This is a genomic window from Vibrio sp. TRT 29B02 (assembly GCF_050113655.1).
Lineage (GTDB): Bacteria > Pseudomonadota > Gammaproteobacteria > Enterobacterales > Vibrionaceae > Vibrio.
Genome location: NZ_JBNJOJ010000016.1, coordinates 57,423 through 98,527 on the forward strand (window position 1 = coordinate 57,423; position 41,105 = coordinate 98,527).

Annotated in this window: 38 protein-coding genes (1 of these 38 only partly in view); 25 read left to right on the forward strand and 13 right to left on the reverse strand. The window is 46.3% G+C overall.

From position 1 onward, the window contains the following. The 4 genes from ACQEXT_RS11600 to ACQEXT_RS11615 all read left to right on the forward strand — a co-directional run. A protein-coding gene (locus ACQEXT_RS11600) for a MurR/RpiR family transcriptional regulator (RefSeq protein WP_426952144.1) crosses the window boundary here: on the forward strand, nt 1–767 show its 3' portion. Its footprint begins 70 nt before the window's first position; 767 of the gene's 837 nt are visible here — the last part of the coding sequence; its start codon lies off the left edge, out of view; its stop codon occupies nt 765–767. 223 nt (nt 768–990) lie between these two features. Then, nucleotides 991–2,148 carry an N-acetylneuraminate epimerase gene (locus ACQEXT_RS11605; RefSeq protein ID WP_426952146.1) on the forward strand — a complete coding sequence of 386 codons (1,158 nt, stop codon included), beginning with the start codon at nt 991–993 and terminating at the stop codon, nt 2,146–2,148. 14 nt (nt 2,149–2,162) lie between these two features. After that, a complete protein-coding gene (locus tag ACQEXT_RS11610; RefSeq protein ID WP_426952147.1) occupies nt 2,163–3,224 on the forward strand; it encodes a YjhT family mutarotase in 1,062 nt (353 codons plus the stop codon). A gap of 91 nt (nt 3,225–3,315) precedes the next feature. Continuing rightward, nucleotides 3,316–3,534: a DUF6500 family protein gene (locus ACQEXT_RS11615; RefSeq protein ID WP_426952148.1), complete on the forward strand. Its 219-nt coding sequence runs from the start codon at nt 3,316–3,318 to the stop codon at nt 3,532–3,534. A gap of 64 nt (nt 3,535–3,598) precedes the next feature. Here ACQEXT_RS11615 and ACQEXT_RS11620 read toward each other — a convergent pair whose 3' ends face one another. Then, nucleotides 3,599–4,783, reverse strand: a complete 1,185-nt coding sequence (locus tag ACQEXT_RS11620) for a benzoate/H(+) symporter BenE family transporter (RefSeq protein ID WP_426952190.1) — start codon at nt 4,781–4,783, stop codon at nt 3,599–3,601. Between the two features lie 79 nt (nt 4,784–4,862). Here ACQEXT_RS11620 and ACQEXT_RS11625 point away from each other — a divergent pair, with 79 nt between their 5' ends. Further along, nucleotides 4,863–5,402 (forward strand): helix-turn-helix domain-containing protein, encoded by a 540-nt coding sequence (locus ACQEXT_RS11625; RefSeq protein WP_426952149.1) that lies wholly within the window; start codon nt 4,863–4,865, stop codon nt 5,400–5,402. A gap of 36 nt (nt 5,403–5,438) precedes the next feature. Here ACQEXT_RS11625 and ACQEXT_RS11630 read toward each other — a convergent pair whose 3' ends face one another. Continuing rightward, a complete protein-coding gene (locus ACQEXT_RS11630) occupies nt 5,439–7,208 on the reverse strand; it encodes a sensor domain-containing diguanylate cyclase (RefSeq protein WP_426952150.1) in 1,770 nt (589 codons plus the stop codon). 146 nt (nt 7,209–7,354) lie between these two features. Then, entirely contained in the window at nt 7,355–9,310 is a 1,956-nt protein-coding gene (gene glgX, locus ACQEXT_RS11635) for a glycogen debranching protein GlgX (RefSeq protein WP_426952152.1), read from the reverse strand. A gap of 437 nt (nt 9,311–9,747) precedes the next feature. Here glgX and ACQEXT_RS11640 point away from each other — a divergent pair, with 437 nt between their 5' ends. From ACQEXT_RS11640 to ACQEXT_RS11655, 4 genes are all read left to right on the forward strand, one after another. Then, on the forward strand, nt 9,748–11,160 hold the full coding sequence (locus ACQEXT_RS11640; RefSeq protein ID WP_426952153.1) for a carbohydrate porin: 1,413 nt from the start codon (nt 9,748–9,750) through the stop codon (nt 11,158–11,160). Between the two features lie 86 nt (nt 11,161–11,246). Further along, complete coding sequence (locus ACQEXT_RS11645; RefSeq protein ID WP_426952154.1) at nt 11,247–12,122, forward strand: MalM family protein; 876 nt, start codon at nt 11,247–11,249, stop codon at nt 12,120–12,122. Between the two features lie 410 nt (nt 12,123–12,532). Next, complete coding sequence (locus tag ACQEXT_RS11650) at nt 12,533–13,549, forward strand: porin (protein WP_426952155.1); 1,017 nt, start codon at nt 12,533–12,535, stop codon at nt 13,547–13,549. Between the two features lie 192 nt (nt 13,550–13,741). Beyond that, nucleotides 13,742–14,356, forward strand: a complete 615-nt coding sequence (locus ACQEXT_RS11655; protein ID WP_269375786.1) for a fumarylacetoacetate hydrolase family protein — start codon at nt 13,742–13,744, stop codon at nt 14,354–14,356. Between the two features lie 105 nt (nt 14,357–14,461). Here ACQEXT_RS11655 and ACQEXT_RS11660 read toward each other — a convergent pair whose 3' ends face one another. From ACQEXT_RS11660 to ACQEXT_RS11670, 3 genes are all read right to left on the reverse strand, one after another. Next, the gene (locus ACQEXT_RS11660) at nt 14,462–14,770 is read right to left on the reverse strand and encodes an AzlD domain-containing protein (protein ID WP_138972683.1); all 309 of its coding nucleotides are present in this window, start codon (nt 14,768–14,770) and stop codon (nt 14,462–14,464) included. After that, complete coding sequence (locus tag ACQEXT_RS11665; protein ID WP_138972684.1) at nt 14,767–15,486, reverse strand: AzlC family ABC transporter permease; 720 nt, start codon at nt 15,484–15,486, stop codon at nt 14,767–14,769. The genes ACQEXT_RS11660 and ACQEXT_RS11665 overlap by 4 nt, the downstream gene beginning before the upstream one ends. Before the next feature lie 77 nt (nt 15,487–15,563). Further along, on the reverse strand, nt 15,564–16,388 hold the full coding sequence (locus ACQEXT_RS11670; protein WP_426952156.1) for an AraC family transcriptional regulator: 825 nt from the start codon (nt 16,386–16,388) through the stop codon (nt 15,564–15,566). A gap of 223 nt (nt 16,389–16,611) precedes the next feature. On the opposite strand from ACQEXT_RS11670, the gene ACQEXT_RS11675 reads away from it, so the two are divergent. From ACQEXT_RS11675 to ACQEXT_RS11700, 6 genes are all read left to right on the forward strand, one after another. Further along, nucleotides 16,612–17,244 carry a LysE family translocator gene (locus ACQEXT_RS11675; RefSeq protein WP_426952157.1) on the forward strand — a complete coding sequence of 211 codons (633 nt, stop codon included), beginning with the start codon at nt 16,612–16,614 and terminating at the stop codon, nt 17,242–17,244. A 69-nt stretch (nt 17,245–17,313) separates the two neighbouring features. Beyond that, nucleotides 17,314–17,733 (forward strand): GNAT family N-acetyltransferase, encoded by a 420-nt coding sequence (locus ACQEXT_RS11680; protein WP_426952159.1) that lies wholly within the window; start codon nt 17,314–17,316, stop codon nt 17,731–17,733. Between the two features lie 129 nt (nt 17,734–17,862). Continuing rightward, the gene (locus ACQEXT_RS11685) at nt 17,863–18,183 is read left to right on the forward strand and encodes a hypothetical protein (protein WP_426952161.1); all 321 of its coding nucleotides are present in this window, start codon (nt 17,863–17,865) and stop codon (nt 18,181–18,183) included. 86 nt (nt 18,184–18,269) lie between these two features. Further along, nucleotides 18,270–20,378 carry a protein-disulfide reductase DsbD family protein gene (locus tag ACQEXT_RS11690; RefSeq protein WP_426952163.1) on the forward strand — a complete coding sequence of 703 codons (2,109 nt, stop codon included), beginning with the start codon at nt 18,270–18,272 and terminating at the stop codon, nt 20,376–20,378. Beyond that, nucleotides 20,378–20,878: a protein disulfide oxidoreductase gene (locus tag ACQEXT_RS11695; RefSeq protein ID WP_426952165.1), complete on the forward strand. Its 501-nt coding sequence runs from the start codon at nt 20,378–20,380 to the stop codon at nt 20,876–20,878. The genes ACQEXT_RS11690 and ACQEXT_RS11695 overlap by 1 nt, the downstream gene beginning before the upstream one ends. Nucleotides 20,879–20,887: 9 nt before the next feature. Beyond that, on the forward strand, nt 20,888–21,586 hold the full coding sequence (locus ACQEXT_RS11700; protein ID WP_426952166.1) for a DsbA family protein: 699 nt from the start codon (nt 20,888–20,890) through the stop codon (nt 21,584–21,586). Between the two features lie 83 nt (nt 21,587–21,669). Here ACQEXT_RS11700 and ACQEXT_RS11705 read toward each other — a convergent pair whose 3' ends face one another. Beyond that, nucleotides 21,670–23,376: a phospho-sugar mutase gene (locus tag ACQEXT_RS11705; RefSeq protein ID WP_426952168.1), complete on the reverse strand. Its 1,707-nt coding sequence runs from the start codon at nt 23,374–23,376 to the stop codon at nt 21,670–21,672. Nucleotides 23,377–23,812: 436 nt separating this feature from the next. Between ACQEXT_RS11705 and coxB the strand changes: the two genes are divergently transcribed. Genes coxB through ACQEXT_RS11725 form a run of 4 tightly spaced genes read left to right on the forward strand, consistent with a single transcriptional unit; the run spans nt 23,813 to nt 28,022 of the window. Then, a complete protein-coding gene (coxB, locus tag ACQEXT_RS11710) occupies nt 23,813–24,874 on the forward strand; it encodes a cytochrome c oxidase subunit II (RefSeq protein WP_426952192.1) in 1,062 nt (353 codons plus the stop codon). Next, the gene (gene ctaD / locus ACQEXT_RS11715; RefSeq protein WP_426952170.1) at nt 24,871–26,529 is read left to right on the forward strand and encodes a cytochrome c oxidase subunit I; all 1,659 of its coding nucleotides are present in this window, start codon (nt 24,871–24,873) and stop codon (nt 26,527–26,529) included. The genes coxB and ctaD overlap by 4 nt, the downstream gene beginning before the upstream one ends. Before the next feature lie 9 nt (nt 26,530–26,538). Further along, nucleotides 26,539–27,141 (forward strand): cytochrome c oxidase assembly protein, encoded by a 603-nt coding sequence (locus ACQEXT_RS11720; RefSeq protein ID WP_138972693.1) that lies wholly within the window; start codon nt 26,539–26,541, stop codon nt 27,139–27,141. Next, complete coding sequence (locus ACQEXT_RS11725) at nt 27,138–28,022, forward strand: cytochrome c oxidase subunit 3 (RefSeq protein ID WP_426952172.1); 885 nt, start codon at nt 27,138–27,140, stop codon at nt 28,020–28,022. The genes ACQEXT_RS11720 and ACQEXT_RS11725 overlap by 4 nt, the downstream gene beginning before the upstream one ends. Nucleotides 28,023–28,040: 18 nt before the next feature. Here ACQEXT_RS11725 and ACQEXT_RS11730 read toward each other — a convergent pair whose 3' ends face one another. After that, nucleotides 28,041–28,286 carry a DUF2909 family protein gene (locus ACQEXT_RS11730; protein ID WP_426952173.1) on the reverse strand — a complete coding sequence of 82 codons (246 nt, stop codon included), beginning with the start codon at nt 28,284–28,286 and terminating at the stop codon, nt 28,041–28,043. Here ACQEXT_RS11730 and ACQEXT_RS11735 point away from each other — a divergent pair. The 4 genes from ACQEXT_RS11735 to cyoE are packed head-to-tail and all read left to right on the forward strand — an operon-like array spanning nt 28,285 to nt 31,513. Next, complete coding sequence (locus ACQEXT_RS11735) at nt 28,285–29,025, forward strand: SURF1 family protein (RefSeq protein ID WP_426952175.1); 741 nt, start codon at nt 28,285–28,287, stop codon at nt 29,023–29,025. The two genes, ACQEXT_RS11730 and ACQEXT_RS11735, sit on opposite strands and share 2 nt — an antisense overlap. Continuing rightward, nucleotides 29,018–29,566, forward strand: a complete 549-nt coding sequence (locus tag ACQEXT_RS11740; protein ID WP_426952177.1) for a hypothetical protein — start codon at nt 29,018–29,020, stop codon at nt 29,564–29,566. Before ACQEXT_RS11735 ends, ACQEXT_RS11740 begins: the two co-directional genes overlap by 8 nt. Nucleotides 29,567–29,583: 17 nt before the next feature. Then, on the forward strand, nt 29,584–30,624 hold the full coding sequence (locus ACQEXT_RS11745; RefSeq protein WP_426952178.1) for a COX15/CtaA family protein: 1,041 nt from the start codon (nt 29,584–29,586) through the stop codon (nt 30,622–30,624). Then, nucleotides 30,617–31,513: a heme o synthase gene (cyoE, locus tag ACQEXT_RS11750; RefSeq protein ID WP_138972699.1), complete on the forward strand. Its 897-nt coding sequence runs from the start codon at nt 30,617–30,619 to the stop codon at nt 31,511–31,513. Before ACQEXT_RS11745 ends, cyoE begins: the two co-directional genes overlap by 8 nt. Before the next feature lie 23 nt (nt 31,514–31,536). Here cyoE and ACQEXT_RS11755 read toward each other — a convergent pair whose 3' ends face one another. The 4 genes from ACQEXT_RS11755 to ACQEXT_RS11770 all read right to left on the reverse strand — a co-directional run bounded on the left by ACQEXT_RS11755 (nt 31,537) and on the right by ACQEXT_RS11770 (nt 34,876). Further along, entirely contained in the window at nt 31,537–32,448 is a 912-nt protein-coding gene (locus ACQEXT_RS11755) for an amino acid ABC transporter permease (protein ID WP_426952180.1), read from the reverse strand. 61 nt (nt 32,449–32,509) lie between these two features. Next, a complete protein-coding gene (locus ACQEXT_RS11760) occupies nt 32,510–33,349 on the reverse strand; it encodes a transporter substrate-binding domain-containing protein (protein WP_426952182.1) in 840 nt (279 codons plus the stop codon). Nucleotides 33,350–33,361: 12 nt separating this feature from the next. Continuing rightward, nucleotides 33,362–34,156, reverse strand: a complete 795-nt coding sequence (locus ACQEXT_RS11765) for an amino acid ABC transporter permease (protein WP_426952184.1) — start codon at nt 34,154–34,156, stop codon at nt 33,362–33,364. 3 nt (nt 34,157–34,159) lie between these two features. Continuing rightward, nucleotides 34,160–34,876: an amino acid ABC transporter ATP-binding protein gene (locus ACQEXT_RS11770; RefSeq protein WP_426952186.1), complete on the reverse strand. Its 717-nt coding sequence runs from the start codon at nt 34,874–34,876 to the stop codon at nt 34,160–34,162. Nucleotides 34,877–35,184: 308 nt separating this feature from the next. On the opposite strand from ACQEXT_RS11770, the gene aroG reads away from it, so the two are divergent. Next, the gene (gene aroG / locus ACQEXT_RS11775) at nt 35,185–36,240 is read left to right on the forward strand and encodes a 3-deoxy-7-phosphoheptulonate synthase AroG (protein WP_331416847.1); all 1,056 of its coding nucleotides are present in this window, start codon (nt 35,185–35,187) and stop codon (nt 36,238–36,240) included. 93 nt (nt 36,241–36,333) lie between these two features. On the opposite strand, the gene ACQEXT_RS11780 is transcribed toward aroG, so the two are convergent. After that, complete coding sequence (locus tag ACQEXT_RS11780; RefSeq protein WP_426952193.1) at nt 36,334–38,361, reverse strand: alpha-amylase; 2,028 nt, start codon at nt 38,359–38,361, stop codon at nt 36,334–36,336. A 441-nt stretch (nt 38,362–38,802) separates the two neighbouring features. Between ACQEXT_RS11780 and ACQEXT_RS11785 the strand changes: the two genes are divergently transcribed. Further along, nucleotides 38,803–41,105, forward strand: a 2,303-nt coding sequence (locus ACQEXT_RS11785; RefSeq protein WP_426952188.1) for a retention module-containing protein, incomplete at its 3' end; no start/stop codon positions are given.

Sequence of the window (41,105 nt, forward strand, 5' to 3'; positions counted from 1 at the left end):
TGGTTGCAGACTACGTGCTTGAAAATGCACATGATGTCCAGTTTCAAACCATTACTGAGCTTGCTCGCAATACACAGACGAGTGAAGCAACGGTAGTGCGCCTATGTCGTGATATGGGCTACAAAGGATACTCTGACTTCAGAATGGCTCTTGCCGTGGATTTGAGCCAGACAGCCAGTCAAAATCAGCCTCAGGTAGAAGGCGATATCTGTGATGTATCTGCCCAAAGTGCTGTAGATAGTTTGCAAGATACTGCTAAGTTGATTGATCGAAAAGCATTAAGCCGTATTTGCGAACTGGTTCATAACGCCCAGTTTATTGGTTGTGTGGGGGTTGGCGCATCAAGCATTGTTGGCCGGTACCTGGCTTACCGTTTGGTACGTATTGGTAAAAAAGCCATCATGTATGAAGATACCCACTTAGCGGCAATGAGTGCTGGGCGCAGCAGTGAAGGTGATTTGTGGTTCTCGGTTTCTAGCTCTGGCTCTACCAAAGAAGTTATCTACGCCGCCAGTCAGGCACATCGTCGTAATGTCCCTGTGGTTGCTCTGACTAATATCAGCCATAGCCCTTTATCTGCGATTTCTGACGAACTTCTCGTTGCAGCTCGTCCTGAAGGGCCTTTAACCGGTGGTGCGTTCGCATCTAAAGTTGGTGCGCTATTATTGGTTGATGTGCTGATCAACACCTTGCTGGATACTTATCCTGAATATACTGGGTCTGTAATGGAAACTGCAGAAGTGGTTCTGCCACTGATGAACAGCTAGTATCTATATGATATTAAATTAAAATATATAAAGCTCACTACTCGGTGAGCTTTTATTTTCTCTATTGGTGAAAATATTTTTTATTGTTAAGTTGATCAAAGAAATATTTTTTCATTGATCGATAATTAGTATGAAATCTAACCAACATGGAACAAGGGTTTGAGCCGATTGCCAACTCTGAAGTCGGTTATTCAAACTACTTTCCAATAAGGAAATAACAATAATGAACATCAAAAATCATCTGATTCACACACCATTGCTTACTGTTTCTCTGTTGCTAACTGTTAACGCCAGTGCGGCAAATCAGTGGCCGGATTTACCTGTTGGGATTAAAAGTGGTATCGGCGCGCAGGTTGGCGACAAAGTGTTTGTCGGACTGGGTTCGGCAGGCCAAGACTTTTTTATGTTGGATCTGAACAACATTGCGAAAGGTTGGCAGCAGAAAGCGAGCTTTAATGGGCCTGCAAGAAGTGGAGCTACCGCCTCAGTCGTTGGTAATGAAATCTATGTTTTTGGTGGTTCAGGTAAAGCCAATTCAAGCGATCCTGCCCCGATCCTGTTTGATAGCGTATACCGTTACGATGTTGAAAGTGACTCATGGTCACAGGCCAATACCTCTACACCAGTGGGACTGTTAGGAGCCTCTTCCTATTCGCCGGACGGCAAACAAGTGGTGTTTTTTGGTGGTTACAACAAGGGTTACTTTGATCGGTATTTAAATGATGTGATGACCACCGACAAAGCCGCTGAGCCTAAAGCGTGGCAAAAGATTGTCGATGACTATATGGGCATGAAGCCGCTTGACTACAAGTGGAACCGACAGGTCGTCAGCTACAAGCCGGAAACGGGTCAATGGAGTGATCTTGGCTCCTCGCCTTATTTGCCAAACTGCGGTAGCGCTCTGGTTGCTGAAGGCGCGAAAGCAACCTTGATTAGTGGCGAAATTAAACCGGGTCTGAGAACCGCAGAAGTGAAGCAGTATCAGTTCTCACAACAGCAGCCGTGGCAGAGTATGCACTCACTTCCAGCACCTAAAACAAGTTCGGTTCAGGAAGGAGTCGCAGGTGCCTTTGCCGGGCAAAGTAACGGGGTGATAATCGTAGCAGGCGGCGCTAACTTCCATGGGGCAAAAGCAGCGTTTGAAAGCGGAAATATGTTCGCTCACAACGGCTTTGGTAAAGCATTCAATCCCGAGATGTATGTACAGCAAAATGGTTTATGGCAACAGGTTAATGCATTACCTGAAGGCCTTGCTTATGGTGCGTCGTTCTCAACGGGTACTGGGGTCCTGATTGCTGGTGGAGAAAAGAGTGACCGTAGCGCCAGCAAAAAGGTATACCTGCTAGCGTGGAATGGCTCAAGCGTTGATATTGCGGATTAATCAGGAGACCAGTTATGTCGTTACTTATTGACTCATTTCCAGCTTTGCCTGTCGGGATCAAAAATGGCATTGGAGGTCTGCTTGGCAAGCGACTCTATGTTGGTTTGGGCAGTGCAGGAAAACAGCTGTTTTATTATGACTTAGAGCAACCAGCATCTGGTTGGCAGCAAGCGGTCGACTTTCCGGGTACTGAGCGTAATGATGCCTGTTATGTGGTAAGTAACGACAAACTTTATGTTTTTTCCGGAGCGGGCCAGCGCGAACACGAGCAATCGCCTGTTGTGCTCGACGACGCCTATTGTTTCGATGCTAAGAGAAACCTCTGGACTAAACTAAACACGCAAATACCGGTTGGTTTGCTTGGGGCATCTGCTTGTACCTTGCCGACAGGCGAACTGGTTTTCTTCGGCGGTTACTGCAAAGAAACGTTTGATTCATTCGTCGCCAAGTTATCATCGATTGATCAAAAGTCACAACCCGAAAAACATCAGAGTGTGTTGAATGAGTTTATGTATCGCCCGGTTTTTGGCTATGGCTGGAATGGGGATATTTGGTCTTTTGACCTAACTCGTGAAAAGTGGGCGATATTAGACAAGAACCCATTTGCTGCCAATTGTGGGGCAGGGATCGTGCAGCAAGGAAGTACCGTTACCTTGATTGAGGGAGAGATAAAGCCTGGACTTCGCAGTCTGCAAACGAAACAGTTCCAGCTTCACTCACCAAGTCATATCAGCAGTAAGTTATGTGCCTCAATATTTGATATTCAAAGCCAGCATGAAGGATTAGCAGGGCATTTTTGTGGCCAAATACAAGGTCAGATCTTTGCGGTGGGGGGGGCGTATTTTATAGGTAGCCAGAATAACTTCAACAACCACCAATGGTATACGCATAAAGGGTTAACGAAGCACTACAGCAATAGTATCTGGCGTTTTGATGGTAAAGTCTGGTATCGCGAACGTGCCTTGTCACAAGGGGTGGCATACGGGGTTGCGATTTCAGCTGACAATAGAATCTACATCTTAGGTGGCGAGAATAAATTTGGAATAGCGCAGAACCTTTGTTACGTATTGAGTTGATTTTGCTGTATAAATATGCAGTAATTTATTGTTCTCACCGAGCGCTCGTTGTATGTTATTGCGCAACAGTAATCTAAATGGACAGAGACCAATGCGAGACTCATTACGAGGCAAAATTATCGAGGTTTGCACTAAGAAAATTAACCAGAAAGGGGACAATGTCGGTGTTTCATTTTATGCCTTCTTTGCCAACAAAAATGATGATCCAGTGCTGTTGATGGAGGCCGCTACCTGGTGGATTCAGACGCATAAACTAGACCATTTTGAGAAAGCTCATAAAATTCTCGATATGGTTAAGTCCGGTGAATAGAGGTAGTTGTTGCTTACTTGCCAAGTCGACTGGATAGAGTTGGCTAAGTAAGCATAAATAGAATCTAGCGTGACTTATTACTCTGCATAACAAGGGTGTATAACCCACCAACTAACAGCCCCCAAAGCGTCGAGCTAATACCAAGTAGACTCATTCCTGAAAGAGTAACCAAGAAGGTTAACAGGGCTGGTTCACGTAGATTGTCACTCTGAAATGCAGTTTGCAAACACATCAGTAACGTGCCGAGTAGGGCGAAGCCCGCTAGCATATGTGTAATCTGTAAAGGCAGTGAGACGAATAGTGCGACAACGGACGAGGCGAGTATCCCAGCGACCAAATAGAAACCTCCCGCCCACAACACGGCTTTATAGCGCACATTTTTATCTCTATCGACGTCTTCAGTCATACAGAGTGCGGCTGAAATAGCCGCGAGATTGAGACTGAATCCACCAAATGGAGCCGATAGGAGATTGGTTATCCCAGTACCGAGCAGTATGGGTTTGACTGGCGCTTGATACTGATAACTTCTCATCATGGCGATACCCGGCAAATTTTGTGAGAGCATGGTGACTATGTACAAAGGAATTGAAATGTTCAGCACGGTCGATAGGTCGAATTGTGGCGTGACCCAGTTGGGCTTCGCTAGTTTCAAGACCGATGTACTCAAGGCTGCTTGGTCTGACTGAAACGCGAAGAATAGACCGATGAGCAGTAAGATAAGCATGGTGTACTTAGGCACAAAACGTTTGCTGACAAGATAAGCCGAAAACATTACTCCAAAGATGATAGGCATGGTCATGACAGGCTCAAATGCTTTCACACAGAAAGGCAGTAAGATTGCCGCTAACATTGCGGTTGCGAGCGGAGAAGGAATACGTTGCAGTGCTTTGGAAAGGGGCGAAATTAAACCAGTTACAAATATCAGTAGTCCGGTTACAGCAAAGGCCGCGACTAGCGCTGGTAACGAATATTGCGACGCGGAACTGACCAATATCGCCGCTCCAGGTGTCGACCAAGCCATTAAGATTGGCATTTTGTAATACCAAGAGTAACCGATGGATGTTACTCCCATTGTGATTCCGAGTGCCAATAACCAGCTTTCAATTTGACTGGCGCTTGCTCCCGAAGCCGCGGCGGCTTGGATGATAATTACCACCGAGCTGGTGTATCCGACCAATACCGCTGTAAAGCCAGCGGTAATGTGGCTTAAAACCGATGATTTTTGATTCATTGTTACTCCACTCTCTATGGTAAGCTATTCCGTGCGTCATAACGCACAGTTGCCAAGATAGCACTGTGCGTTATAGCGCACAATAGGAGTTGTATTAATGAAAGAGACGATTTTTAAGTCGCAAATTGCCAATCATTTAAAGTCGGAAAGAAAAAAGAAAAAGCTGAGCTTAGATGCAACGGCCAAGCTGACTGGTGTATCTAAAGCAATGCTAGGTCAAATAGAAAGGGAAGAATCAAGCCCTACGATTGCCACTCTTTGGAAAATTGCCAGTGGTTTGGAGACCTCTTTTTCGGCTTTTTTTGCCAACGAACCTAATTTGCAGTCACCGGATAGGGTGTTTCCTGAAGATCCGCGCATGAAGGTAAAAACGTTGTTCCCATACAAAGAAGATACCGGTCTTGAAGTATTCGAGATTACTTTGTCCCAACATCATCAACAGATGTCTGATGCACACAGTGCTGGAGTCGTTGAGCATGTACATGTAATCAAAGGTGAAGCGAGGATTTACTTCGATCAAGAATGGCATTCGCTCAACGAAGGCGAAAGCTTACGCTTCTACAGCGATCAACCCCACGGGTATCAAGCGGTAACGGAATCCATGGTATTCCACAATATTGTCTGTTATCCGAAGTAATGAATGTAGTGTAGGGAAGTGCATGTCCACTTCCCGTTAACATTCCTGAAAGGTATTCAAGACCACTTGATTGCGGCCAAAGCCTTTGGCTTGATACAAGGCTTTATCAGCTCGGCTTATCGTACTGTGTGAACTAATTTGGCTGTCGGTGATACCAATGCTAATGGTATAGCTGATATCAGACTCATCCAGTTCTACGCGTGACTGTTCCACCATCTGACGTAGCAGTTCACATTGCTCATAGGCGTGGTTTTCATCATTGGCATGAAACAAAATACAGAATTCCTCGCCACCATATCGAGACAGGCTGAGTGAACCTGGCTTTGGAAAACAACGCCTCATTAAATCGGCGGTATGATAAATGACTTTGTCACCGCCTAAGTGACCGATGTTGTCATTGATGGTTTTAAAATGGTCGATATCAATCATCGCAAGGTACAAACCATGACGCTCAATGTTTTGTTCAATGTGCTCCGTCAGCGCCAACTTGTTGTCTAGGTGTGTCATCACATCACTATTTCGTAGCTGTTGGTGAAGTATTAGGTTAGACAAGGCGATTTCAGAGTAATCTCTGATCATGGTCAGTATCGTGCGGTAGATTGGTATATTGGCATTGATGTACATCACTGCGATTAAGTTGTCTTTGTCAAACAACGGGATCGTATAGTGTCGAGACGCGATGTGCAGTTTCTTTGCAAGTGGATCGACATATTGCCTTGTCGTGTAACTCATCGAATTCGGAGAAAAGCGCTTAGCCAGAGTAGAGTCAGTCAGCACGACTTTTGTATTGCCATGATAGTCTATCGTGGTGAAGTGTCCGTAGTCCGAATCATAAAAACATAGTTGCATTCCTTTGTGGTGACAGAAACGATCCAGCACGGCTTTTAAATAGTGTTTAAAGTCCGCCAAATTTTCTCGGTTATTCAATTGTGCAAGACTTTTGTTGAGTTGATACGTGAGATAGTTAATCGCGACTGCTAACAGCATCAGTGAGGCAATAACAATAGCAGACAGCGCAAACTGATAAGAAGTGGCTAAGATATTGGCTCGATCGGTACCCGCGATAAATACCCAGTTATGTTGATTATCAGCACTAAAGACGGACATCTTATACTGACCTTGGTAATAATATTCATGCTTGCCGAAATAGAGCCCACTACCGATCAACTCACTAATGCCAGCAAGGTAACTGATTGATGGTGTACCTAGTCGCTTTGGATCTGGGTGGAAAACCAGCCTTCCGCTAACAGCGTCAACGACAAACACATATCCACTGTCTAATGTCCGCAGAGCACGCAAACTTTGTGTGGCAGATTTTAGGTCAAATTCTATCCAAATTTCGCGGTACTCATCCGGTATATACCTGACGGCAAATACCCATTGATTGGACGCTTTAGGGTAGATAGAGGACACGGTGAATTTTGTAGAGATTTCATCCAGCGGTTGCCAAACGATATCCGAGTGTTGCTCTGAATAAGTCGCTTTGTGCTGTATAGATTGATATTTGGTGTGCTGCTTATTTCTGTAAATGATATCACTGTAAGCTGGGGTATATTTGAGAATACGTTGAGCTGTAGAGACAAAATCCTCCTCGTTAGACGAATCGGCTAAGAGAAACAGTTTACTGGAGGCTGCTTCGAGTTGTGAAGATACTAAGTCGGAAGCGGTTTTTATATTCACAAATGATTGCTGGTAAGCATTGTATTCCGACTGTTTAAGTTGCTGAAAAGCAGCATAGACCATACCTATAACTAATAGAATGATGTACGGCTTTAAGGTTCGAATTACCAACTTGGGTAATGCCATGGATTGCCAACTGATGTTTTAGGGGAACGGACGATGGCCGATAGTTTAAACTGATTTCATATTCACATCAATCAACACAAGTCCAGATTTTTTGTAGGAAAAGTGTTAAAAATTAGCGACATATCACTATGTCGCTAGATTGATCATTAGGCTTTTAAGTGGAAGATGGCTAAAGATGCAGGGGCCACCAAAGCTTGTTTATGATCTATGGTTTGATGGAGCTCGTGTGAGTCGGTATTGCACACCATTACCCACTCTTTGCCATTAGTCTCTGGAAGCGTAAATCGAGCGGGCGCATTGGTTTGGTTGATACAGTAGAACAACTCATCACCATGTTTGCCAATGCCCAGATGCAAGGCGACTGAACTGAGGCGATTCCAATCATCGTGTTCCATGAAACTGCCGTCGATTCTGCGCCAGAAAATACGGTTGTTATTGCGTTTTGCACCACTGAAAGCACGAATAAATGGCACCATATATTGCTGGCGAGCTTTTACCATATCGGCTAACCACGACTTGAAACTCTCTTTGTCTGGGGTTATATGCCAGTTAATCCAGCTTAACTCGTTATCCTGACAATACGCGTTGTTGTTGCCATTTTGAGTATGGGAAAGAACGTCGGCGGTCAGAATATGTGGAATACCAAAAGCAAACAGCAGGCTGGCCATAAAGTTACGCTTCTGCTTTTCACGCTTCTCTATGATCACCGGATTGTCGCTCTTGCCTTCCACACCATAGTTATCCGAACGGTTGTCACCGTGTCCATCACGGTTCTGCTCCCCATTGGCCTCATTGTGCTTGTGCTTGTACGAGACAAGATCCTGCATACAGAAACCGTCATGGTATGTGATGTAATTGACTGTCAGTTTATACGGCCAGTTAGCGGCACTGTAGAGATCTCGTGACCCCATTATTCGAGTGGCAAACTCCTTTAGAAATCCTTGATCACCACGCCAAAAGCTTCGCGTGATATCGCGCAAACGGTCATTACATTCATTCCAACCAAACGGAAAGTTCCCTACCTGATAACCGTTAGGACCAATATCCCAAGGCTCTGCGATCAGTTTTACTTCTTTCAGAATCGGGTCTTGAGCGACGGCTTTAAAGAACGCAGCTTCAGGGCTAAAGTGTTCACCGTTGCGACCGAGTGTGGCGGCTAGATCAAAGCGGAATCCGTCGATTTTATATTCGCTAACCCAATAGCGCAGCGTATCCATGACCAGATTCAAACTTGCCTGATAGGATAAATCGAGTGTATTGCCACAGCCTGTATAGTTGGTGTAGTGATCGCCCTGTTTAAAGTAATATCGCTTGTCTAAAGCTTTTAAGTTAAAGATTGGGCCATCAGCGCCACCTTCGGCGGTGTGGTTATAGACCACATCGAGAATCACTTCGATCCCGTTTCGATGTAATTCACGGATAGCGGTTTTTAGTTCCGTGACAGCATCGTGAGCCGCATATCTAGGGTCTGGCACCATGAATAGGTAAGGGTTATAGCCCCAGTAGTTGACTTTATCCATGTTCAACAGGTGTGGCTCGTGCATGCAGGCGGCGACAGGGAGTAGCTGGAGTGTATTGATGTTCTGTTGTTTATAGAAATCAAGCATCGCATCACTGACTAAGCCCAGATAGCGCCCTTTGTGACGCTCTGCGACTTGTGGATGCAGCTTTGATACGCCTTTTACGTGCGTTTCAAACAGGACCATTTCGTCACGAGGTCTGCGTGGGCTCTCCACTCCCTGCCAGTCAAAACTGTCATCGACAACCACACATTTTGCCAGAGCAAAGCTCTGTTCACTGTTGAATGGCACTTGATAAAACAGTGGTTTTTCTAAGCCTTTGGCATAAGGATCTGAAATCAGATGTGGCTTACCGTTGCGCTGCACCACATACGCATACTTTTGGCCTTTGCGAATGTGCGGAACAAAGGTGAAGCGTATGCCCGCGTACTCTCCGTCCAAAGGATAGGTGGTGATCTGATCCTTTTCATCAAACAGCGCAAGCTGAATAGATTTCGCATCAGGAGCAAAGATAGAGAAATTACATCCTTCGGTGCTAAGGGTGGCACCTAGAGGATAGGGACGAGAGCACTGCATCATCATGACTTATTAAAATAATTTATCGTTTGATCTTTAGTAAATAGTTTTGCAATGAATTGGTCAAGCGCCTCTGACAAAAATAATGATTGTAATTTTATTTCATAATTATGACGCTCTGGCGTGGTTAAGTGAGCTATCTAACATTTGGCGCGAGATATTTTTGTCAGAAAGTTATTTCTCACCCTAATTTTTGTGATTGAAGCCTAAAAAACATTGTCCGGTATGATTTCTCATCCTTTCTCATCCCCCCTAACTATTTTTCATCTGGATGAGTTGCCATTTCTACTCCCCCGTTAATCTTGCAGCAGTTGAAACAAACGGGGACAAGGGCTCTAGCCTGACTCCCATCTTACCTCTCTTTTATTAACGATCTGTTTCTGCCTTTACAGAGTGAGCCAAGAAGAGAGCCAAAGAATAATAATCCCTAAATGGAGTTAATAATGAAAAAAGTAAGTGTAATTGCTGCTGCAGTGGCTTCTGCTTTGATGGCTGGTTCAGTACTAGCTGAAACAGAAGTAGCGTTAGATGTTGTTTCTGGTGATGAAGCAGCACCTGTTGTTGAAAAAGTGAATGGTACTGACGTTCTGACTGATGGTTGGGAAGTTCACGGTTACGCATCAATGAACGCTCGCGTTGTTGATGGCGAGACAGTAGATACTGAGTTTGGTAAGCCAGACTACAAAACTGCAGGTACACACGGCAAGAGTACTAACCAGGTTGAGTTTGTAATCAAGAAGCACACTGAGCACGCTAACGGTGTTTGGTCTGATTTCGTAGTACGTACAGAGTATGGCAACGGTAACTCTTACGCTTACTCTTCACCAGGTTCGCAAAAAGACAACACCACCGCACAGTTTGAAGTAAAAGAGACTTTTGTTGAGATTGGTGGTCTTTCTTACCTAGGTGAAGACACGTCTATCTGGGGGGGGCAACGTTACCTTAACCGTGCTGCTGGTCTTCTTTCTGGCGAATTCTGGAAACAGTCTTCAGGTGTAGGTGCTGGTCTACAGACTAAACTAGGTGGCAACACTGCTGGTATCGCATACGTAATGGCGGATCCGGATGCTGGTTCTGCTGACTCTTACTCTATCGACTGTACTCAAGAAGACGGTTCAGTATCAACTAACCCTAATGAATGTAAAGTTAGCAAAAATGGTGCTGCTGAGCGCACAACTCTGTCTTCTGTTGACCTTTACTACTACGGTGTCGATGTTGGCTTCGGTAGCCTGGACTTTGACTTTAAATACATTTCGCAAGCGAACAAAGACAGCTCATCTGACGATGGCTTCGGCGCTGCAATCACACTTAACTCAAGCTACTACGGCCTGGATGGTTGGACGCAAACAGCACTATCTTACGGTAAAGGCACGGCACAAAACCGTGGTGTGAACTTCGGTAGCTGGTCAGGCGGTGATGACAATGCAGAGTCAATCTTCTTCACTTCTTACGGTGTACTCAACATCTCTGACAGCTGGCAGATGGGCTCTGAATTCACTTACTTTGCGGCACTAGATGAGCTATTTACTGCTAAAGATCTGAAGCGTTACATCGCAGCAGTTCGCCCATCTTACAAAGTGAACGACAACCTACGTCTAGAGTTCACAGGTTCTTACGCTCATGAAGAGGGTGCGGATGGTTACTGGGGTCGTTCTGGTGATGACGTAGAAAGTGATATCTTCAACGCAGAGATCGCAGCGGCATTTACAGTCAACGCAGACTACTTTGGTCGTCCACAAATTAAACCATACGTGAGCTACATCTCAGCAGATGATAAAGCAAGTGCTAGCCAACTAGGTATTAAAGATGGTAAATCTGAAACCGTTATTGGTGTGCATACTGAAATCTGGTTCTAAACCAAGCTAAGTAAACGGCAGCCGCTTCGGCTGCCTTTTTTGCCATTAATGCATAGCACGTTTGAAAAATATAATGAGAAAGCACTATGAATAACAAAAAATCAATCATCGCCTTAGTACTTGGCATGGCATTAACGGCGTGTGCTTCAACTTCCCCGCAAGAAAACAAACAAGCACTAATCTCTCCGTTACCTTATTCCGAAGTTTGTTGTACAAACTATGCTGAGTTCCCTTGGATTCAACTTGGCACCAATGAAGATCTGGATTTCCAGATTGACCAAAGTGCACCTATTGGTCACTTTACTGACGGCAACAGCTACTTCAATGCATTTAAGCTGTCACCGCGCTCGGGTCGAGTACAGATTCGACTGGGTAGTTACATGGTTGATGGTGACGTATTCGCACCAAAACTCATCGCTCTTGATGAGAACTTTAACGTGGTAAGCGAAGCTAATCTGGATGACTTTTCGATTAAAGCATCAGATGCATTTACCCGCACTCAATACCAGTTAAACTTTGCGCTGGATACGGCTAAGACTCCATATTTCGTTATCTACACACCAGAGACGACACTTGGTGAGTCGATCAAAGTTGATCACCCTGCCAAGGTTCGCGCTAAAGAGTTGGGTGAAGCCATGCCAATGGTGACCGACCCGACCTATGTCCACGGTTACTATGGCAAACTGCATTTATCGGTAAAAACCCTCTCTTTAACCGCTTACAAAGCTAAACCCGCTGCACAGACTAAGCCTGCAGTGCCAGCGAAACCTGTCGCAGAGCCAGTGAAAGCGAGCAGTAAGCTAGTGGTTCAGCCTGATACGCAAAAATACTACTTTGATTCAATTGAAAAAGCAGTCGCAAGTAACGACCTTGCTAAAGCCTTGAGTCTGCTCGAAGAAGCAAAGGCTCTCAATGTTGAAGGTGCTCAGCAAGTCTTTATTAAAGCCGTTAATGCAAGATAGCAGCGAATAATCTCTCACCTTCTCGACACCCCGTTAAATAATGATTGGCGGGGTGTTTCATTTCTCTTATCGTTTTCTCTCTTAAATGTTTTCCGTTGGCCTATTCATGGGCATTTTCCGATACGCTTATTACTTGGCAGTTTATGAAAAGTTCCCATTAATTTATAAAAATGTGATCTTGATCGTCATTTGATGTGGGTGATGATCGCGAAGTAGAAAGTTTAAATAATTTATATGCTTAACTGCTGATTACTTTTTTTGAAGTGACGTTGTGACAAAACAAATCCCCTTGTAAGCATTCAGTTGCACTTAAATTTTTAAAATTCCGTACTAGGGTTTAGATGTTCGTGCAGTAATTAGTCATTAAGTGCTAATTCGGACACTGGTTAAACCAAATACGGACATTAACTATGAAAACTCAATTATTAGCCGCGGCTATCGTGGCAGCAGCAAGTGGTACTCACACCTTCGCGGCAGAAATTTACAGCAGCGAAGGTTCAACAATTTCAATCGGTGGTTATGTCGATGTCGGGATCGGCGAGTACGATAAAGGCACTTCAACCCGTCCAGCGAATCAGGACGTCGACGTCAATCAAGTCTCGCCTCGAATTAACATTTCCGGTACGCAGGATCTTGGCAACGGTGTGGTGGTTGACGCCAAAGGTGAATGGTCACTTAACTACCTTGATGGTGGAGAAAATACCTTCTCTACACGTCTAGGCTACTTAGGTATCACACATGAACAGGCTGGTCGCCTTGTGGTCGGGACTCAGTGGGCTCCCTATTATGATGTGGCGGGAGTTGCAGATTTGCCTATCGCCTTCGCGAATGATTATCTCTATGAAAACCATAACCTACTAGGTACTGGACGTGGTGAGCGAATGGTCAGCTACAGAAAGTCGCTTATGTTCAGTGAAGATGGTGGCGTTGATTTCGGTTTAGGCTGGCAAGGTGAGGAGTCTGAGTCTAACGCTGATGCAAGAGTACAAGTTGCTCTGAAAGCCCACTTTATGGGTATTGGGCTGGGGTATACCTACTCTGGCGGTGACCTTGAGATCTCTAGTGTAAAACGAGACGCTAACTCCCACATGTTTGCGCTGAATTACGGTAGCTATGGTAACGGCCTGTATGTGGCGGGTGTCTACGGCATGAATGAATACTTCTACGATGGCTTAGAAGAGACCGTTCAAGTGGAAGGTTTGTTGGCGTTTGGGATGACAAACGGTATTAACCTTAGCGTTAACTATGAGGCGGTAGAGAACGATAAAACGAATTTTACCCTTTACAGCCAGACCGCGATTCAGGCGGAATATTCGATTACCGCTAACTTAGTCACTTTCGCTGGATATGAAATCGATTTGGGTGATGACGATCCAACCACCAAAGATGATGACAAGTGGATAGTGGGAGCGCGTTACTTCCTTTAACCGAAAGTCTAGATTTTAAATACGGTATCGTATTTACGCCTATCTGTTATTGGATAGGCGTTTTTCTCCTTGTTGATCTAAGCGTCAGTAATAATGGGCAGTGGTTCTGATATTTTTACCTAAATCGTTTTTTTATTAGCCACTTAGACTAGAATAGCCTTTCTCTCAAAAATATCAGTCAGGGATGGTGACATGAGTTCAGTAAAGCTTGGAGAATCTTTGGTCCAACCGACCAAAATATTGTGTGTTGGTCGAAACTATCTAGAGCATATCCAAGAGTTGAATAACGCCATTCCAGATCAAATGGTGGTGTTTTCCAAGCCGCCAAGCTCGATAACGACCCAACTACAATCCTTTCACCAAGAGCCGCTCCATTACGAAGGTGAAATCTGCTTTCTTGTTTCAGAGGGCAGATTATCGGCTGTTGGTGTAGGTCTTGATCTAACAAAGCGAGAGTTGCAATCGAGACTCAAGTCGAAGGGATTACCGTGGGAACGAGCGAAAGCGTTTGATGGCTCCGCGTTGTTTAGCCGTTTTATTCCTCTTGAAGGACTAAAAATTGAACAGTTAGAAATTGAGCTATTTATAAACTGCGTAAGAGTGCAAAAAGGCTCAGTGACGCAGATGATGTACTCTCCACAAACGATAGTCGATGAGCTCTCTACTTTTACTACGTTGTGCGATGGCGACATTATTATGACCGGTACGCCACAAGGGGTTGGTGAGGTACATCCATCCGATGTATTTTTGGCAAGATTAAAAGAAGCAGACAAAACCTTGATTGAAATAGAGTGGGTTGCGCACTAAAAAGCGCTTTACTTTACCCCTAGGACACGGACCAACCTCCAATTGACGACTCAATTGGAGGTTTTTTATGGCCGTTGTATTGTTTCTGTTCGCGGCTCTGTTCGGTTAAAAGAGTTTAAGACATAGAAACAGCACCATACTGACAATGGTCGTCAGCAGTACGTTTTTGGTTTTCCAAGCCAGTACCGCCGCAACGAGAGCACCAATCAGGTAAGGGTTGTCTGCCGATACCCATAGTTCCTGCTCAGGCATAAATACGATAGGCGCACAAATCGCGGTTAGCACAGAAGGGCTGGAGTAGGCCAGTAGTCGCTGAGCTTGTGGGTTGAGTCTCAGTGGTAAACGAGGCTCCAAGAACAGGTAGCGGCTTAAAAATACCAGTGACGTCATTGCCAAAATAGATAACATAATCATACGATACGTCCTTTAAGTGACTCGGCAATATAACCTGCGAGCATACCTGCAATACTGGCTATCATTAGCCCCGATTCGATACCCGACAAACTGCACATAACGGAGGTCGTTAAAGAGACGACCACCGCGACTAAGACGGGGGAGGATTTAATGTTGGGCACAACCAAAGCGATAAAGGTTGCTGCGACGGCAAACTCCAATCCAAGTTCATTCATCGCCGGAATGTAACTGCCAGCGACAATGCCGACCAAGGTGGCGAGGTTCCAACAAAGATAAAAGCTAACACCGGCACCAAGCGCATACCAGCGATTGAACTGCTTTTCAGACTGTTGACCACAAATAGCAAACAGTTCATCGGTGAGCAGGAATCCGAGTCCAAGTCGCCACTTGAGTGGTAGCGGGCTGATTTTGCTTCTCATCGATACACTGTAGAGAAAGTGCCTTGAAGTAATAAAAAAGATCGCTAAAAGCATGGTGGTCAAGGTTGCACCTGCCTTAAACATGCCTGTCGCGACTAGCTGTGCAGAACCTGCAAACAAGATAGCGGATAGCGCTTGGCTTTCAACGACAGTCAGCCCGGACTCCAATGCAAAGGAGCCAGCTAGCACGCCCCAGGGGATAACGGCAATACTGAGTGGCACCATGGCGAGCGTACCTTGCCAGAACAATTGGGAGCGACTGATTTGTGTGTCTATATCTATGGTCATGCTACTCATGTTTCTTTCTACGTGTGGTGATAGTGACATTCATTTAGTCACAGTTAAGTTATCGGCGGCTTGTACGTTATTGCTTTCTATTTACTGCCAATAAACTGCTTAGGTGTCACGCCCATTGCCCGTTTAAAGTGACGATGAAAATGGCTTTGATCATGAAACCCCGTTTCTTGCGCTACGTCAGAAATAGTCATTCCTTGGCGAAGCAGTTGTTTTGCCACTCGAAGTCGTGCCTGAATTTGGTATGCATGGGGTGGCAGCCCAAACTCCTTTTGAAAACTACGTGTTAGGTAATAGGGGCTTAGACCAGCTAGCTTAGATAGATCTTCCAAACTGACGTCTGCTTGGGGAAAATCGTCGAGAAATTCCTTAACCATAGCCAGTTGTCTTTGACTTCGGGTTTTGGGCTCCCAATTAACTCTGGTTTTACTATGGCGAGAGACCAACTTGACTAAGGTGCCATAGACCAAGGTTTCTCTGAGCAGCTTATTGTCAGACTGTGCCAGTGTATTGAAAACCAGTCTCAGTTGTTGAGCCAGTTCGGGGTCATAGACTACGGGTTCGGGAAAGTAGGGAGCGGCGAGTCCAGCACACAAGCCTTGGCTGAGTTGTTCAAACTGCTCAGGCAGTGGGTACATAGCCTTATACTCCCAGCCGTCTTCGGTTGCGGTTTGGCCATTATGAACCTCATCTGCATTAACAAGAATAATGCTGTCTTGTGGTGCGATGTGGTTTCCGCCAGTTCGATAGAAGCGTTGTGCGCCTTTTTCAATCACACCTATGGTATAGCCTTCATGGCTATGGCGAGAAAAGTTCTGATTCGTATATTTTGCATCTAGCAGCTCCAAGCCTCCCAGTTCACTGGCAAGTTGGAAATTGGCTGACTCTTTTACACGCTTTGCCATTCGCTTTCCTTGCAAAATACGTTGTTAACAGATCGTTGATTCAGTCTAGCTTATAGCGGTTAGTTATTTTTGTACAAAATTGCTCTAATGTTGTTTTTAATACCTCTGTTTTGTGGTTGTTATTTGTTCTGAATTTTGGTTTTTTGCTTTTGTTTTATGTATGGATTGTGATTGATGTTTGGGATAAAATCCCGCGCTTTGCTGCTGTTGTGAAATTATAAAAATGATTGATATAACTGTCCTACCGGTCTATTTAACCGCGGTAGTCGCACTGTTGTTGTTGCCGGGGCCGGATATGCTGCTGATTGCTAGCTCAAGCATGAGCTATGGTCGAAAAGTGGGTATTTTTGCCAGTTTAGGTAACGCGACTTCTGGAATCATCTTGACTCTATTGGCGGCGTTGGGCGTTTCGGCCTTGATCGCGATGAGCCCAATTGCACTCAAGGCATTGCACTTACTTGGTGGCGCGTATCTGCTGAAAATGGGCTGGGATTGTTTGCGCGCCAGTGCGGCTGATGCGCCTGAGTTGGAAGGCAGTAGTAAAGTGGCGACAACCTTCTATCAACGAGCTTTGGTGAGTAATTTACTCAACCCTAAAGCACTCGTCTTCTTTGTGATGTTTTTGCCTCAATTTGTGTCTAGTAATATCAGCGCAACCTCTGGTGAACAGATGTTGGCACTTGGATTACTGTTGAATGTGCTTGGCTTACTGTTCAATTTATTATTGGTTGGACTGGTGGGAACTCTGGGCAAGCCATTGTTAGAAAATGAAAAGTTTCGCACTTATCAGCACAAGTTTATGGGGTTGATATTTGTCGTGCTTGCTATTTGGATGCTAAGCTCATTTGCAAGCTAAGTAGTCAGACAGGTCAGCAGTTAGCTGGCCTTTTTTATGCCAGAAATGTTGTCGAGATGAGGAAGTCATATGAATGTGCAGTTTGTTCTCAATCCGCCTAAAAACATTAAAGACGTGATCTATAGTGGTCTGAAATCTTTTAATATGCGCCACCTGCCTGACGAGGAGATCCAGACACTGGCATGCTACGTTGAGGACGATGAGGGTAACTTTGCTGGCGGCCTGACGGGCGACATCTATACCAATACTCTGTTTGTTGAGTTTCTCTGGGTTGATGATAAACATCGCAACTCTGGAATAGGTTCGATGTTAATGGAACGGATTGAGGCGGAGGCGAAAGGATTCGGTGTTACACATCTCTATCTTGATACTTACAGTTTTCAAGCGCCCGATTTTTACGCCAAGTTAGGCTTCGACGAAGTGGGACGATATAGTGGATTTCCCACTGCCGGTACGGACAAGATTTTCTTACAAAAGAAAATACAGTAAGACTTTTCAGACATTACACTAACATTGGTTGCCAATCAGCCTGATAACATTCATCGTTTAACACAGAGAAGCCGATAAGTTTTGATATCTAGCCCTAATACTCCTGCCAGAACAGCTCGAATCACCCTGATGCTTATCGGATGGGTGTTTGCTATCTGCTTACTGCAAAATTCAGGGCTACTGAGTGTCTGTCAGTTTAAAATGTCGGTTTTGACTGATACGGCGCAAGTGACTCAGCACAGTTCAGATCTTGGTAAACAGTGTGACCTAACCGAGAAACTGCTAAGTAGTGCTAAGGTCAATCTAGAACAGTTTGTTTTCACCACGTTTATTACTTTATTAGTGATCGTTGCTTGGTCGGTTTCAACTCGCCCAGCGGTCGCTCAGTTTACCGAGCCGATTGTGCCGAAGACTCGGCGTCACCTTACCTTTTGTGTGTTCAGAGAATAACGATTGTGCAAACTGATCAATGCGATCAGAGAAGGTTTGTATTTGTTATTTTTTACCCTGAAATCAGGGTGCTATTGGACACATAAATGAACAATAAAACGCTATATGCACTGCGCACTATTGTTGGCCTCTGGCTGTTAGTTGCGAGCGTGCTCTTTTCTACAACCTCTCATGCAGAGGTTGATACTGGCTGGATGACAAAGCCAGAACACCCACCAGTCAAAACTCGTTTCGTCTTAACCGGACAAGTAAACCCGAAGGAGAACACCGTCGAAGGCTTTTTACAAATCGAGCTTGATGGTGACTGGAAAACCTATTGGCGCTCTCCTGGTGAAGGCGGTATCGCTCCAAGCATTGAATGGAAAAATTCTACCAATCTTGAGTTAGTTGACTGGCATTGGCCTTACCCACAGCAGTTTAACCTGCTTGGTATTCATACCTTAGGCTATAAGAGCGCCACTGTCATACCGATGACGCTACACATCAAAGATTTCAACCAGCCAGTAAAGCTGGATGCTGATCTCACTCTGTCATCATGTACGACTATCTGTGTGCTAACGGATTATCCATTCTCTCTGACGTTTGTGCCGAGTGAACTTGAGGTGTCCGAATCTGCAATGTTCACCCACGCCCAAGCGATCAGTCAGGTACCCAAATCGTCGCCACTGATTGAACAGCAAAATGCTATCTGGGATCCGAACAGCAATCAGTTACAAGTCACCTTAACTAAGCCGCTTGGTTGGCGCTCTCCTGAGCTGATAGTCGATAGCCGTAATGAAGCGATTAGTGATTACAGTTATCAGCTTAAATCGGTTGAGGTGGATGGCTCAAAGCTGGTGGCTCTGTTTGATGTCTCGACATGGTTAGGTGAGATTGACCTTAGTGGCCAATCGGTCGATGTGACGGTGAAAGACAATGACTTCGTTGCTGAGCAATCGACATCGGTGAGTACTGGCGCGATCTCAGCAGTCAGAGGCGGTTTCAGCTTGATCGAAATGGTCGGCTTTGCACTACTTGGTGGTTTGATCCTTAACGTCATGCCTTGTGTATTGCCTGTATTAGGCATGAAACTCAGTGGCGTGATTCACGCTCAGGGACTGGCGAGGAGCAAAGTACGGCTGCAGTTTATTGCATCATCAGCGGGCATTATTACCTCGTTTTGGTTACTGGCTGCTTTCCTATTGATATTGAAGCTGACAGGTAATGCGATAGGCTGGGGTATACAGTTCCAGAGTCCATGGTTTATCGGCCTTATGGTAGCGGTCACTGCACTGTTCGGCGCTAACATGTTGGGACTGTTTGAGTTTCGCCTCTCTGCCAATACCAATACATGGTTGGCGTCGAAAGGGGATGATTCCTATGTGGGTCATTACTTTCAGGGGATGTTTGCCACCCTACTGGCTACCCCATGTTCAGCGCCTTTTCTTGGCACAGCCGTTGCTTTTGCACTGGCGGCGAGCGCGCTGGAAATGATACTGATATTCACCGCCTTAGCGTTAGGTATGGCCTTACCGTGGCTTGTTGTCGCTACCTTTCCTGGAGTGGCAGCATACTTGCCTAAACCGGGAGCGTGGATGAATAAGGTTAAGTTGCTGTTTGGGGCAATGATGTTAATAACCAGCGTCTGGTTGCTTTATCTGCTCACTAACCATCTACCGCCTTTTTGGGTGGTGGTCATTGCGGTGGTGATATTTGTTGCCTTGTTGGCAAAGACCAAACGTGTCTATGGCGATAAGGCCTTGGCAATCTCAGGTGGAGCGTCGCTTATTGTGTTAGTTGGCGCGCTGATCGGTGGCAGTGTGACGGCAAAACACTGGTCAACACCACTGCCGCAAGATCTGGCATGGAGGCCATTATCAGATGAGATCATCACCAGCTCAGTTGCGCAGGGTAAAACCGTATTTGTTAATGTTACCGCAGATTGGTGTGTGACCTGTCAGGCCAACAAAATAGGTGTGATTCTGCAAGATCCCGTTTACTCGGCGCTTAATCACAGCAAGGTGGTGCCGGTACAGGGAGACTGGACTCATCCCGACGGCGCTGTGACGGATTATCTGCGTGCCAATGGTCGCTTTGGTGTGCCATTCAATATTGTCTACGGACCCTCAGCGCCGCAGGGGATCGCATTACCTGTGATTCTGACCAGTGATATGGTGATGTCAGCACTTGAACAAGCGAGTGGGGAACGCAGTTAATGAAAAAACGCGCCCTTTACTGGTTGAAAGAGATCACCAAGTATCTGGTGATTGCTATTTTGATCACTAGTGCGGTGGATATCTACCGCAGTCAGGATATCGCGACCGAAAGTGCCCCACACATAGTGGCTTATCACAGTGACGGAACTGAACTTGACGTCATTGAGATGAGCTACCAGACGCCCGTGGTGATCTACTTCTGGGCTACCTGGTGTCCGGTGTGCAAATTTGTTAGCCCGACCGTCGACTGGATAAGTCAGTACTATCCAGTTGTTGCTGTCTCCGGCGCATCGGGCTCCGAGGCGAGAGTCGAGGCGTTCAAACAAGCTCACAGCTATCAATTCAACAATATCAATGATCACAATTCATCCCTGTTTCGACAATGGGCAATCTCGGTCACACCGACCATTTTTATCGTTAAAGACGGCAAAATTGAATCTGTTACAACTGGCATTACGACTCCGCCAGGGTTACTTGCCCGTCTTTGGCTGAATCAATAGGAATTTATTATGTTTAACAAGTTAACCTTAACGCTACTTGTCAGCGCGCTATTCGCAACACCGGTACTCGCTGCATCAGACAATCATAAAATTGAAGAAATTGTTGAGATGCTGGAGGCCAATCCTGAGGTTGTGGATGGTCTGCATGAAAGTCTGGCGATGTATATCAAACAACAGCAGCAGTTTAACCAGTTACTATCGAGTAGTAAGACTTACCTGAATGACCCTCGCCATACCTATATGGGAGCGGAGCACGGAGAGATTACTCTGTACAACGTTACCGACTTCAGCTGCCCGTTCTGTAAAAAACTCGATGCAGAACTAGCGAAACTTGTCGCTGACTACCCACAAGTCAAAGTGGTTAACCTTTACGTGCCACTTAAAGAGGGCAGCTCATCAGTAAACTCAGCAGCCTATGCGCTTAACGTTTGGAATAATCAGCGTGATAAGTTCGAGCAGGTGAATCAACTACTGATTGCTAAACCGGGTACTCATAATGCAGCTTCACTGATGAAGATTGCGCAGAAAACCGGTACGACAAAGCAACTTAATGTCAGTGATGCAGTGGAGAAACAGTTAGAGAATAACTACGCTATGTTTACTGGCTTAGGTCTGAGAGGGACGCCAGCTCTGATTGTGGGTGAGCAGGTGATTCCGGGTTATGTACCTTATCAGCAGCTTGAGCAAGTGCTCAAAGAGCAGCTGTAAACGTCAACGCTGACTAAGGTTTATTAATAATAAAGCCCCACACTGTTGAGTGTGGGGCTTTTTGCTCACTCAGGTAATAGATATCAAAGAAGACTGTGCTGATGCTCTGAGATCAACATTCCCATCGATTCTGATGCTTTATCGAAGACTTGCTCAAACGTGTCCGATTCAGCGAAGGCTTCGATGACTTCATAGTAACATTTGAGTTTAGGTTCTGTACCAGAAGGGCGAACAATCACACGAGCGCCGCATGAGAGGTGGTAGATCAACACGTCACTGGCTGGTAGGTCGATTCGCTGCTCAGTTCCATCAGCAAATCGTTTGGTCTGAGTTTTGAGATCTTGTGTAACTTCCACCTTGCTACCTGCGATCATGGTTGGTGGATTTGCTCTTAGCTTGTCACCCACTGGCGGAGATTTTGGATCAAGGGCAATACTGCGTTGAGCATTGAGGTACATACCATGTTGACGATAAAGTGCTTCCAACTGATCCCAGATTGTCTTGCCCTGACTTTTTAGCTCTGCGGTTAGCTGGGCAAAAGCGACCAGTGCCGACAAACCATCTTTATCCCACACTTTATTGCCCACGGTGTAGCCCAGAGCCTCTTCATAGGCGAACAAAAACGGTTGCTCATCGGTTTGCTTTTGCATCGCGACATTGGTTAGCCATTTAAAGCCTGTCAGAGTCTGGTAGTACTGTGCGCCATGAGCCTGAGCAACTTTATCCAGCAGGGTAGACGATACGATGGTATTGCCGACCAGAGGTGTCGCGCTGTCTGATTGCGACAGTAGATAATGACCAAACAGCGTTCCGACCTGATCGCCTGTCAGCATCTGGTAGTCACCATCCGCTTTACGTACCGCAACAGCAAATCGGTCAGCGTCTGGGTCATTGGCGCAAGCGAGTTCAGCACCGTGCTCTTTGGCCAGCGCAACCACCATATCCATTGCCCCCGTTTCTTCTGGGTTAGGGAAATTGACGGTAGGGAAAGTGCCGTCTGGATCTCGCTGTGCAGCAACGCTATAAACCTTAGTGAAGCCGGCATCTGCGAGTAGGGTTTCTGCCATATCCGCCCCTACACCATGCATGGCTGTATAGGCAATAGAGATACTCTCGGGTTGGGTATGATTGCCTAGCAGAGGATTGGCATTCATCGTCTTGCGGTAGGTTTGGTAGTAGTCATCTTGTAGCCACTCCAACAAACCGTTTTGCTCGGCGTCACTCAATGTCATCATTGGAATTGCACGTGTTGCCGCGAGGTCTATTTGAGCAGCAATGCCCGAATCATGAGGCGGAATTATTTGAGCACCGTTTTGCCAATAGACTTTAAAACCATTGTATTCCGGTGGGTTGTGGCTAGCAGTAACCACGACGGCGGCAGCTGCATTAAAGTGTTTCACGCCAAATGCGACGATAGGAGTCGCGGCGACGTCATGCGTTAACAACACTTTGATACCAAGAGCGGTTAAAGCACTGGCGGTATCATGGGCGAATTGTTTGGAGTCGGTTCGACCATCATAGCCAATCACGACACCACGAGTCTTGGCATTCTCGACTTGTTGGATAAGGTACTGACCAAGTCCACTCGCGGTCTCTTGAATCACCAGTCGGTTCATTCGGTTTGGGCCACAGCCAACTTTGCCACGCAAACCTGCGGTACCAAACTCAAGTCGTTGGCGAAAGCGATCTTCTAGATCAGTTAAAGCCTGCTGGTCGATTAATTGTTGCAGCTCTTCACGAGTTCGTGGATCAGGATCTTTTTCTAACCAACGAGTTATTTGTTCCATCATCTTGCTTTACCTTCTTACTAGCTCAGACCTATTGATAACTTAAGTCTATGTTATGTTCCAAATTACGTTTAACTTTAGTTGATATTGATTATCATTTGCGAGATCGCAATCGCTAAACAGAACGAGATTTTTTCCTTACTCAAATCTGATAGGACTTTCTTGCACATTTCAAAAACGCCAACTAACTTTTATTAACATAAATATAACAACTTACTAAAAAATTACTGGTTATAAGGAATTTTCCAAGTCCAAAGGCTGATTGGTACTTTTTTGTGTATGAAGAGACTTCAGCACGAAAGGTGACCAGCATCACGGTTGATGACTCTGGCAAAGGAGAGGTCTTTTGAAAAGTTTACAGCTATCACTGTGGCGACTGAGTAATGTGTCGTTGGTTGGATTAACGGCGACTGCGCACGCAGAGCAAAGCACTTATAACATGACACAAGGTGTCACGGATATTAGTGGTCAGGTCTATGACCTGCATATGCTGATATTCTACATCTGCTGCGCGATTGCTGTTGTCGTATTTGGTGTGATGTTCTACTCCATGTATCACCACCGCAAGTCTAAGGGTGCCGTTGCCGCCCATTTTCACGAAAGCACCAAAGTTGAAGTTATCTGGACGGTGATTCCTATCGTTATCCTTGTGCTTATGGCGATACCCGCGACCAAAACCTTGGTTGCTATGGAAGATACGTCTCAGTCCGATCTCACCATCAAGATAACCGGCTCCCAATGGAAGTGGCACTACAGCTATTTTGATCAGGATGTTGAGTTCTTTAGTCTGCTCGCGACCAGTCAGAAGGCAATAGATGGTATCGAGGAGAAAGGCGCGAATTATCTGCTTGAAGTGGACAATCCGCTTGTTTTGCCGATCAATCGTAAAGTTCGTTTCCTGATGACATCCGATGATGTGATTCACTCGTGGTGGGTACCGGACTTTGCCGTTAAAAAAGATACGATTCCTGGTTTTATTAATGAAGCATGGACACGGATTGATAAGCCAGGGGTTTATCGAGGTCAGTGTGCCGAACTGTGTGGTCGGGCGCACGGATTTATGCCAATCGTCGTCCATGCGATGGAGGAACAAGAGTACGACGCATGGCTGATTGCCAAGAAAGCGGAAATCGCTCAGGCCAAGCAAGAAGCGGCGGCTTCTCTGACTGCTTCCCTGTCTCTTGAAGAGTTAATGACCCTAGGCGAGAAAATCTACTTAGATCGATGCGCTGTGTGTCACCAAGCAAATGGTGCGGGGATCCCTGGCGCATTTCCTGCCATTACCGCAAGTAAAGTGGCAACAGGGGATGTGACTGGACACATAGATATTGTGACTAATGGCCGTGCGGGTACCGCGATGCAGGCTTTTGCTAATCAATTGACTGACAAGGAAATTGCCGCCGTGGTGACTTATCAGCGTAATGGCTTAGGCAACAGTGTCGGAGACTTGGTTCAGGCAGCGGATGTCAACCAATTCAAGGCGTCTAAGGAGGGACAATGAAAACGTCCAAACCTGATTCTATCGTAGAAGATAAATCCAAATCAGCGCCTGTTGCAGACGCCGATATCAGTCGAGCTAACAGCACGATTGCGATTGATGAACATGAGCATCATGAGGCTCCGAAAGGGATTGCTCGCTGGCTCTACTCAACCAATCATAAGGATATAGGGACACTTTATCTTTGGTTCAGCTTTATTATGTTCCTGACTGGTGGGGCGATGGCGATGATCATTCGCGCCGAGCTATTCCAGCCTGGCTTGCAATTGGTTGAGCCACAGTTTTTTAACCAGATGACTACGGTTCATGGTCTGGTGATGGTATTTGGTGCAGTCATGCCAGCATTTACCGGACTGGCAAACTGGATGATCCCAATGATGATTGGCGCTCCGGATATGGCACTGCCACGAATGAACAATCTTAGTTTTTGGATCTTACCTTTTGCCTTCCTGATCCTACTCGCGTCACTGTTCACCGAAGGAGGCGGTCCGGACTTCGGCTGGACCTTCTATGCGCCGCTGTCGACCACTTATGGCCCAGACAGTACTGCGTTGTTTGTCTTCTCGGTCCATATCATGGGCATCAGTTCGATCATGGGGGCGATTAACGTCATCGTCACCATAGTGAATATGCGCGCTCCGGGTATGACCTGGTTTAAAATGCCAATGTTCGTCTGGACCTGGTTAATCACCGCATTCCTGCTTATCGCGGTGATGCCGGTGCTGGCCGGAGCGGTGACCATGGTGCTGACAGATAAGTACTTTGGCACCTCATTCTTTGATGCCGCGGGTGGTGGTGACCCGGTCATGTTCCAGCATATTTTCTGGTTCTTCGGCCACCCTGAAGTGTACATCATGATCCTGCCGTCTTTCGGTATCATCTCAGCGATTATTCCTGCCTTTAGTGGAAAGAAACTGTTTGGCTACCACTCGATGGTTTACGCGACGTGCAGTATTGCATTGCTGTCGTTCCTTGTCTGGGCACACCATATGTTTACGACGGGTATGCCCGTTTTCGCCGAGTTGTTTTTTATGTATTGCACCATGCTGATAGCGGTGCCAACTGGCGTTAAGGTGTTTAACTGGGTGGCGACCATGTGGCGCGGCGCAATGACCTTTGAGACGCCGATGTTGTTTGCGATCGCCTTTATCATTCTCTTTACTATTGGTGGTTTCTCTGGATTGATGTTGGCGATTGTTCCCGCAGACTTCCAGTATCATGATACCTACTTTGTAGTGGCGCACTTCCATTATGTTTTGGTCTCTGGCGCAGTGTTCTCCATTATGGCAGCGGCCTACTACTGGCTGCCGAAATGGACAGGGCATATGTATGACCAAAAACTGAGCTTGTGGCACTTCTGGTGTTCGGTAATTTCAGTCAATGTGTTGTTCTTCCCTATGCACTTTCTTGGTCTGGCGGGGATGCCACGACGAATACCCGACTATGCGATTCAGTTTGCCGATGTGAATCAGATCGTTTCCATAGGTGGATTTGCCTTTGGCCTATCGCAACTGATCTTCCTCTGGCTGGTGATTAAGTGCATCAAAGGCGGCGAGAAAGTTTCTGAGAAACCATGGGAACGTGCTGAAGGGCTAGAGTGGACGGTGCCAAGCCCGGCGCCGCATCATACTTTCTCCACACCACCGAAAATCGATTAGGAGCGGGTCATGCAAGGGCAGGCAAAATCGCATCGAACTCTGACACTCAAGCTATGTGCTGCGGTAGTGGCTATGTTTGGTTTTGGTTTTGCGCTGGTCCCCCTTTATGACGTGATGTGCGATGCATTAGGAATCAATGGAAAAACCAACAGTGAGTCTGTGCTACAACCACAAGGTATGGTTCCTGACACATCACGCCTCATTCGGGTCGAATTTATGGCCCACAATAATCAGGGTATTCCCTGGTCGTTTGTCCCTGAGCAAGCGTTTATGGAAGTGCATCCGGGGCAAGTTATTCAGACTGCCTATCATGCGAAGAATCTTTCGCCGAAAGATATAGTTGGCCAGGCGGTCCCATCGGTATCGCCTGGGTTAGGGGCTACCTATTTCAATAAAATTGAGTGTTTCTGTTTTAACCAGCAGCCGTTACAGGCAAATGCCCAAGCTGAGATGCCACTGATTTTTTATATTGAACCGGATATTCCCGACACCATCCATACCCTGACTTTGTCCTATACCCTTTATGACATTAGTGAAAAAGTAGCGACAACAGAGTTAGCCAAGGTCTCATCAAATGCGGTGGATGAGACAGTGCAAGGAGCGACACAATGAGTTCTAAACATCAACCCTACTATGTCCCAGCGCAAAGCAGTTGGCCTATTGTTGGCGCAGTCTCTCTCTTTCTTATTGCCGTCGGTGCCGGTTTGACGGTGCAAAACATGGCGGAGGGGGGCGATGGCAGTGTGTTCGGAAAACTGATCCTGCTGGCCGGGTTTATCTTCCTGCTATATATGTTCGCTGGCTGGTTTAGTAGTGTGATTACTGAGTCAATGAGTGGTAAATACTCAGCTCAGTTATCGCGCTCGTTCAGGCAGGGAATGAGTTGGTTTATCTTCTCTGAAATCATGTTCTTTGGTGCGTTTTTTGGCGCTCTGTTTTACGCCCGAATGATTTCGGTACCCTGGTTAGGTGGTGCGGGCAACAATGCCATGACTCACGAGGTGATTTGGCCTGCCTTTGAAGCTTTATGGCCGTTAACCACGACTCCAGGCGGGACAACGACAACGGCAATGTCATGGCAGGGTATCCCACTAATCAATACCATATTGCTGCTCACATCGTCAGTGACTTTGCACATGGCACATATCAGTCTGGAGCAGAACAAACGTATGGCGCTGATTGTGTGGCTGGAAATTACCATTGTTCTGGCTGGCTTCTTCCTCTACTACCAAGGCGTTGAGTATGCTCACGCCTATCAGGATCTCGGGCTGACTTTGCAGTCCGGTGTTTATGGTAACACCTTTTTCCTACTGACCGGCTTCCATGGCATGCACGTATTGCTCGGCACCCTATTCTTAATTGTATTGCTGGCAAGGGTGGCGAAGGATCACTTTACGCCAAAGGAACATTTTGCCTTTCAGGCTGGCAGTTGGTACTGGCATTTCGTCGATGTGGTATGGCTGTGCCTGTTCGTCTTTGTTTACGTGCTTTAACGATTGAACGTGCGCCGCTTAGTAGGGGCGCACATTTGGCTCAATTAAGCCGCTTAGCAGAGCGGCGATCATCAACACGACTGCGAGAGCAGAAAGGAAAACACGACGACCGAGATAGAAACTCATCGGTTTGTCATCTTCAAGGGGTTCGTTGGAGTCTTCATTTGAATCAGGCCCTTTGACCATCTCAAACATCGCTCGACAGAGGTTGATTAAGATGAAAAGTAGCAGCAATACCAATACCAGTTTGAAGATGAATACCATGAGACGGTCCTTTGTTTCTCACATAAGAATTGGGCGAATTATTGTTGTTTGTGTATTAACTGTGGTTGCCTTTTCGATATTGGTCAACTTGGGCTTGTGGCAATTATCCCGGGCAGAAGAAAAAAGCGAAATAGAGCAACAGGTTAATCAGAGAGAACAATTTCCGGCGATTTCACTGGAGCAATTGAGTGACCAAATGGTAGTAAATCCAGTCGGGATCAGAGTCCATTTCAACGCTCAGCCAATCAAAGGAAAGTACTTGTTACTGGATAACCAGAATTTTGAGGGAAAAGTGGGGTATCTGGCATTGCAGCTGACACGGAGTGAAGGTGGCAAGATGGTTTTAGTTGAGAGAGGGTTTGTCGCTGCCCCCGCGTTTCGCAGCGACCTCCCTGACGTGAACTGGCTGGAGCACCCTCAAGCATTGAATGGACGTTTGTATCGTAAGTCAGCGAACCCACTGAGTCATGACTTGCTGCTTGAATCAGGCTCTGTCAGTCGTATTCAAAACCTTAACTTTGAGCAGTTAGAGCAGCATTGGCAGGTGAGTATTGAACCCTATGTGATTCAGCCGATGAGTGAAAGTTGGCCGTATCCGCAACCTTGGCAACCTGTGTCGATGAACTCAGAGAAACATCGAGGTTACGCGGTACAGTGGTTTGCGATGGCAGCGGCGTTAGCTGTTCTCAGCGGTCTGCTACTGCTGCGTACCATCAGAAAAGGAGCAACACATGATTAATCCAGTTTATCGGGGAAGATTTATTTTCATTGGTTTAGTTGTGATGTTCGCTTTACCTGCGATTATCGCTAAGACTGTACTCTCACAGCATTGGTATCAATCTGGAGTGACCAACAAAGGTGAGTTGATTGAGCCCGTCGCGACACTGGCGTCGCTAGGTATCGCCAATCCTTACCAACAGAGTCAATGGCAACTTGGTTATGTGATTCCCCCTGAGTGTGATGAGTTTTGTCAGCAGCAGGTGTATCTGCTGGGACAGAGCCATTTAGCACTAGGTAAGTATCAGCAGCGTGTTCAGCCTGTATTGTTGGTGACTGGGCAGAGTGCCGCTATTGAGGTGGAAAAGGGTAAGTACGCGCAACTAATGGTGAATCAGGACTTTGAGCAGATCGTTCACCCATTTGAATACGTGATTGTTGATCCACTCGGGCAACTGGTGATGCGTTATCCACGTGTGGAATCACAATCTGAATTGGTGTCCCAGAGTAAGGGGCTGCTCGCCGATTTACGTAAATTACTTAAGTTATCTCGTGTAGGCTAACCGCAAGGAGTGCGGATATGAAGTTAATACACTTAGTTAGATTCAGCTTAATCCTGACCTTTATTGTCGTCATGCTAGGTGCGTATACACGTCTTGCTGACGCGGGACTGGGCTGCCCCGACTGGCCCGGTTGTTATGGACATCTGACCGTGCCCAACGAACAACATGAAATCGCCCTTGCACAGTCACTCTACCCCTCACTGACTGTTGAAGCGGATAAAGCCTGGCTTGAGATGATCCATCGCTACTTCGCGGGCACACTAGGGCTAGTTGTATTTACCATTAGCGTTATCGCGATCAAGAGTCGTCAGCTATCGTACCTACTCGCTTCCTCGATATCCGTCGTGGTGATATTTCAGGCCCTACTGGGTATGTGGACTGTCACTATGAAACTGATGCCGATTGTGGTGATGGGCCATCTGCTCGGAGGGTTTACTCTGTTTAGCTTATTGGCCATTACTCACTGGAAACTTCAGGCTAACGATCGGAATCGCTTACCCTCGCAGGCGAGTAACGACAATGGCTTGAGACTGTTAGCTGGTGCGACCTTGCTGATGGTCATCGGTCAGATTGCTCTGGGTGGCTGGACATCGTCTAACTATGCTGCGTTGATGTGTACCACATTGCCGATTTGTCAGGGAGATTGGGTCGCTTATCTCGACTTCCCGCGAGCATTTGAGTTGATTCAGCCTAAACAAGAAAGTTATGAATTCGGAACGCTGGATTATGGTGCTCGAATGACGATTCATGTCACCCATCGCTTTGGCGCTCTGTTGGTTACCTTAATGGTTACGGCTCTGGCCTATCGCTTATGGGCAACCCAAGTAACCGATTTTCGTAAGGTCACCATCTCATTATTGATTATGTTAGTGGTGCAAATTGCACTAGGAATTGGCAACGTTGTGCTGAGCTTACCTCTCGTGGTTGCCGTCGCACATAACCTTGGTGCGGCAATGTTGCTGATCATTGTATTACGGACTAACTATCTGCTTTGGCAATCTGAATCGCTCACTTCACCTAGTGCACGCCTGTACCGTAAGGAGAATGCTCATGAGTAAATCTATTTCTGCCACCCATGTGGAACCGCGAGCATTATGGCGCAGCTATCTGGCGCTGACCAAACCGAAGGTGGTGGTGCTAATGTTGCTGACTGCCTTGGTCGGGATGTGTTTCGCAGTACCGGGTACTTTGCCTGCGACTTATACCATACTTGGACTGACTGGAATTGGACTGATGGCGGGCTCTGCCGCCGCATTTAACCATCTTATCGATCAGCGTATTGATGCCATTATGGCTCGAACCTATCAGCGCCCACTGCCTTCTGGTGAGATTAAATCGAGTCATGTATTTATGTTTGCGCTGGCGATAGGTGTTGTGGGGTTTGTTGTGCTTTACGCCGGAGTGAATGCATTAACGGCTTGGCTGACCTTTGCTAGCTTGCTTGGCTATGCGGTGGTTTACACCCTCTATTTAAAACGAGCGACACCGCAAAACATTGTTATTGCAGGTATCGCTGGTGCGATGCCACCGCTATTAGGCTGGACCGCAGTGACCGGCGAGCTACATGCTCATGCCTGGTTGCTGGTGATGATTATCTTTATCTGGACGCCACCGCACTTCTGGGCTTTGGCGATCCATCGTAAAGAAGATTATGCCAAAGCAGATATCCCGATGTTGCCAGTAACTCATGGGGTCGAGTACACCAAAACCTCCATTCTGCTCTACACGATTCTGCTGTTTTTAATCTGCTTGTTACCGTTTTTGGTCGAAATGGCAGGCGTCTTTTATCTTACGGCTTCATCGATACTCTGCTCGATGTTTGTATGGCATGCCTGGAAACTTAAGTTTAGCGATGAACCAAGTCGGGCGATTAAGACGTTCGTGTTTTCTATCTACCACTTGATGCTGCTGTTCGTCGCTCTATTGATTGATCATTACTTTATGTAATCGCTGGTCTCAGGTTGAAGTGGTTAGCGCTGCAGATGCTTGAGACTGCGCTTTTCAATACCCTTAAACAGCAGCGACAAGGACATACACAGGGTGAAATAAGCCAGTCCGACGATCAGCCAGATTTCAAAAATTAAGCCAGAAGAGTTGGCAATTTCGGTACCGACAAACGTCATTTCCTGAATCGAAATCAGTGACACAATCGAGGTGTCTTTTATTAAGGATATTGCCTGTCCCGCCAGCGCAGGGGTGATCGCTGCTAATACCTGTGGTGCAATGACGTAGCGGTATTTTGCCCAAGAAGATAAACCTAAAGAGTCAGCCGCTTCCCACTGTCCTTGGGCGATGCTGCTCAGGCCAGAGCGCACCACTTCGGCAACATACGCTGAAGACAACAGACCAACACAAAGAATCCCGGACAGCAGGTTTTCCCACAGGCTTGCCGGACCAAACAGAAAGTTTTGAACCACGTTTATTTCGCCGCTGTGTTGGCGAAGGATCTGGTCAAGTCCAAGTAAAGGGATTAACTGGTTAGAAATAAAGAAATAGAAAATAAACACAAATACCAAAGGTGGTATGTTGCGAATTAACTGAACGAATGCATTGGCAGGGATGCGCAAGATTGCAATCCTCGAGCGTCTTGCTATACCCAAGGCGGTGCCTAAGCCTAATGCCAACAACATTCCCCAAATACTAATGCGCAGCGTCGAAATCAATCCCTGAAAAAAGTAGGGCAGTGAGCCATCTGAGCGAGGAGTAAAGATTAACTCAATCGCATCATGCCAGCGCCAATTATAGTTTATTCCCACGACTGAACGTTGATAGAGCCAGAATCCAGCGGCGATCAAGATCATAATCAGTACAATATCGAGCTTGTTAAATGTGCGTTTCGTCGCGGCTAATGATGGCTGAGGGAGTGATTTCGCTTTAGACACCTAGTGCTACTTCCTAGTTGTAGCCCTAGTCACTTAATATAAGTGGCCAGGGCTAATGTGATTATTGACCTGAGGCGATTTGGTTCTGCCAATCAAGAGTAGAGAACCAGTACTCGTAACGCTCTTTCAACCAGCCATCTTCAGTACGTGCCTGAATCCAACTGTTAAAGAAAGCTTCTTTGTCACTTTCACCTAAGCGCACGGCAAATGCTTCGTTACCCTTAGACAAACGATCGGTGAAAGGAATAAAAAGCTTATCGCTGTTTTTCACTGTTTCATGTTCAGGCTTAGGGCTCGACGCTATTACTGCGTGCGCGTTGCCGTTAAGCACTTCCTGGAACGCTTGGGCGTCGTCATCAAACTGAAGAATTTTCGCTTTCGGGAAAGTTTCTCGTGCGACCTGTACAGTAAATGCCCCACGGCGAGCGGCGATTTTTACTCGGCGTGAATCGAAGTCACTCAGCTGAGAAAAACCTTCAGCTAACTCTTTGTTCGCTGCTACCTGAACGCCTGAATGAGAATATGGAGAGGTGAAAAGGACACTTTTGGCGCGTTCCGGAGTAATGCTCATGCCACCTATGATAACGTCGAACTTTTGCGCCAATAGCGCTGGAATAATGCCATCCCAAGCAGTAGGGACAAACTCAACTTTCCAACCTGAATCGGCTGCCAGTCGGTTAGCGACATCAATTTCAAAGCCGATTAAATCACCCTGTTTATCTCGCATTGCCCAAGGGACGAAAGTCGACATACCAACTCTTAGGGTTCCGCGCTCATTAATCTTATCAAGATTCGGAGTGTCAGATGCCAGACTTGGCAAGCTAATAGCCAGGCCTAACAGTGCGGTAATTGCGGCTTTAAAACCTTTACCCCTTAATAACGCTCTTGCAATGTTTCGCATAGTAATTTTCCTTTATTGTGTACGCCAACTAGCGCCAAGTTTATGTTCCATCCAAGCAGAAAGCCCTGACAGCATGAGTGTCAGAGTGAGATAGATTGCAGCGACAGTGAACCAGATTTCAAATGGCATTGCTGTTTCAGAAACGATATTTCTCCCTTCAGTCGTTAAATCAAAAATCGCCATCACACTAACGATTGAAGAGTTTTTGATTAAAGAAACGACTTCATTGGTCAACGGCGGTAACGTTCGTTGTAACAGTTGCGGCAATATCACATCATAGAAAGTGAAAAATCGACTCAGACCAAGTGATTTTGCTGCTTCAAACTGACCTTTGGGGATACTGTTTAGTCCGCCACGAAATATTTCCGCTGTATAGGCTCCCTGGAAAAGAGAGAGTGCTAATACCGCGGTGGCAAATCGATCAAGACCGATTACAGGACCGAATATAAAATAGAGTAGGTAGATCTGAACCAGTAGCGGTGTATTACGGATCACTTCGATATAAATGTTGGCCAGCCCTCGACCAACCCAAGAGTCGGAAAGTTTTAGTGCTGCGGTTGTCAGCCCGATCAAGAGCGTGAAAGCCAAGCTTAGCGCTGATATTTTAATTGTAACTAGCAGACCCTCTAGCAGTTCGGCAGGCCACCACTCTCCATCTTCGAAAAACAGGATGTAATCTGGCACGCGATGCCACTGCCATTGGTAGCCAATACTCTTGGCGCCAGAGTCTAGTAACCAAACTATGCCGACGAGCAAAAGAGTGATTTGTAGCAGCGCTGATAAAACAGGTTTTAATACTTTTATCATCGACTAGTGACTCAAAATCTGTTGTAGGAATTGTTGAGTTCTTGGGTGATTTGGTTGAGAGAACAGCTGCTCTGGTGAGTTGATTTCCAGAATCTCGCCCTGATCCATAAAGATCACCCTGTCAGCCACTTTGCGGGCGAAGCCCATCTCGTGCGTCACACACATCATAGTGATACCGTCGTTAGCCAGATCAACCATAACGTCGAGCACTTCCTGAATGGTTTCTGGATCGAGAGCTGAGGTTGGTTCGTCGAAGAGTAAAATCTCAGGCTGCATACACAGAGAGCGCGCAATTGCCACGCGCTGCTGCTGGCCCCCCGAAAGTTGTACTGGATATTTGTCGGCTTGCTGTTCAATGTTTACCCGACTGAGAAAATGCATTGCTCGCTGGTTAGCTTGTGCTTTTGACAAACCGAGTGTTCTGATGGGGGCCAGGGTCAGGTTTTCGAGCACAGTCAGGTGAGGGAACAAATTAAAGTGTTGAAACACCATGCCCACTTTACCCGCTTTGGGTAGGGATTGGTCGTCACCGAGAACGGAAATCGATCCGTTAGAAATCGATTCAAGTCCATTGACTGTGCGGATTAAGGTTGACTTACCCGAACCTGAAGGGCCGCATACCACCAAAATCTCGCCTTTAACCACACTAAGGTTAATGCCCTTTAGTGCGTGAAATTCACCGTACCATTTATCGACGTTACTAAACTCAATGGCTTTCATGCCTGATCTTATCGTAATTTTAATTATCTACTTACCTTAACAATATCAGCAACGTATTGCATCTTGTACGTAAGAGTATTACTACAAAGACCAGTGGTATTGGTTGTTTTTATTGGGTGTAACTATAGCTTTACACATTGTGTAAAATGTAAAAATGCCAAAAATATTGCCTTTTATTTAAAATAGTGGTTGCAACCTTGGTTTTTGATAGATAAGTTACAGGGAACAGGAACAAGAAAAGCTGAACGTTTTTTCACCGCCCAATTTTGGTGTAGCGTTCAACCAAGAGAAATAGGAAGAAGTAAGCAATGTTTCAGACAGATGATGTACGAATTAATAAAGTAAAAGAGTTATTACCGCCAGTTGCGGTTTTAGAGAAGTTTCCAGCGACTGAATCAGCTTCTTCGACCACGTTTCGCTCGCGTGAAGCCATCTCGAATATTCTAAAAGGCGAAGATGATCGCCTGCTGGTTATTATCGGTCCATGTTCAATTCACGATCCTGACGCAGCAATCGAATATGGCAAACGACTCAAAGTTCTTCGTGATGAACTGGGAGATCGTCTAGAAGTGGTGATGCGTGTTTACTTTGAAAAACCACGTACAACCGTTGGCTGGAAAGGCCTGATTAACGATCCGTACCTAAATGATACCTTTAAAATCAATGATGGTCTGCGTATGGGTCGTAAGCTACTGCTTGATCTTACCGATATGGGCATGCCTACGGCGAGTGAGTTCCTTGATATGATTTCACCGCAATACGTGGCTGACTTAATCAGTTGGGGTGCGATTGGGGCACGTACCACTGAGTCTCAAGTTCACCGTGAGTTGGCTTCGGGTATCTCATGTCCGGTAGGCTTTAAAAATGGTACAGACGGTAACATTAAGATCGCTTCTGATGCGATTCGTTCAGCAAGTGCATCACACCACTTCCTATCTGTAACTAAGTATGGTCATTCAGCGATCATTGAAACAGCAGGCAACCCTGATTGTCATATCATCCTTCGTGGTGGTAAAGAACCGAACTACAGTGCTGAACACGTGAGCGCAATTAAGCAAGAGCTAGCGCAGTCTGGCCTGCCTCAAAAAGTGATGATTGATTTCAGTCACGCAAACAGCTCTAAGCAGTACCAGCGTCAGATGGTCGTGGCAGAAGATGTCGCTAACCAGATTGCTGGTGGTGAAGAGGCGATCTTTGGCGTCATGATCGAGTCGCATCTGGTTGAAGGTCGTCAAGATTTGGTGGAAGGTGAAGAGTTAACCTACGGCCAGTCTATTACCGATGCTTGTATTGGTTGGGAAGATACTGAAAAAGTGCTTCGTCAATTGGCGGATGCGGTCGCAGAGCGCCGTAACAGCAAGTAGCCATCACTGTATAGAGAGAAAAAGCTCCCGAGGGAGCTTTTTTTGTTTGTTGGCTAATCGTTGCCCGCCAACGTCTGGCTTTAGCTCTAATGACTATCGGCCCATATAGGCTACAATCACCTTATCTTCACCTAAGGTTCTTGAAAATACGTAAGCGTTGTCATTCATAATTTGTAGGTGTTTGCCCGCGCCAATGGCAGGATGTTTTTGACGGAACTGACCGAGACTCTGCCAGTGAGAAAGCAGTTGTTTTCTTTCACTATCCAATTTCCACACCATGTCAGAGCGAGTGCCTTGATGAAAATCATCCGCATAAGGCCCAAGCTCACGGCCCACTTCATCACCATAATAGATCTGTACCGCTCCTGGGCTTAGCAGGAGAGCATTGGCCGCATTGCGCTGCATGTCGAACGATTTGAAGCGGTTAAAGAACAGCTCGGTATCGTGAGAAGACATATAACTTACAGGGGTGAAGTCTGGCGTTGACTGAATCGAGTCTGCGTAGTTTTGGTAAACCTCCTGCATTTGAGAGAAACATGCTGCACCTTTATCAAGTTTTTTCTGCATATCGAAGTTAATCAAAGCATCAAAGCCTTGGTCAGCATAAGGTGAGCGATAGGCCGAATGACCCCATACTTCGCCCATCATCCAAAATGGCAGACCTTGCTGGCCATTCTGTTCTCTCCATGTGGATAAACCGTCACTCGCAGCTTGTTTGAGCTTGAGCCATACGTCACCCTCTACGTGTTTGACCGTGTCGACCCGAAAGCCATCGATTCCAAAGCGCTTCACCCAGTCAGATTGCCACTCTACCAAGTAGTCAGAGACGGTGTAGTTGTCTCTATTCACCACACGTGTATCAGGATTGTTGAGCAACCACTGAGGCGGGCGAACAAACTTGGAAGACTCGGTGCGAAAATCGGGTAAACCCGCTAGATTCATTGTGGTGTCGCTACTTCCGGGTTGAGAGTAACCAGGCAGCCCTGCTCGTATCCAATCAGGGCCCCACCAATTAATCCACTGATCGCTTTGATAATCGATATGATTGTTGTAGCTGTGCCAATTTTGCTCGGGTTGCGGTTTCCACTCTGCCCAACTATCTGGTAGTGCATCGCTGCGGGTAACCTGCAAGTTGTCGAACTGCATGTCTGCCAGAGTGGCGTAACCTGAGTGGTTGACGACCGCATCCAGAAGAACCTTGATGCCGCGTTTATGTGCTTCAGAAACCAGAGTGCGCAGATCCTCTTCACTGCCGAAGTTTTGATCTATTTTGGTGAAGTCGCGAGTCCAGTAGCCATGGTAAGCATAGAAGGGAAAACTACCGCTCTCTCCGCCACCGACAAAACCATGCACTTGTTCAACAATTGGCGACAGCCAAATAGCGTCTGTACCTAAGCTCTTGATGTAGTCTAGCTTGCTAATTACCCCCTTGAGGTCACCACCATGGAAAGTGCCCACTTCTTGTTGTTGGTCTTTTTGACGTTGGTAGCTGTGATCATTGTCGGTGTCGCCATTGTTAAAGCGGTCGACCATAACAAAGTAGATATTGGCATTGTGGTAGCTAAATTGAGGTGTGTTCTCGGGAGACACGACAGGCTCTAAGAGGACTAAACCGCCACTGCTCTTAGCGGGTTTTAGAGTGACGGTGTTGCTGGATACTGTCACCATTTTCCCGCTTAATGCATCTCTTAGCTGGGTACCTTCTGCAAACGTGTCACCAAGGTTAATGGTGACCTCTTTTCCGGAATACTGACGGCACTGAACATCAGGGATCGGTCGATTAAATGTTTTGTCACTTTTTGTCGCCTGTCGAGCGACAGTCAAGGTATTGAGTTCAGGATCTAAGCTAAAGGCATAGTCGCCACTAAAACGAATATTTAGGGGAAGAATGGTGTCCTTTCCGCAGCTTAGAGACAGTGGGCGACGAAATTTCACTTTTTGATTCTCTGGCGCTTTGCATGTTCCTTCTATGCCGGAAATCGTGAGCTGGTAGCTCTCCTTGTTTAAAGATAAAACGACCGGTTCAGAAGCCGAAAGTGGGACATCTCGACTGGTTGTCGTGGTCGACAACGTAAGCGTAGGGCTGGCGAATACAGGAAAACTGCACAGTACAGCAAGCATAATAGTGTTGGGCACAAATGGGCGTTTCACGTTACATCCTTGAGGTCATCGTATTGGTGGCTAAATACTCTAACCTAGCAAGTTGTGGCCAACATCATTCCCATCATCTACGCCCTAAATTCCGAGAGTGGTCACATTATCTTTTACTAGAGGAGGACATTAGTGAGTCATTCTTATTGGGACGCATGTTGGTAAATGGGAGCATGTATTCTCATTTTTGAAACTTTTATCAATTATTTGCATGAAAAATTACTATCAATCGCCCCGACAGCCTAAATAATGTGCAATACGTTATAATTAGCAATATTACTGTTTATAAATGACTCAAATAATCGCTGGAATAAGCTGCGATTTTTGCTATTTTAATCCGATAAATAAAATGATACCAAGTGTTTCCATCCCCTTGATATTTCATGAGGGAGATGTAGTGAGGAACCGTTTATGGACGTGGATGTTTTGCGCCAAGCTGCTGTGATTAAAGAAATTTCTGGTGATGTAGTTATTGTTTCTCCGGATGGGAAAGCACGTAAAGCCGAAGTCGGTGACACGGTTGCAAAAAATGAGATAGTGATTACGGCGAATCAGTCGACTATTGTGATGGAGTCGCCAACGGCCGCATATCATCTCGATTCAAATGCCATCGCTATTGAGCCCGATGTGGGTGAATGGGGGGCGGTTCCTATTGCCGGCGAAGTCAATTTTGAGCTGGCTAACCTTGGTGACGGTGCGTTCGATGAAGCGGAACTAGCCGCCATTCAAGAAGCTATTTTAGCCGGCGCGGACCCTACAGAATTACTTGAAGCGACTGCCGCTGGCGGCGGAGCAGGTTCTGCAAACGCAGGTTTTGTGACCATTGATTATAATGGTGCAGAAGTGCTAGCAAGCACCTTCTTCGAAACCTCTGCTTTTGCGTCCAATAACCTTGATGAAACCGATGAAGAGGATAGACCATTAGTCTTTGCTGCTGGCGGGGAAAGCGTAAGCGAATCTTTGGTTGAAGGATCTTTATCTCAAGGTACTTACCCACAAACGATCACAAGCTCAGCTACGATTTTGGCTGGCGACTTACCGCTTGATCCCACTTCGTTTATTCCCAACGCTATTTCGCTAGCATCTCTTTTAAGTGAGTTGAATAGCGATATCACTTCTAATGGGCAGCCCGTTACGTTCAGCTACAACGCCAGTGAAAATGCGATTGTTGGCGTTTTAGGTGGCGAAGAAGTACTCCGCATTGATATCGATACCAGCAATCTTGGTAAAGACGTTGTTCTTGAACTTACCACCACGATTTCTCAGCCAATTGACCATGTTCCTTCTGTTGCTGGCGGTCAGGTTGCTTTCGATAATGATCAGATTGTCGTGTCTTTCGAAATTGAAGGTAAAGATAGTGGCGGCAACTCGATTCGAACGCCAATTGATGCTCAGGTCACCATCGGGGATGGTGCCAATGCTGAATTTACTGCGATTGATAGCGCCAATGTTTTTGAAGCGGGTCTGAATGATGGATCGGGTGTTGGGGCAACGAATACGGAATTTGAAGGGACGCTTAATGGTGCCTTAGGGAGCGACAAGGTAACTGAACTGCAGATTGATGTTGATGCATTTAATGCGGCGCAGCAGGATTCAGCGATCACCTCGCAAGGTCAAACTATTATTCTGGAAGCCGTTGATGGCCAGCCGGGTGTTTATTCAGGTTATATCTTACTTGAAGGTGTGCGAGTTGATGTACTTAAGATCACTATCGGTGATGTGACCAACAGTGACACTTCATTTAGCGCGGATTACAAAGTAGAGCTTCTGGATGAACTTGATCAGGGGCAGCAGGGCATGGATTCGATCGCTATTCCGCTACCCGTATTCGCGATTGATGCAGATAACGACCAGTCACAACGCTCTCAACTAGTGATTAACGTTGGCGACGATGTTCAGGTCGTTGTCGACGGTAGTTTGACTGTCACAGAACCAGATTTTGGCGCCACTGAAACCAGCAATGAAATTGATGTGATTACTGAGGCCGGGGCGGATAATGGCCAAGTAACGTCGTTTACCTTTGATGGTAAAGAGTACACGCTCGAAGAGGGCAAAACCGAATATGCCGTTACTGACGGTACGGTCAAGATCACCGCAGATGGTCAGTTATCATTTATTGCAAACAGCAATCTTAATCACAAAACCAGCGATACGATTACTCACACCATCGTTGTTACCGTCACCGATAAAGACGGCGACACGCTGACCAGCACCGTGGGTCTTGCGATTGCAGACGGCAAAAATCCAGTCATCGACAGCATTACATCAGTAGACGTATTTGAAGCTGGCCTGAGCGATGGCTCTGGTGTTGGTGACACTGATATCACAGCGACGGGTACGATTGACTTTACCACAGGCAGTGACAAAGTCGTCGCGATGGGCATTGATGTTAAGGCGTTTAATGATTCCTCAACGCTGACATCAGGTGGTAAGGATGTGGTGCTTGAAGAAGTATCAGCGGGCGTTTATCGCGGTTATATCACTGCCGGTGATGGTAGCAAAACCGAAGTACTGACGATTAACCTCGACCAAAACAATCTTGGTGAGTACAGCGTCACATTACATCAAGAAGTGGATCACGCGACTCAAGGACAAGACACCCTTGCGGTCAGCATTCCAGTCTATGCTGTCGACAGTGATAACGACCATTCCGCCAATAGCAACCTAGTGATCAATATTGGTGATGACCTACAAGTGGTCACTAACGGCAGTTT

Excerpts from the sequence above, each read along its gene's own strand:
- ACQEXT_RS11680 (WP_426952159.1), top strand. The coding sequence starts at position 17,314 with ATGAATGTGCAGTTTGTTCTCAATCCGCCTAAAAACATTAAAGACGTG.
- ACQEXT_RS11730 (WP_426952173.1), bottom strand. The coding sequence starts at position 28,286 with ATGGTATTCATCTTCAAACTGGTATTGGTATTGCTGCTACTTTTCATC.
- ACQEXT_RS11650 (WP_426952155.1), top strand. The coding sequence starts at position 12,533 with ATGAAAACTCAATTATTAGCCGCGGCTATCGTGGCAGCAGCAAGTGGT.
- ACQEXT_RS11770 (WP_426952186.1), bottom strand. The coding sequence starts at position 34,876 with ATGAAAGCCATTGAGTTTAGTAACGTCGATAAATGGTACGGTGAATTT.
- ACQEXT_RS11695 (WP_426952165.1), top strand. The coding sequence starts at position 20,378 with ATGAAAAAACGCGCCCTTTACTGGTTGAAAGAGATCACCAAGTATCTG.
- ACQEXT_RS11705 (WP_426952168.1), bottom strand. The coding sequence starts at position 23,376 with ATGATGGAACAAATAACTCGTTGGTTAGAAAAAGATCCTGATCCACGA.
- ACQEXT_RS11630 (WP_426952150.1), bottom strand. The coding sequence starts at position 7,208 with ATGGCATTACCCAAGTTGGTAATTCGAACCTTAAAGCCGTACATCATT.
- ACQEXT_RS11780 (WP_426952193.1), bottom strand. The coding sequence starts at position 38,361 with ATGCTTGCTGTACTGTGCAGTTTTCCTGTATTCGCCAGCCCTACGCTT.
- ACQEXT_RS11735 (WP_426952175.1), top strand. The coding sequence starts at position 28,285 with ATGAGACGGTCCTTTGTTTCTCACATAAGAATTGGGCGAATTATTGTT.
- cyoE (WP_138972699.1), top strand. The coding sequence starts at position 30,617 with ATGAGTAAATCTATTTCTGCCACCCATGTGGAACCGCGAGCATTATGG.
- glgX (WP_426952152.1), bottom strand. The coding sequence starts at position 9,310 with ATGATGATGCAGTGCTCTCGTCCCTATCCTCTAGGTGCCACCCTTAGC.
- ACQEXT_RS11655 (WP_269375786.1), top strand. The coding sequence starts at position 13,742 with ATGAGTTCAGTAAAGCTTGGAGAATCTTTGGTCCAACCGACCAAAATA.
- ACQEXT_RS11625 (WP_426952149.1), top strand. The coding sequence starts at position 4,863 with ATGAAAGAGACGATTTTTAAGTCGCAAATTGCCAATCATTTAAAGTCG.
- ACQEXT_RS11610 (WP_426952147.1), top strand. The coding sequence starts at position 2,163 with ATGTCGTTACTTATTGACTCATTTCCAGCTTTGCCTGTCGGGATCAAA.
- ACQEXT_RS11615 (WP_426952148.1), top strand. The coding sequence starts at position 3,316 with ATGCGAGACTCATTACGAGGCAAAATTATCGAGGTTTGCACTAAGAAA.
- ACQEXT_RS11675 (WP_426952157.1), top strand. The coding sequence starts at position 16,612 with ATGATTGATATAACTGTCCTACCGGTCTATTTAACCGCGGTAGTCGCA.
- aroG (WP_331416847.1), top strand. The coding sequence starts at position 35,185 with ATGTTTCAGACAGATGATGTACGAATTAATAAAGTAAAAGAGTTATTA.
- ACQEXT_RS11720 (WP_138972693.1), top strand. The coding sequence starts at position 26,539 with ATGCAAGGGCAGGCAAAATCGCATCGAACTCTGACACTCAAGCTATGT.
- ACQEXT_RS11645 (WP_426952154.1), top strand. The coding sequence starts at position 11,247 with ATGAATAACAAAAAATCAATCATCGCCTTAGTACTTGGCATGGCATTA.
- ACQEXT_RS11690 (WP_426952163.1), top strand. The coding sequence starts at position 18,270 with ATGAACAATAAAACGCTATATGCACTGCGCACTATTGTTGGCCTCTGG.
- coxB (WP_426952192.1), top strand. The coding sequence starts at position 23,813 with ATGACACAAGGTGTCACGGATATTAGTGGTCAGGTCTATGACCTGCAT.
- ctaD (WP_426952170.1), top strand. The coding sequence starts at position 24,871 with ATGAAAACGTCCAAACCTGATTCTATCGTAGAAGATAAATCCAAATCA.
- ACQEXT_RS11740 (WP_426952177.1), top strand. The coding sequence starts at position 29,018 with ATGATTAATCCAGTTTATCGGGGAAGATTTATTTTCATTGGTTTAGTT.
- ACQEXT_RS11700 (WP_426952166.1), top strand. The coding sequence starts at position 20,888 with ATGTTTAACAAGTTAACCTTAACGCTACTTGTCAGCGCGCTATTCGCA.
- ACQEXT_RS11760 (WP_426952182.1), bottom strand. The coding sequence starts at position 33,349 with ATGCGAAACATTGCAAGAGCGTTATTAAGGGGTAAAGGTTTTAAAGCC.
- ACQEXT_RS11670 (WP_426952156.1), bottom strand. The coding sequence starts at position 16,388 with ATGGCAAAGCGTGTAAAAGAGTCAGCCAATTTCCAACTTGCCAGTGAA.
- ACQEXT_RS11605 (WP_426952146.1), top strand. The coding sequence starts at position 991 with ATGAACATCAAAAATCATCTGATTCACACACCATTGCTTACTGTTTCT.
- ACQEXT_RS11765 (WP_426952184.1), bottom strand. The coding sequence starts at position 34,156 with ATGATAAAAGTATTAAAACCTGTTTTATCAGCGCTGCTACAAATCACT.
- ACQEXT_RS11665 (WP_138972684.1), bottom strand. The coding sequence starts at position 15,486 with ATGAGTAGCATGACCATAGATATAGACACACAAATCAGTCGCTCCCAA.
- ACQEXT_RS11745 (WP_426952178.1), top strand. The coding sequence starts at position 29,584 with ATGAAGTTAATACACTTAGTTAGATTCAGCTTAATCCTGACCTTTATT.
- ACQEXT_RS11660 (WP_138972683.1), bottom strand. The coding sequence starts at position 14,770 with ATGATTATGTTATCTATTTTGGCAATGACGTCACTGGTATTTTTAAGC.
- ACQEXT_RS11640 (WP_426952153.1), top strand. The coding sequence starts at position 9,748 with ATGAAAAAAGTAAGTGTAATTGCTGCTGCAGTGGCTTCTGCTTTGATG.
- ACQEXT_RS11725 (WP_426952172.1), top strand. The coding sequence starts at position 27,138 with ATGAGTTCTAAACATCAACCCTACTATGTCCCAGCGCAAAGCAGTTGG.
- ACQEXT_RS11685 (WP_426952161.1), top strand. The coding sequence starts at position 17,863 with ATGCTTATCGGATGGGTGTTTGCTATCTGCTTACTGCAAAATTCAGGG.